Annotated in this window: 52 protein-coding genes and 1 pseudogene (1 of these 53 running past the window's edge); 30 read left to right on the top strand and 23 right to left on the bottom strand. The window is 61.1% G+C overall.

Features of this window, described 5'->3' with window-relative positions:
* The 11 genes and pseudogenes from SOP85_RS31335 to ubiE all read right to left on the bottom strand — a co-directional run.
* Positions 1-106 carry the 5' end (the start) of a methyl-accepting chemotaxis protein gene (locus tag SOP85_RS31335; RefSeq protein WP_414920731.1) on the bottom strand. 608 nt of this gene lie to the left of the window's left edge, so the window shows 106 of its 714 coding nt (coding positions 1-106); it begins with the start codon at positions 104-106; its stop codon lies off the left edge, out of view.
* Positions 107-247: 141 nt separating this feature from the next.
* Positions 248-1,222 (bottom strand): annotated as a pseudogene (locus SOP85_RS31330) (methyl-accepting chemotaxis protein); the annotation flags it as partial.
* A 266-nt stretch (positions 1,223-1,488) separates the two neighbouring features.
* A complete protein-coding gene (locus SOP85_RS04265; RefSeq protein ID WP_323626176.1) occupies positions 1,489-2,196 on the bottom strand; it encodes a 16S rRNA (uracil(1498)-N(3))-methyltransferase in 708 nt (235 codons plus the stop codon).
* Entirely contained in the window at positions 2,193-2,987 is a 795-nt protein-coding gene (gene tatC, locus SOP85_RS04260; protein ID WP_274076117.1) for a twin-arginine translocase subunit TatC, read from the bottom strand. The genes SOP85_RS04265 and tatC overlap by 4 nt, the downstream gene beginning before the upstream one ends.
* A complete protein-coding gene (tatB, locus tag SOP85_RS04255; protein WP_274076116.1) occupies positions 2,984-3,409 on the bottom strand; it encodes a Sec-independent protein translocase protein TatB in 426 nt (141 codons plus the stop codon). The genes tatC and tatB overlap by 4 nt, the downstream gene beginning before the upstream one ends.
* A gap of 10 nt (positions 3,410-3,419) precedes the next feature.
* Positions 3,420-3,692 carry a twin-arginine translocase TatA/TatE family subunit gene (locus SOP85_RS04250; RefSeq protein ID WP_046816938.1) on the bottom strand — a complete coding sequence of 91 codons (273 nt, stop codon included), beginning with the start codon at positions 3,690-3,692 and terminating at the stop codon, positions 3,420-3,422.
* Positions 3,693-3,717: 25 nt separating this feature from the next.
* A complete protein-coding gene (locus SOP85_RS04245; RefSeq protein ID WP_007899279.1) occupies positions 3,718-4,050 on the bottom strand; it encodes a phosphoribosyl-ATP diphosphatase in 333 nt (110 codons plus the stop codon).
* Positions 4,043-4,444, bottom strand: coding sequence for a phosphoribosyl-AMP cyclohydrolase (gene hisI / locus SOP85_RS04240; protein ID WP_274076115.1), 402 nt, complete (start codon positions 4,442-4,444; stop codon positions 4,043-4,045). The genes SOP85_RS04245 and hisI overlap by 8 nt, the downstream gene beginning before the upstream one ends.
* 167 nt (positions 4,445-4,611) lie before the next feature.
* On the bottom strand, positions 4,612-6,216 hold the full coding sequence (ubiB, locus tag SOP85_RS04235; protein WP_323626175.1) for a ubiquinone biosynthesis regulatory protein kinase UbiB: 1,605 nt from the start codon (positions 6,214-6,216) through the stop codon (positions 4,612-4,614).
* Positions 6,213-6,836 carry a ubiquinone biosynthesis accessory factor UbiJ gene (locus SOP85_RS04230; RefSeq protein ID WP_323606491.1) on the bottom strand — a complete coding sequence of 208 codons (624 nt, stop codon included), beginning with the start codon at positions 6,834-6,836 and terminating at the stop codon, positions 6,213-6,215. Before SOP85_RS04230 ends, ubiB begins: the two co-directional genes overlap by 4 nt.
* A complete protein-coding gene (gene ubiE, locus SOP85_RS04225) occupies positions 6,836-7,606 on the bottom strand; it encodes a bifunctional demethylmenaquinone methyltransferase/2-methoxy-6-polyprenyl-1,4-benzoquinol methylase UbiE (RefSeq protein WP_033045331.1) in 771 nt (256 codons plus the stop codon). Before ubiE ends, SOP85_RS04230 begins: the two co-directional genes overlap by 1 nt.
* Positions 7,607-7,761: 155 nt before the next feature.
* Here ubiE and SOP85_RS04220 point away from each other — a divergent pair, with 155 nt between their 5' ends.
* The 3 genes from SOP85_RS04220 to SOP85_RS04205 all read left to right on the top strand — a co-directional run bounded on the left by SOP85_RS04220 (position 7,762) and on the right by SOP85_RS04205 (position 9,555).
* On the top strand, positions 7,762-8,037 hold the full coding sequence (locus tag SOP85_RS04220; protein WP_274076111.1) for a polyhydroxyalkanoic acid system family protein: 276 nt from the start codon (positions 7,762-7,764) through the stop codon (positions 8,035-8,037).
* A gap of 245 nt (positions 8,038-8,282) precedes the next feature.
* On the top strand, positions 8,283-8,705 hold the full coding sequence (locus SOP85_RS04210; protein WP_274076110.1) for a phasin family protein: 423 nt from the start codon (positions 8,283-8,285) through the stop codon (positions 8,703-8,705).
* Positions 8,706-8,715: 10 nt separating this feature from the next.
* Positions 8,716-9,555, top strand: a complete 840-nt coding sequence (locus tag SOP85_RS04205; protein ID WP_323626174.1) for a phasin family protein — start codon at positions 8,716-8,718, stop codon at positions 9,553-9,555.
* Between the two features lie 174 nt (positions 9,556-9,729).
* On the opposite strand, the gene SOP85_RS04200 is transcribed toward SOP85_RS04205, so the two are convergent.
* From SOP85_RS04200 to SOP85_RS04155, 10 genes are all read right to left on the bottom strand, one after another.
* Positions 9,730-10,350, bottom strand: a complete 621-nt coding sequence (locus SOP85_RS04200) for a TetR/AcrR family transcriptional regulator (protein WP_274076108.1) — start codon at positions 10,348-10,350, stop codon at positions 9,730-9,732.
* Between the two features lie 57 nt (positions 10,351-10,407).
* Complete coding sequence (gene phaC, locus SOP85_RS04195) at positions 10,408-12,090, bottom strand: class II poly(R)-hydroxyalkanoic acid synthase (protein ID WP_274076107.1); 1,683 nt, start codon at positions 12,088-12,090, stop codon at positions 10,408-10,410.
* A 129-nt stretch (positions 12,091-12,219) separates the two neighbouring features.
* Positions 12,220-13,071 carry a poly(3-hydroxyalkanoate) depolymerase gene (gene phaZ, locus SOP85_RS04190; protein WP_274076106.1) on the bottom strand — a complete coding sequence of 284 codons (852 nt, stop codon included), beginning with the start codon at positions 13,069-13,071 and terminating at the stop codon, positions 12,220-12,222.
* 141 nt (positions 13,072-13,212) lie between these two features.
* Complete coding sequence (phaC, locus tag SOP85_RS04185; RefSeq protein ID WP_274076105.1) at positions 13,213-14,892, bottom strand: class II poly(R)-hydroxyalkanoic acid synthase; 1,680 nt, start codon at positions 14,890-14,892, stop codon at positions 13,213-13,215.
* A 256-nt stretch (positions 14,893-15,148) separates the two neighbouring features.
* Positions 15,149-15,526, bottom strand: a complete 378-nt coding sequence (locus tag SOP85_RS04180; protein ID WP_046816950.1) for a gamma-butyrobetaine hydroxylase-like domain-containing protein — start codon at positions 15,524-15,526, stop codon at positions 15,149-15,151.
* A 136-nt stretch (positions 15,527-15,662) separates the two neighbouring features.
* The gene (gene hslU, locus SOP85_RS04175; RefSeq protein ID WP_274076104.1) at positions 15,663-17,000 is read right to left on the bottom strand and encodes an HslU--HslV peptidase ATPase subunit; all 1,338 of its coding nucleotides are present in this window, start codon (positions 16,998-17,000) and stop codon (positions 15,663-15,665) included.
* A gap of 54 nt (positions 17,001-17,054) precedes the next feature.
* On the bottom strand, positions 17,055-17,585 hold the full coding sequence (hslV, locus tag SOP85_RS04170; RefSeq protein ID WP_053153354.1) for an ATP-dependent protease subunit HslV: 531 nt from the start codon (positions 17,583-17,585) through the stop codon (positions 17,055-17,057).
* A gap of 230 nt (positions 17,586-17,815) precedes the next feature.
* Positions 17,816-18,523, bottom strand: a complete 708-nt coding sequence (locus tag SOP85_RS04165; RefSeq protein ID WP_046816952.1) for an SPOR domain-containing protein — start codon at positions 18,521-18,523, stop codon at positions 17,816-17,818.
* 1 nt (position 18,524) lies between these two features.
* A complete protein-coding gene (gene argS / locus SOP85_RS04160) occupies positions 18,525-20,261 on the bottom strand; it encodes an arginine--tRNA ligase (protein WP_323626172.1) in 1,737 nt (578 codons plus the stop codon).
* Positions 20,262-20,499: 238 nt separating this feature from the next.
* Complete coding sequence (locus tag SOP85_RS04155; RefSeq protein ID WP_274076101.1) at positions 20,500-22,719, bottom strand: primosomal protein N'; 2,220 nt, start codon at positions 22,717-22,719, stop codon at positions 20,500-20,502.
* Between the two features lie 200 nt (positions 22,720-22,919).
* On the opposite strand from SOP85_RS04155, the gene rpmE reads away from it, so the two are divergent.
* Entirely contained in the window at positions 22,920-23,138 is a 219-nt protein-coding gene (rpmE, locus tag SOP85_RS04150) for a 50S ribosomal protein L31 (RefSeq protein WP_008047849.1), read from the top strand.
* A gap of 287 nt (positions 23,139-23,425) precedes the next feature.
* Positions 23,426-24,694 carry a malic enzyme-like NAD(P)-binding protein gene (locus SOP85_RS04145; RefSeq protein ID WP_323606487.1) on the top strand — a complete coding sequence of 423 codons (1,269 nt, stop codon included), beginning with the start codon at positions 23,426-23,428 and terminating at the stop codon, positions 24,692-24,694.
* Between the two features lie 267 nt (positions 24,695-24,961).
* On the opposite strand, the gene SOP85_RS04140 is transcribed toward SOP85_RS04145, so the two are convergent.
* Positions 24,962-27,400, bottom strand: a complete 2,439-nt coding sequence (locus tag SOP85_RS04140; protein WP_442967895.1) for a penicillin-binding protein 1A — start codon at positions 27,398-27,400, stop codon at positions 24,962-24,964.
* 217 nt (positions 27,401-27,617) lie between these two features.
* Between SOP85_RS04140 and SOP85_RS04135 the strand changes: the two genes are divergently transcribed.
* The 23 genes from SOP85_RS04135 (at position 27,618) to gspM (ending at position 54,586) form a co-directional block, all read left to right on the top strand.
* The gene (locus tag SOP85_RS04135) at positions 27,618-28,679 is read left to right on the top strand and encodes a pilus assembly protein PilM (RefSeq protein WP_323626169.1); all 1,062 of its coding nucleotides are present in this window, start codon (positions 27,618-27,620) and stop codon (positions 28,677-28,679) included.
* A complete protein-coding gene (locus SOP85_RS04130; RefSeq protein ID WP_323626168.1) occupies positions 28,679-29,245 on the top strand; it encodes a PilN domain-containing protein in 567 nt (188 codons plus the stop codon). The genes SOP85_RS04135 and SOP85_RS04130 overlap by 1 nt, the downstream gene beginning before the upstream one ends.
* Positions 29,242-29,862, top strand: coding sequence for a type 4a pilus biogenesis protein PilO (locus tag SOP85_RS04125; protein ID WP_274076096.1), 621 nt, complete (start codon positions 29,242-29,244; stop codon positions 29,860-29,862). The genes SOP85_RS04130 and SOP85_RS04125 overlap by 4 nt, the downstream gene beginning before the upstream one ends.
* The gene (locus tag SOP85_RS04120) at positions 29,862-30,386 is read left to right on the top strand and encodes a pilus assembly protein PilP (RefSeq protein ID WP_323626167.1); all 525 of its coding nucleotides are present in this window, start codon (positions 29,862-29,864) and stop codon (positions 30,384-30,386) included. The genes SOP85_RS04125 and SOP85_RS04120 overlap by 1 nt, the downstream gene beginning before the upstream one ends.
* Before the next feature lie 13 nt (positions 30,387-30,399).
* The gene (pilQ, locus tag SOP85_RS04115; protein WP_323626165.1) at positions 30,400-32,445 is read left to right on the top strand and encodes a type IV pilus secretin PilQ; all 2,046 of its coding nucleotides are present in this window, start codon (positions 30,400-30,402) and stop codon (positions 32,443-32,445) included.
* A gap of 4 nt (positions 32,446-32,449) precedes the next feature.
* Entirely contained in the window at positions 32,450-32,968 is a 519-nt protein-coding gene (gene aroK / locus SOP85_RS04110) for a shikimate kinase AroK (RefSeq protein ID WP_032831512.1), read from the top strand.
* Between the two features lie 150 nt (positions 32,969-33,118).
* A complete protein-coding gene (aroB, locus tag SOP85_RS04105) occupies positions 33,119-34,219 on the top strand; it encodes a 3-dehydroquinate synthase (RefSeq protein ID WP_274076093.1) in 1,101 nt (366 codons plus the stop codon).
* 10 nt (positions 34,220-34,229) lie between these two features.
* Positions 34,230-35,819 carry an SPOR domain-containing protein gene (locus SOP85_RS04100; RefSeq protein ID WP_323626164.1) on the top strand — a complete coding sequence of 530 codons (1,590 nt, stop codon included), beginning with the start codon at positions 34,230-34,232 and terminating at the stop codon, positions 35,817-35,819.
* Positions 35,820-36,168: 349 nt separating this feature from the next.
* On the top strand, positions 36,169-40,614 hold the full coding sequence (gene gltB / locus SOP85_RS04095; protein WP_323606483.1) for a glutamate synthase large subunit: 4,446 nt from the start codon (positions 36,169-36,171) through the stop codon (positions 40,612-40,614).
* 32 nt (positions 40,615-40,646) lie between these two features.
* Positions 40,647-42,065 (top strand): FAD-dependent oxidoreductase, encoded by a 1,419-nt coding sequence (locus SOP85_RS04090; RefSeq protein WP_175389976.1) that lies wholly within the window; start codon positions 40,647-40,649, stop codon positions 42,063-42,065.
* Positions 42,066-42,318: 253 nt separating this feature from the next.
* Positions 42,319-43,386, top strand: coding sequence for a uroporphyrinogen decarboxylase (gene hemE / locus SOP85_RS04085; protein WP_274076089.1), 1,068 nt, complete (start codon positions 42,319-42,321; stop codon positions 43,384-43,386).
* 292 nt (positions 43,387-43,678) lie between these two features.
* Complete coding sequence (gene gbpA, locus SOP85_RS04080; RefSeq protein WP_323626163.1) at positions 43,679-45,151, top strand: N-acetylglucosamine-binding protein GbpA; 1,473 nt, start codon at positions 43,679-43,681, stop codon at positions 45,149-45,151.
* A 129-nt stretch (positions 45,152-45,280) separates the two neighbouring features.
* Positions 45,281-45,778, top strand: coding sequence for a type II secretion system protein N (locus SOP85_RS04075; protein ID WP_323626162.1), 498 nt, complete (start codon positions 45,281-45,283; stop codon positions 45,776-45,778).
* 8 nt (positions 45,779-45,786) lie between these two features.
* The gene (gene gspD, locus SOP85_RS04070; RefSeq protein WP_323626161.1) at positions 45,787-47,715 is read left to right on the top strand and encodes a type II secretion system secretin GspD; all 1,929 of its coding nucleotides are present in this window, start codon (positions 45,787-45,789) and stop codon (positions 47,713-47,715) included.
* Entirely contained in the window at positions 47,712-49,169 is a 1,458-nt protein-coding gene (gene gspE, locus SOP85_RS04065) for a type II secretion system ATPase GspE (RefSeq protein WP_323626160.1), read from the top strand. Before gspD ends, gspE begins: the two co-directional genes overlap by 4 nt.
* A gap of 3 nt (positions 49,170-49,172) precedes the next feature.
* Positions 49,173-50,372, top strand: coding sequence for a type II secretion system inner membrane protein GspF (gene gspF, locus SOP85_RS04060; protein ID WP_323626159.1), 1,200 nt, complete (start codon positions 49,173-49,175; stop codon positions 50,370-50,372).
* A 3-nt stretch (positions 50,373-50,375) separates the two neighbouring features.
* Complete coding sequence (gene gspG / locus SOP85_RS04055) at positions 50,376-50,825, top strand: type II secretion system major pseudopilin GspG (RefSeq protein WP_323626158.1); 450 nt, start codon at positions 50,376-50,378, stop codon at positions 50,823-50,825.
* A gap of 3 nt (positions 50,826-50,828) precedes the next feature.
* Positions 50,829-51,296: a type II secretion system minor pseudopilin GspH gene (gene gspH / locus SOP85_RS04050; RefSeq protein ID WP_323626157.1), complete on the top strand. Its 468-nt coding sequence runs from the start codon at positions 50,829-50,831 to the stop codon at positions 51,294-51,296.
* Positions 51,289-51,663: a type II secretion system minor pseudopilin GspI gene (gene gspI, locus SOP85_RS04045; protein ID WP_274076082.1), complete on the top strand. Its 375-nt coding sequence runs from the start codon at positions 51,289-51,291 to the stop codon at positions 51,661-51,663. Before gspH ends, gspI begins: the two co-directional genes overlap by 8 nt.
* Positions 51,656-52,198: a type II secretion system protein GspJ gene (locus SOP85_RS04040; RefSeq protein WP_323626156.1), complete on the top strand. Its 543-nt coding sequence runs from the start codon at positions 51,656-51,658 to the stop codon at positions 52,196-52,198. Before gspI ends, SOP85_RS04040 begins: the two co-directional genes overlap by 8 nt.
* Positions 52,195-53,025, top strand: coding sequence for a type II secretion system protein GspK (locus tag SOP85_RS04035; protein ID WP_323626155.1), 831 nt, complete (start codon positions 52,195-52,197; stop codon positions 53,023-53,025). The genes SOP85_RS04040 and SOP85_RS04035 overlap by 4 nt, the downstream gene beginning before the upstream one ends.
* Complete coding sequence (gene gspL, locus SOP85_RS04030; protein ID WP_323626154.1) at positions 53,022-54,128, top strand: type II secretion system protein GspL; 1,107 nt, start codon at positions 53,022-53,024, stop codon at positions 54,126-54,128. Before SOP85_RS04035 ends, gspL begins: the two co-directional genes overlap by 4 nt.
* Positions 54,125-54,586: a type II secretion system protein GspM gene (gene gspM, locus SOP85_RS04025; protein WP_323626153.1), complete on the top strand. Its 462-nt coding sequence runs from the start codon at positions 54,125-54,127 to the stop codon at positions 54,584-54,586. Before gspL ends, gspM begins: the two co-directional genes overlap by 4 nt.
* On the opposite strand, the gene SOP85_RS04020 is transcribed toward gspM, so the two are convergent.
* A complete protein-coding gene (locus SOP85_RS04020) occupies positions 54,579-55,859 on the bottom strand; it encodes an MFS transporter (protein WP_274076077.1) in 1,281 nt (426 codons plus the stop codon). The genes gspM and SOP85_RS04020 overlap by 8 nt on opposite strands.
* Positions 55,860-55,978: 119 nt before the next feature.
* Here SOP85_RS04020 and SOP85_RS04015 point away from each other — a divergent pair, with 119 nt between their 5' ends.
* Together SOP85_RS04015 and SOP85_RS04010 are read left to right on the top strand one after the other, a co-directional pair.
* The gene (locus SOP85_RS04015; protein ID WP_323626152.1) at positions 55,979-56,875 is read left to right on the top strand and encodes a LysR family transcriptional regulator; all 897 of its coding nucleotides are present in this window, start codon (positions 55,979-55,981) and stop codon (positions 56,873-56,875) included.
* Positions 56,876-57,330: 455 nt separating this feature from the next.
* On the top strand, positions 57,331-57,594 hold the full coding sequence (locus SOP85_RS04010; protein ID WP_323606470.1) for a DUF6124 family protein: 264 nt from the start codon (positions 57,331-57,333) through the stop codon (positions 57,592-57,594).
* Positions 57,595-57,671: the final 77 nt, after the last annotated feature.

The following is a 57,671-nucleotide window of genomic DNA, read 5'->3' as shown; positions in this document are numbered from 1 at the left end:
CCACCTTGTCGCCTTCGCGGGCCTGTTGATCGGCGGCGACGGCGGCCTCGGAGGCTTCCTCGGCGTTACGCGCAACCTCCTGCACGGTGGCGGTCATTTCATTCATGGCGGTGGCCACCTGGTCGGTCTCGACCTTCTGGCTGGTGACGCCGGCGCTGGTTTGCTCGGTGACGGCGGACAGTTCTTCGGCGGCGCTGGCAATTTGCGTAACGCCGTCGCTGATGCCGCCGATCAGTTCACGCAAGCCCTGGGTCATGCGCTGGATGGCCCGTTGCAGCTGGCCAAGTTCGTCCTGGCGCTGGGAGAGCAGGTTGTGGGACAGGTCGCCGGCAGCGATGCGCTCGGCCGCCTTGAGGGTCTGGTTTAGCGGAATCACGATCTGCCGAGTGATTGCCCAGGCGGCAAACAAGCCAAAGACCAGCGCCAGGACGGTGGCCAGCAACAGCATGTTCTTGGCGTGCGCCACGTCGGTATCGCGTACCAGGGTTTGCGAGACGGTGAGCTTGTTGCTGACCTCGAGCAGGATCTCGCCCTGGGCGGCCATGCGTTTGAAGGCGTCGGCGCTGGCGGTCTGGGAATCGCGGTACTGGCTGACCGCGGCGCGGTAGGCCTTGAGCGAGTCGGTCGCTTGCTGCAGGTTGCCGATGTGTTGTTCCGGCAGCTGCGACGGCAGGCTTTGCAGGTATTTCAGGGCGTTGTCGATGGCGTCCAGCGCCGGCTGCTCGGCCTCGGCCTTGCCGCTGTAGGTGTAGCCACGCACCTGGAAGCGCGCCTGCTGGATCAGCTTGCTCAGGTCGATCACGCTGTTGAACTGCGCCACGCTGTCGCCTTGCAGCATGGCTTTTTCCACTTCGGCAACTTTGGCCACGGCATTGTCGGCGGTGGCGCCCAGTTTGCTGCGGGCGTCTTCGCGGCTGGCGCCGGCCTGGGTCATGGCGGCGAAGGCTTGCTTGTATTGGCTGACGGCGGCCAGTTGCTGGTCGATCATGGCCACGTCGGCGGGTTGCTCGATCATCTTGCGAGCCGCTTGCAGGCTGGTGTCGAGCTTGCCCAGCAAATCACTGACGGCGCCGGGGCCTTGTTCGCCGCGACGCATTTCGTAATCCAGGCGGGCGATGCGCAGGTCCTTGGTCATCCCGTTGATCTCGGAGATGAACCCCAGCCCATCACCGCGACGGGTGACGTCGCTCAGGCCGGTCCAGCCGGTGAAGGTGATCAGCATCGTAAGCAGCAGCACAAGACCGAAGCCGACGCCCAGCTTGCGGTTTACGCTCACGTTACCCAGTTTATCGGCCAGCCATTGGTACATGCTGCAACTCCCTTGGACCACACATTGGTTTCATGGGAGGTGTATCGGCAGGCGGGGAGCATTCTGTAGGAGCAAGCTTGCTCGCGATGGACGTTAACGATGACGAGGGCTTTCTGAATGAGCGCGGCGCCGTCACGTCCTTCGCGAGCAAGCTCGCTCCTACAGGAATCGCGATATGGCTAGTAGAGTCGTGCCAGCAGTGCCGTGACGGCAGTTTCCACGCGCAGGATGCGCTCGCCCAATTGCACCGGTTGCAGGCCGGATTTGCCCAGCAAGTCGATCTCGTAGGGGATCCAGCCACCTTCCGGGCCGATGGCCAGGGTCACCGGCTCGGTCAGGGCGCGGGGGCAGGGCGGGTATTGGCCCGGATGGCCAACCAGGCCGAGGGTGCCCTCGGTGATGGCAGGCAGGCGATCTTCGACGAACGGTTTGAAGCGCTTCTCGATCACCACTTGCGGCAAGACACTGTCCCTGGCCTGTTCGAGGCCAAGGATCAATTGCTCGCGAATGGCCTCAGGCTCCAGGAACGGCGTCTGCCAGAAGCTCTTCTCGACGCGGTAGCTGTTCACCAGCACGACACGTGGCACACCCATGGCCGCAACGGTCTGGAACACCCTGCGCAGCATCTTGGGCCGTGGCAGGGCCAGGATCAGGGTCAGCGGTAGCTTGGCGGGCGGTGGCTGGTCGAGGGTGACGCGCAGTTCCGCCTCGCTGGCGTCCAGGCGCAGGACCTCGGCCGAGCCCATCAGGCCACCGATACGGCCGACACGCATGCTGTCACCGACTTCACAGCGGTGGACTTCCTGCATGTGGGTCAACCGGCGATCACGCAGCACGACCCGGTCGGCCGCAATGAAGTCGGCCTCTTCAAGGAGCAGCAGGTTCACGGTTGGGTCGCTGGCGGCTGGTCGTTGTGATCGTCGACAGGCTGGTCGTCCGGGTGTTCGCCACGCTTGCTGATCAGGCTGCCAAACAGGATGCCGATCTCGAACAGCAGCCACATCGGTACGGCCAGCAGGGTCTGCGAGAAAATGTCCGGCGGGGTCAGGATCATGCCGACCACGAAGCAGCCGATGATCACATACGGGCGGATTTTCTTCAGGTACTTGACGTCGACCACGCCGATCCACACCAGCAGCACCACGGCCACCGGGATCTCGAACGCCACGCCGAAGGCGAAGAACAGCGTCATGACGAAATCGAGGTAGCTGGTGATGTCGGTCATCATTTCCACGCCGGCCGGGGTGGCGGCGGCGAAGAACTTGAAGATCAGCGGGAACACCAGGAAATAGGCGAACGCCATGCCGGCGTAGAACAGCACGATGCTCGAGCACAGCAGGGGCACGGCGATGCGCTTCTCGTGCTTGTACAGGCCCGGTGCGATGAAGCCCCAGATCTGGTGCAGGATCACCGGGATCGCCAGGAACAGCGACACCATCATGGTCAGCTTCAGTGGCGTCAGGAACGGCGACGACACATCGGTGGCAATCATCGTCGCGCCGGCGGGCAGGTACGCGCGCAGTGGTGTCGAGACGAAGGTGTAGATCTGCTGGGTGAAGGCAAACAACCCGGCGAAGATGATGAAGATCGCCGCTACGCAGCGCAGCAGGCGGGTACGCAACTCGGTGAGGTGCGAAACCAGCGGCATGTGCTGGTCGTTTTCAGGAAGATCGCTCATGGGGCTCGCGGCGGCAGTGTTGGGTCATGAGGGGCCGGCGCAACGGGCGCAGCCGCGGGTGCAACGGGCGCGACCGGCGTCGCTGCGACAGGTGCAGCTTGCACAGGTGCAGATTCAACGGCAGGCGCATCAACCGTCTGCGTCGCCACAGGCTCGACGGGCGTCGGCTGCTGCTGGGTCGGCGAGAAGATCTTTCGGGCCTCCTGTTCAAGCGACAGGATGTGCTCGTTGTGCAGTTGCCGACGAATCTCGTCGGCACCGATTTCACGTTCAACTTCCTGTTTGATCGCATTGAAGCTGCGCTTGAGGCGCCCAACCCACAGGCCGGCGGTGCGCGCAGCGCCCGGCAGGCGCTCGGGACCCAGCACGAGCAGGGCGACGAGGCCGACGAGCAGCAGTTCAGAGAAGCTGATACCAAACATTAGTCAGTGCTCACACGTCTTTGCGGATCGGCTCTTCGACTTTCTGCGCCTGCACGTCGATGGTGTGCGGCTGGTTCACCGAAGCCTGAGGCTGTACCGGCGGCACCGGTTGGGCCGGGGTCACGGTGGGCTCGGCGGGTTTTTCGTCGTCGTTCATGGCTTTCTTGAAGCCCTTGATCGACTCGCCGACGTCGGTGCCGAGGTTTTTCAGTTTCTTGGTGCCGAACACCAGAACCACGACGACCAGGATGACGACCCAGTGTTTCCAGTCAAAAATGCCCATGCTGCAGCTCCTCTCTAATCGTTATTCAGGCGGACGGGCGCGAGGCTTTCTCGGCGTGTCCGGACAGACCGAAGCGACGGTCCAGTTCATCGAGTACAGCCTGGGGATGCTGCCCCAACTGGGCGAGCATGACCATACTGTGGAACCACAAATCGGCGGTTTCGTAGATGACATCGCTGCAGTCGCCGCTGATGGCGGCGTCCTTGGCGGCAATGATGGTCTCGACCGACTCTTCGCCGACTTTTTCCAGAATCTTGTTCAAGCCCTTGTGGTACAGGCTGGCGACGTACGAGCTGTCGGCGGCGGCGCCTTTGCGCTCTTCCAGCACCTGGGCCAGACGGGTCAACGTGTCACTCATGTTTGTGTCCTGCGCTATAGATGGCGTGCGGATCTTTCAGTACCGGGTCGACGGTTGTCCAGTCGCCGTTCTCATAGACGCGGTAGAAGCAGCTCTGGCGGCCGGTATGACAGGCGATGTCGCCGATCTGCTCGACCATCAGGATGATCACGTCGGCGTCGCAGTCCAGGCGCATCTCATGCAGGGTCTGCACGTGGCCGGACTCTTCGCCCTTGCGCCACAGCTTGCCACGCGAGCGCGACCAGTAGATGGCGCGGTTCTCGGCCGCCGTCAGTTGCAGTGCTTCGCGGTTCATCCAGGCCATCATCAGGACGCGCCCGGTCTTGTGGTCCTGGGCAATCGCCGGCACCAGGCCGTCGGCATCCCATTTGATCTCGTCCAGCCAGTTGTTCATCTTCAGTTCCTGAAGCAGCTTTAAGCTTAAAGCTTCAAGCTGCTAGTAAAAGCCAGTGCGCTTCGGTCTTTCGTAGTGTGTAACACACGTATCTACAGGGTGAATCAAACGTGAGTGCTATGAACATCGCTTGAGGCTTGCAGCTTATAACTTGCAGCTCAATCCTGCTATCGACGAACGACCAGATACAAGCCGACGGCCATCATTATGCCCGCCGGCCAGTAGGCCAGATCGTTCAGCGGCCCACCCGCGGCGAGGATCGCGCCACCGGCCAAATGCGCTGTGCCGAGCAGGCGCAGGAACCAGTCGTCGCGGCGACGGTGCCAGGGTGGCGGCGGGTCGTAGGCGTGCGGCTGGGACATGCGTTCGAGCAGGTCGCGGGCCATGTTGGCCAGGTGCGGCAGTTGCTCGAACTGGCTCTGCACGTTGCCGAGCAGGGCTTTGGGGCTGACGCGTTCGCGCATCCAGCGTTCGAGGAAGGGTTGCGCGGTGTTCCACAGGTCGAGGTCCGGGTACAGCTGACGGCCCAGGCCTTCGATGTTCAGCAGGGTTTTCTGCAGCAGGACAAGCTGCGGCTGCACTTCCATGTTGAAGCGGCGCGCCGTCTGGAACAGGCGCATCAGCACCTGGCCGAATGAAATATCTTTTAACGGTTTTTCGAAGATCGGTTCGCAAACTGTCCGGATCGCCGCTTCGAATTCGTTGAGTTTGGTTTCCGCCGGCACCCAGCCTGAATCGATGTGCAGCTGTGCCACACGCCGGTAATCACGCTTGAAGAAGGCGAACAGGTTGCGCGCCAGGTAATCCTGGTCTTCCGGGGTCAGGCTGCCGACGATGCCGCAGTCGATCGCAATGTACTGCGGGCTCCACGGATTGACGGTGCTGACGAAGATGTTGCCGGGGTGCATGTCGGCATGGAAAAAGCTGTCGCGGAACACCTGGGTGAAGAAGATCTCCACGCCACGTTCGGCGAGCATTTTCATGTCGGTGCGCTGGTCGGCCAGGGTCGCGAGGTCAGTGACCTGGATGCCGTAGATGCGCTCCATCACCAGCACTTTCGGCCGGCACCAGTCCCAATAGACTTGTGGCACGTACAGCAGTGGCGAACCGTCGAAGTTGCGCTTCAGCTGGCTGGCGTTGGCTGCTTCGCGCAGCAGGTCGAGCTCATCGTAGATGGTTTTTTCGTAGTCCTGGACCACATCTACCGGGTGCAGCAGGCGCGCATCGGCCGAGAGTTTTTCGGCGGCGCGGGCGAGGATGAACAGCCACGCCAGGTCCTGGGCAATCACCGGCTTGAGGCCCGGGCGGATCACCTTGACCACCACTTCTTCGCCGGTTTTCAGCTGCGCGGCGTGCACTTGGGCCACCGACGCCGAGGCCAGCGGTTCGACGTCGAAGCGGCTGAACACTTCACTGATTTTCTTGCCCAGCTGCTCTTCGATCAGCTTGACCGACAGCTGCGAGTCGAACGGCGGCACGCGGTCCTGCAACATCATCAGTTCATCGGCGATGTCTTCCGGCAGCAGGTCGCGGCGGGTGGACAGGATCTGCCCGAACTTGATGAAGATCGGTCCCAGGTCCTGCAACGCCAGGCGCAAGCGCGCGCCACGGCTCAGCTCCAGGGTCTTGCGCGGGAACCAGCGCCACGGCAGGGCATAACGCAGGGCCCGCAGAAACCAGGGCAGCGGCAGGGCGAACAGCAGGTCATCGAGGCGGTAGCGGATCACGACGCGCTGGATGCGCAACAAACGGCGGACGGCAAGCAGCTTCATGCGTTATCGCTTGGGTCGAGGGATCGGGAAAGGCGCTCGAAACGCGCCTCGAGACGTTCCAGATCGAGTTTGATCTGGTCCAGTTCACTGAAACGGGCTTCGGCTTCGCGCTGACCGACAAGGGTGCGCGACTCTTCGGCCAGGTATTCGCCCAGGTTCTGGCCCAGGCTGGCGAACCCTTGCTGATACCAGCGGGCACGACTGCGCAGGTGACCGCCGAGCAGTTGCGTGGCGACCGGCCCCAGCCAGCGCGAGAGTTCGTACTCCCAGTCCAGCTCCAGGTCCTGAAGGATCGCCGCCAGTTCCAGCAGCACGCCGCTGTCGCCGTCGAGTTCGACTTCAGGGCTGTGCAGGATCGCAGTCTTATCCTTGCTCATGGCCAGTTTCAGCAGGCTCGAAGCCGGTGCACGCAGGGTGCAGTCGGCGCCGGTTTCCCACTGGGAGGCGAGCATCAGGCCTTCGTCGCTGGGCAGGATGAACACCTGCAACGCCGGGCTGCGGCAATCGACGGCAATCACCCTGCCGCTCAAATGCGCCAGCCGCGGCAGCGCCGTGCTGTCGAGACGCAGCACCCGGTTCAGGCCGAGTTCTACGCTGGCGAGCAGGCCGGCGAGCAGCATCAGGGCTTGATGCCGCGGTGCAGGGCGACGATGCCTGCGGTCATGTTGTGATAGGTCACGCGGTCGAAACCGGCCTCGACCATCATCGACTTCAGGGTTTCCTGGTTCGGGTGCATGCGGATCGATTCGGCCAGGTAGCGGTAGCTTTCCGAGTCGTTGGTGATCAGCTTGCCCATCAGCGGCATGAAGGCGAACGAGTAGGCGTCGTAGGCCTTGGACATCAGCGCATTGGTCGGCTTGGAGAATTCCAGCACCAGCAGGCGACCGCCTGGCTTGAGCACGCGCAGCATGGAGCGCAGGGCATCTTCCTTGTGCGTCACGTTGCGCAGGCCGAAGGCGATGGTCACGCAGTCGAAATGGTTGTCCGGGAACGGCAGTTTTTCCGCATCGGCCTGGACGAATTCGACGTTGCCGGCCACACCCAGGTCCAGCAGGCGATCACGACCGACCTTGAGCATGGATTCGTTGATGTCGGCCAGCACTACCTGGCCGGTCGGGCCCACGAGGTGCGAGAATTTGCGGGTCAGGTCGCCCGTGCCACCGGCGATGTCCAGCACCCGGTTGCCGGTGCGCACGCCCGACAGTTCGATCGCGAAACGCTTCCACAGACGGTGCATGCCGCCCGACAGGAGGTCGTTCATCAGGTCGTACTTGGCGGCTACCGAGTGGAAAACCTCAGCGACTTTTTCCGCTTTCTGGCTTTCCGGAACGTTTTTGAAGCCGAAGTGAGTGGTGGGTTCGGCGTCGTTGCCTTTGCGCTGATCAGTCATATCGCTGTCACCAAAAGAGAATGCGCGACATTCTAATCCCCAAGGCATGCTTTGTCTTGGCAAGGCTGAAGGTAAGATGGGCAACCATCGGGACGTTTTGACGCAGCAGAGGTCAAGATGCCTCGGGAAAGCATTCATAAAGCAGGAGTCATTCGATGGCCCATATTAGTGTTGAACGGGCCCACGGCCTGGGTAAGGAAGCGGCGCGCGAGAAGGCCGACAAGCTGGCGCAGAAACTTCACGATCAGTATGGCCTGGAGCCGCAATGGTCCGGCGACACCCTGAATCTCAAGCGTTCGGGTGTGAAAGGTGCGGTGCATGTCACCGATGATTCGATCAAGGTCGATGTGGAACTGGGCCTGATGATGTCGGCCATGAGCGGCATGATCAAAGCGGAAATCGAGAAGGCGCTGGATAAAGCCCTCGTCTGATTTTTCGGACGAAATGAGACCCCCTGTGGGAGCGGGCTTGCTCGCGAAAGCGCCAGGTCAGTCGACATCAATGTTGAATGACACACCGCTTTCGCGAGCAAGCCCGCTCCCACATTTTGATTGCGGTGTGTCTAGAGGTTTATGTCAGTTGTTAGGGTGCCGTTTCTAATTTTTCTCCCTACTTTGTGCCTGAGCCCGACACTTTCGCGGGCAGTTCCTCAAACCTTCTGCGCGTGAGGTGCACCATGGCCAAAGTAATTTTGAAGAAAAAAATCGACGCATCGGCGACCGCTGTGCGTGACGTCAAATCCTATGCACGCCGGATCTGGCTGGCAGGCCTGGGTGCCTACACCAAGGTCGGCCAAGAAGGTAGCGAGTACTTTCAAGAGTTGATCAAGGCTGGGCAAGCAGTTGAAACCAAAGGCAAAAAAGTAGTTGCCGAGAAGCTTGAAGCGGCCAATGCCGAGATCGATGAAGCCAAGACTGAAGTCAGCACTTTCAAAGGCAAGGTCGAAGTTCAGCTCGACAAAGTCGAGAGAGTGTTTGACTCGCGTGTCGCAAGTACCTTGAATCGTATCGGCATTCCGTCTAAACATGACGTTGAGACACTCTCTGCCAAGCTCGATGAGCTGACGGCACTGCTCGAACGCGTCGCGCGTAAATCTTAAGGAGAACGGGATGGCTGGTAAAAAGAACACCGAAAAAGAAGGCAGCTCGTGGATCGGGAAAGTCGAAGACTACTCCCGCAAAATCTGGCTGGCTGGTTTAGGCGTGTACTCGAAGATCGACACTGACGGCAGCAAACTCTTCGACTCACTGGTTAAAGACGGCGAGAAAGCCGAGAAGCTGACCAAGAACGCTGTTGGCAAAACTGTCGACGCCGCCAAGGACTCCGCTTCTTCGGCCAAGTCGCGCATCAGCGGCGTGAAAGATCGCGCAATGGGCAAATGGGATGAGCTGGAAGGGGCTTTCGACAAGCGCCTGAACAGCGCCATTTCGCGTCTGGGCGTACCAAGCCGCAATGAAGTCAAGGCGCTGCACAGCAAGGTCGATACCCTGACCAAGCAAATCGAAAAACTCACCGGTGCCAAGGTTGCGCCTGTTGCGGCGAAAACCGCGGCAGCCAAGCCGGCCGCCAAAACCGCAGCCAAGCCATTGGCCAAGCCTGCGGCTAAAACCGCTGCCGCCAAACCGGCTGCAAAAACTGCCGCTGCCAAGCCAGCCGCCGCCAAAGCAGCGGCCAAACCGGCAGCCGCTAAAACCGCCGCCAAGCCTGCAGCGAAAACCGCTGCCGCCAAACCGGCAGCCAAGCCAGCGGCTAAACCTGCTGCTGCGAAGAAACCAGCAGCGAAAAAACCGGCCGCTCCCAAAGCTGCCGCACCCAAACCAGCAGTGGCTGCCGCCAAACCGGCAACCCCGGTAACGCCGGCAAGCACCTCGAACTCCGCTTCCGCGCCGACCCCTGCTGTGACCCCGACTGCCGCGCCAGCTCCATCGACGCCAACCAGTCAGTCCTGATTTCAGGGCTCAAAAAAACGCCCGGCCTGCCAAGGTCGGGCGTTTTTGTTTGTGCAGATTCCCTGAGCACCACAGGCCTCTGTGGGAGCGGGCTTGCTCGCGAAAGCGGTGTGTCATTCAACGTAGATGCCGACTGACACACTGCCTTCGCGAGCAAGCCCGCTCCCACATTTGTTAGTCGTGATCTTCCAGGTACTGCATCGCCATCTGCTCGGTCGCCGCCTTGATCGACGGCAACAAATGCGGCGCCACCAGCATCATGATCTGATAAACCACCAATCGCACTTCGCCTTCGCGGCCGAGAATCCGCTGGTAGTCCAGTGAGAACAGCAGCGTCAGGGTGATTTGCTCCACCAGTTGCCCCAGCGCCTGGGTGTCGCTGACCAGCTGCCCCAAGGCCTTCAATCGGGCCAGCAATGACGCCAGGGTGCGCTTGAGTGCATTGAGCAGGTTGCGAATGCCCTTGGCCAGTTTCGGCAGGCGCCCGGCCAGGTTCGACAGGTCCTGGAACAGAAAGCGATAGTGGGACAGGCGTTCGACGATCAGGTGCAGGAACAGCCAGTAATCCTCGGGGGCCAGTTCGACGTCGGCCGGTGGGTCGAGCAACGGCGACAGTTCGGCCTGGAAACGTTCGAACAGGCCGAGAATCAGTGGCTCCTTGCCGTGGAAGTGGTAGTACAGGTTGCCCGGGCTGATGCCCATTTCGTTGGCGACTTCCATGGTGGAAACATTCGGTTCGCCCTTCTCATTGAACAGTTGCAGGGCACATTCGAGGATCCGGTCGCGGGTTTTCATCCAGTCTTCTTATGATCGGGTCATGCCACGGCCGGCAGGGGCCGTGGTCGTTGAACATCAGCGCACGCGTACGTAGGTTCCGGGCGCCGCTTCCATCGGTGGATAATTCTGGTTGCCGAGGGCCATGTGGGTTTCTTTCTGCGCGCCCGAGCGCTCCTGAATCCAGCTCAGCCATTGCGTCCACCAGCTACCGGCGACGGGCTTGGCGTCGTAGTACCAGGCCCTGGGGTCGCTGCTCAGTTTTGTGCCTTCGACGTAGTTGGCTTTCGGGTTGTTCGGCGGGTTGAGAATGCTCTGTATATGACCGCTGTTGGACAGGACGAAGCGGCGTTCGCCACCGAGCAGCAGGGTCGAGCGATACACGGCGTCCCACGGTGTGATGTGGTCGTTGATGCCGGCCACGCTGAAACTGTCGACATTGACCTTCTGCAAATCGATCGGGGTGCCGCACACTTCCAGGCCACCGGGATGGCTCAGCGGGTTGTGCTTGAAGAAGTCCAGCAAGTCACCATGCAGGGCGGCCGGCAGGCGTGTGTTGTCGTTGTTCCAGTAGAGAATGTCGAACGCCGGCGGCTCCTTGCCCATCAGGTAGTTGTTGACGAAGTAGCTCCAGATCAAATCGTTGGGGCGCATCCAGGCGAACACCTTGGCCATGTCGCGGCCGTCCAGGACGCCTTTCTGGTAGGAGCGGCGCTTGGCGGCTTCCAGGGTCTGTTCGTCGGCGAAGAGCGTGGCCGGGCTGTCCAGTTGACTGTCGAGCAGACTCACCAGGTAGGTCGCGCTGGAAACGCGGCGCAGCTGGCGTTTGGCTTGCAGGTGACCCTGCAAGGCGGCAATGGTCAGGCCGCCAGCGCAGGCGCCCATCAGGTTGACTTCGCGCGCGCCGGTGATCGCCCGGCACACGTTCATGGCTTCTTCCACTGCTTCAACGTAAGTCGACAGGCCCCATTCGCGATGCCGCACATCCGGATTGCGCCAGCTGATCACGAAGGTCTGCAGGCCGTTCTTGAGCGCGTACTGGACGAAGCTGTTGTGCGGGCTGAGGTCGAAAATGTAGTACTTGTTGATCTGTGGCGGCACCACCAGCAACGGTTTCGAATACTGCTTTTCGCTCATCGGCTTGTATTGGATCAGCTCCAGCAGTTCGTTGCGAAACACCACGGCGCCGGTGGTGGAGGCGACGGTCTTGCCGACCTCGAATGCGTGCTTGGTGACCTGCCGGGGCAACCCGTCGTTGTGCAGGAGGTCATCGACCAGATGGCCGATCCCGCGCACCAGGCTGTTGCCGCCGGAGTTGAAGATTTCCTTGATCGCCAGGGGATTGAGCAGGCTGTTGGACGGCGACACGGCATCGTTGAGCAGGGCGAACGCGAAGTGCGCGCGGGCGCGATCGTCCGGGTTCATGTTGCTGTCGTCGATCCAGCTTTTGACCTGCTTCTGCCAGCTCAGGTAGGCCTGCAGGCTGCGTCGGTAAAAGGGGTTGAGGCTCCACGCCGGATCGTCGAAACGACGGTCTTGCGGGTTGGTCGGGTGCAGGGTGTCGCCCAGCAGCACGCGGCCCAGTTGACCGCCCAGTTTCAAGGCGTGTCGAGCAGTGTGCACGGGGTTGCGCAGGCCATGGGCGGCCACACTGCGCAAAGTCGAAACCAGATCCCGGCCGCGCAGGCCGGTAATCGCACTTTGTGCGTTGATGAACGCGGCGGGAGTGGGTAGTGACTCCCTCGCAGTTTTATCGCGCATGACTCAACACTCCTTCGTCTTCCAGGCCAAATACAAAACACCGAACCAGAACACCATAGACGCTGTAACGGGTTGTTGCGCGGTGCGATGTGCCGCCGCCCCCTCTTTCCTATACAAAAAATGGGCCGATCAGCTCAGTGGCGCCGGATGCGGGTGCATCACTGCACGCAGGCGCTCCTCCTCGAGGAACTTCATGATGATCGGTGCCACCGCTTCGGCCCGGGTAATCAGGAACAGATGGCCGTCATCGATAATGTGCAACTGGGCATTGGGAATCCGCCAGGCGAGCAAGCGCATGTTGATCAGCGGGATCAGCGGATCGTCGTCGCCGGCCAGGACCAGGGTCGGCTGATTGATCTTGTGCAGCCAGTGGATGCTGGTCCAGCCGAAGCCGGCGAATAGTTGCCAGTAGTAACCGAGCTTGCCTGCCGAACGGACCTTCGCTGCATGGCTCGCGGCCAGCGTCGGGTCGCGACGGAACGCGCCGCCGTAGATCATCGGCGCAATGCGGATCACATGGGAGGGCTGGATGTAGCGCCGTGGGCTGGCCATCATCCACAAGACTTTCGGCTTGCCCGGCACCATCACCGCGCCCGCTGCCGTCGCTGCCAGGACAAGCTTCTTGCAACGCTCCGGATAGTCAAAGGCGAACTGTTGCGCAAGCGCACCACCCCAGGACACGCCGATCACATTGACTTGCCCGTAGTCGAGGTAGTCGAGCATGCGTGCCGTGAGTTTCGCCAGGCTTGGAAAGCGATAGGGAAGATTCGGCGTCGACGAACCGCCGACACCGGGTACGTCGAAGGCGATGACTTCCAGGTCCGGGTCCAGCGCTGCGACGAATGGAAACACCAGCTCCAGGTTGGCGCCGATGCCGTTGAAAATCAGCAAGGGCGTCAAGTGAGGCTTGCCGGGGCGCACCGCCGTGCGGAGGGTCTGGCCATCCAGGTCGACGGTGCGGAATATGAACGGTTGCGGCATGCTTCTGGCCCTGTGGGTGGATCTTGGTTCCTGACACACATCCTGTAGGAGCCGGCTTGCTGGCGATGCGATCACCGCGGTTTGCCAGTCTCACCGTGGTGATGCAATCGCCAGCAAGCCGGCTCCTACAGGTTTGTGGGTTTAACGCTCGTGTACGTAAGTGCCTGGCGCCGCCTCGCCTGCCGGGTAAGCCTTGCTGCCCAGCTTTACCGGGGACTTTTTCAGCTCGCCCGAGCGCTGGGCCTGCCAGGCCTGCCAGTGCAGCCACCAGGAATCGGTGTGCTTGGTGGCATTCTGTTGCCATTCATCGGCACTGCTCGCCGGTTCGGTGCTGGTCATGTAGCGGGATTTCGGATTACCCGGCGGATTCAGGATGCTCTGGATATGTCCGCTGCTCGACAGCACGAATTCAACATTGCCGCCGAACAGTTGCGACGACTTGTAGCAGGACCGCCACGGGGTGATGTGGTCGTTGGTGCCGGCCAGGGAAAAGATGTCGGCCGTCACTTGCTTGAGGTCGATGGCGGTACCGCACACTTCCAGTGCATTCGGGCGAATCAGTGGGTTGTTTTTGAACAGCTCGATCAGGTCGCCGTGGAACGCGGCGGGCAACCGGGTGGTGTCGTTGTTCCAGAACAGGATGTCGAACACCGGCGGTTCGTTGCCCAGCAGGTAATTGTTGACCCAGTAGTTCCAGATCAGGTCGTTGGGACGCATCCAGGCGAAGACTTTCGCCATGTCGCGGCCTTCCAGTACGCCGGCCTGGTACGAGTGGCGCTTGGCGGCTTCGAGGGTCTGCTCATTGACGAACAGGGCAACGTCGCTGTCCAGGGTGGTATCGAGCACGCTCACCAGCAAGGTCAGGGCGTTGACCTTGTTCTCGCCAATCGCCGCGTAGTGGCCCAGCAGCGCGGTGCAGGTGATGCCGCCGGAGCAGGCCCCGAGCATGTTCACGTCTTTACTGCCGGTGATCGCAGTGACGACGTCAACCGCTTCCTTGAGGGCTTCGATGTAGGTCGACAGACCCCACTCGCGCTGTTCCTTGGTCGGGTTGCGCCAGCTGACGATGAAGGTCTGCATGTTGTTGCGCAGGCAGAACCGCGCCAGGCTCTTGTCCGGGCTCAGGTCGAACACGTAGAACTTGTTGATCTGCGGCGGCACCACCAGCAATGGTCGCTCGTGTACCTGCTCGGTGATTGGCTTGTACTGGATCAGTTCCAGTACATCGTTGCGGAATACTACCGCTCCTTCGGTCACGCCCAGGCTCTTGCCGACTTCGAACGCACCCATGTTGACCTGGCTCGGCATGCCGCCGTTGTGCACCAGATCCTTGGCCAGGTGCGAGAGACCATCGAGCAGGCTCTTGCCGCCGGTTTCGAAAAAGCGTTTGACTGCCGCCGGGTTGGCCGCGGTGTTGGTCGGCGCCATGGCTTCGGTCATGAGGTTGATCACGAAGTGCCCGCGCGCCACATCGCTGGGGCTGAGGGTGCTCTCGTCGATCCAGGCGTGGAGCTCCTTGCGCCACGCCAGGTAGGTTTGCAAATAACGTTTGTAGAGCGGGTTCTGACTCCAGGCCGGATCGGCGAAGCGACGGTCATCGCTGGTCGGTTGCAGCCCGGATTTGCCAAACAGCACGTTCTTGAGTTCAAGACCAAAATGCGCGACATGCTTGACGCTGTGCACCGGTTGCCTGATGGCCTGCCTGAGCACCATTCGAGCAGAAGCCAGTAGATCCTTTCCACGCAGCCCAACGACAGGATTGAGCCCCAAGGTGTTCTCCGAGGCTTGATACTTCAACTCATCGTTACTCTTGTCACTCATCTACGACGCTCCATTGCCCTGAGACGAGTACCTTGGTCCTGCTGTGTAGTCACACAGCAACGGCCAGGTACTACTGCTCGGGTGACGTTAATTCTGCATCACTGCTTTTTAGTTCAGAGAGCACTGCAGGGAACTTGCCAATCCATTGGTTACCCGAGTTTAATTTTTTTCGCAAGCGGGCCAAGCGTCGGCCCTGAAGCCGAGCATTCAAACAGATGAAATTAGAAAATGCCCTCTAAAGAGCAAGAGGCTCGGGCTAGAGCATCAGCTTGACGACGGATTCGTTCGGGTCGCGGGTTTTTCCTGCGGCTTTGAGCTCGGCAAGATAATCCTCCCAGAGCGCGTCATGACGTCGCCCCAGTTCGTAGAGGTATTCCCAGGTGAACAGGCCGCTGTCGTGGCCATCGTCGAAGGTCAGTTTCAGTGCGTACTGACCGGCCGGTTCTATCTTGCTCAGTCCTACGTTGATCTTGCCAAATTGCAGGATGGGTTTGCCGTGGCCCTGGACCTCGGCGGAAGGGGAGTGCACGCGCAGGAATTCGGCGGGCAGGGTGTATTCCTCGCCGGACGCGTATTTGAGCGTGAGGGTTTTCGAGGCTTTGTGCAGCTTGATGTCGGTGGGGAGTTGGGTCATGAGCGCCGTTCCGTTTTGGATGGAACCCTGTAGGAGCAAGCTTGCTCGCGATGGACGTTAACGATAACGCGTTTTCTCTGAACAAACGCGTCGCTCTCAAGTTCATCGCGAGCAAGCTCGCTCCTACAAGTATGGCTTACAGGATATAACGGGACAGGTCTTCGTTCTGCGCCAATTCGCCCAGGTGGCTGTTGACGTAGTCGGCGTCGATCTGGATCACCTTGTCGTCATGCACGCTGGCCAGGTCGCCGGCACTGAAAGACACTTCTTCCAGCAGGCGTTCAAGCAAGGTGTGCAGGCGACGGGCACCGATGTTTTCGGTTTTCTCGTTGACCTGCCAGGCGATCTCGGCGATGCGCTTGATGCCGCTCGGCAGGAACTCGATACCCAGGCCTTCGGTTTTCAGCAGAGCGCAATATTGTTCGGTGAGCGAGGCGTGAGGCTCGCTGAGGATGCGCTCGAAATCTTCAGGGCTCAGGGCCTTGAGTTCGACGCGGATCGGCAGTCGGCCTTGCAGCTCGGGCACCAGGTCGCTCGGCTTGCTCAGGTGGAAGGCACCGGAGGCGATGAACAGGATGTGGTCGGTCTTGACCATGCCCAGCTTGGTGTTGACGGTGCAGCCTTCGATCAGCGGCAGCAGGTCGCGCTGCACGCCTTCACGGGACACATCGACGCCGCCGGAATTACCACGCTTGGCGACCTTGTCGATTTCGTCGATGAACACGATGCCGTGCTGCTCGACCGCTTCCAGGGCCTTGGCCTTCAACTCTTCATCGTTGACCAGGCGGCCGGCTTCTTCGTCGCGCACCAGCTTGAGCGCTTCCTTGACCTTGAGCTTGCGGGCTTTTTTCTTGCCCTTGCCCATGTTGGCAAACAGGCTTTGCAGCTGGTTGGTCATTTCTTCCATGCCCGGTGGCGCGGAAATATCGACGCCGGCCATTTCGGCGACTTCGATCTCGATCTCCTTGTCATCCAGCTGACCCTCGCGCAGGCGCTTGCGGAACAACTGGCGGGTATTGGAATCGGCAGACGGGGTATCGTCGTTGCTGAAGCCCATGCGTGCCGGTGGCAGCAGGGCATCAAGGATGCGCTCTTCGGCGGCGTCTTCGGCGCGGTGGCGAACCTTGACGATTTCCTGCTCGCGCAGCAGCTTGATCGCGGCATCGGCCAGGTCACGAATGATCGATTCGACGTCACGGCCGACATAGCCGACCTCGGTGAACTTGGTCGCTTCGACCTTGATGAACGGCGCGTTGGCCAGTTTGGCCAGGCGACGAGCGATCTCGGTTTTACCGACACCGGTCGGGCCGATCATCAGGATGTTCTTTGGCGTTACTTCAACGCGCAGCTCTTCTGGCAGCTGCATGCGGCGCCAGCGGTTGCGCAGGGCAATGGCGACGGCGCGCTTGGCATCGTCCTGGCCGATGATGTGGCGATTGAGTTCGTGGACGATTTCACGGGGAGTCATGGACATAATATTCAAAGGACCTCAAGCAAGAATGAGCCGTGGCACGGGGCCGAATCAGGCTTACTCGGCGCAGTCCTGCTCCTCAATGGTCTGGGTGTGGTTGGTGAATACACAGATGTCGCCGGCAATGCCGAGTGCGGTTTCGACGATTTCCCGGGCCGACAGGTCGGTTTTTTTCAGCAGTGCGCTGGCGGCGGCTTGCGCGTAGGCGCCACCGGAACCCATGGCGATCAGGCCGTCTTCAGGCTCGACCACGTCGCCGTTGCCGGTGATGATCAGCGAAGCGTCTTTGTTGGCGACCGCGAGCATGGCTTCCAGGCGGCTCAGGGTGCGGTCGGTGCGCCATTCCTTGGCGAGCTCGACAGCGGCGCGTACCAGGTGACCCTGGTGCTTTTCAAGCTGGCCCTCGAAGCGTTCGAAGAGGGTAAAGGCGTCAGCGGTGGCGCCGGCAAAACCGGCAATGACCTGGCCGTGGTACAGGCGACGAACTTTTTTCGCGTTGCCTTTCATCACGGTATTGCCAAGGGAAACCTGGCCGTCGCCGCCCATGACGACTTTGCCGTGGCGGCGAACTGAAACGATGGTGGTCAAGGGAAGAGTCTCCACGCTGCGGGGCGAAAATGCCTTATGCCCATTCATATGGGGGTGGTGGAGAGGATTTCAACTGTGGGGCGCGGGAGGGGACGGGCGGTGTGAATCAGATGGGGCTGAGTTGCCGGGGCTGACGTCTTCGCGAGCAAGCCCGCTCCCACATTGGAATGCGGTCGAATGTGGGAGCGGGCTTGCTCGCGAAGAACGATAACGCGGTGTTTCTGACGGAATCAGCGGCTCTGGCGTTGTTGTAACAACAAATTGCTGAAGCCTGCACCCGCCAATTGTTTCTGCGCAGTGGTCAGTTGCTCACGATTGCTGAACGGTCCAACCAGCACCCGATACCAGGTCTCGTCCTTCACCGTGCCGGATTCAACCGCCACAGCCTGCCCCAGCAGAATGATCTGCGCACGAACCTTGTCCGCATCAGTCTCTTTGCGGAAGGAGCCCGCCTGCAGGAAAAACTTCGTCACCGGCGCAGCCTTGACCGGTGGCGCAGGTGGCGGGGTAATTCCGGACAAAGCAGCCTGGGCGCGCGCCGTATCGATCTTCGCCGCTTCCGCCGGTGTAACCGGTGTCGTCGGAATCGCAGGCACTTGCGGCGTCGGCAGGGTTTTCTCCGGTACGGCGTCCGGCGGCACGATGACTTCCGATTCCGGCAGCAAAGTGTAGAAGTCGTATTTCGGCTTCACCGGTTGCGTCGGGCTCGGCGGGGTCTTGTTGGCCTCGGCGATCTTGGTGGCTTTCTGTTGCTGTTCCACCTTCTCGCGCTTGACCGTGTCGCTGCCCTTGCCCGGCTCCAGTTTCATCAGGAACACGATGAATGCACCGACCGTCAGGCCGATGGCCATCCACAGCCAACCCGGGATCGGTTGCTTCGCTGGAGCTTGGTAACGGCTGGCGCCACGCTTGGGTGCAGGTTTTTTCTTGGCAGCCAACTTACATACGCTCCAGAGTTTCCAGGCCCAAGAGTTCCAGGCCTTGCTTGAGAGTGCGACCGGTCAGCGCGGCGAGGCGCAGGCGGCTCTGCATTTGCGCCGGGGTGTCGGCGGCGAGGATCGGGCAGTTCTCGTAGAAGCTGGAGAACAGGCCGGCGACGTCGTACAGGTAGGTGCAGAGGATGTGCGGCGTGCCTTTCTCGGCCACATTGTTCAGTACTTCGCCAAACTGCGCGAGTTTTGCCGCCAGCTCGTGTTCGTGCGCTGCTTCGAGCACGATCTGGCCTTCGACTTCGCTGAAGTCCTTGCCGAGTTTGCGGAACACACCAGCCACGCGGGTGTAGGCGTACAGCAAGTAGGGCGCGGTATTGCCTTCGAAGTTCAGCATCAGGTCGAAGTTGAAGCTGTAGTCGCTGGTGCGGTGCTTGGACAGGTCGGCGTATTTCACCGCCCCTATGCCCACGACCCTGGCGATGTTGCGCAGGTCGGCTTCAGCCAGTTCAGGGTTCTTGTCCTTGACCAGGGTGTAGGCGCGTTCCTGGGCTTCGGTCAGCAGGTCGATCAGCTTCACGGTGCCACCATCACGGGTCTTGAACGGACGGCCGTCAGCGCCGTTCATGGTGCCGAAGCCCATGTGTTCCATTTCCATCGGATGGGTCACGAAACCGGCCTTGCGGGCCACGGCGAACACCTGCTGGAAGTGCAGGGCCTGACGCTGGTCGACGAAGTACAGCGCGCGGTCGGCCTTGAGCTTGCCGCTGCGGTAGCGCACGGCAGCCAGGTCGGTGGTGGCATAGAGGTAGCCGCCGTCGGCCTTGACGATGATCACCGGCAGCGGGTCGCCATCGGCGTTCTTGAACTCGTCGAGGAACACGCACAGGGCGCCGTTGCTCTCGACCAGCATGCCGGCGGCCTTGAGGTCGTTGACCACGTTGATCAGGTCGTCGTTGTAGGCGCTTTCGCCCATCACGTCGGCCATGGTCAGTTTGACGTTCAGCAGTTCGTAGATCTTCTGGCAGTGCGACAGCGAGATGTCCTTGAACTTGGTCCACAGTGCCAGGCAATCGGCATCGCCGGCCTGCAACTTGACCACCAGGCCACGGGCGCGGTCGGCGAATTCTTCGGATTCATCGAAGCGTTGCTTGGCGGCGCGGTAGAAGTTTTCCAGGTCCGACAGCTCGTCGCTGGTGATCGGGTTTTCCTGCAGGTACGCCATCAGCATGCCGAACTGGGTGCCCCAGTCGCCGACGTGGTTCTGGCGGATCACTTCGTCGCCGAGGAATTCGAGCACGCGGGCCACGCCGTCGCCAATGATGGTCGAGCGCAAGTGGCCGACGTGCATTTCTTTGGCCAGGTTAGGGGCCGACAGGTCGACCACGGTGCGCTGGACCGGGCCGGCCTTGCGCACGCCGATGTTGGCGTCGGCCAGGGCGGCGTCCAGGCGCGAAGCCAGGGCGTCGGTGTTCTGGAAGAAGTTCAGGAAGCCTGGACCTGCGATTTCGGCCTTGGAGACGTTTTCGTCAGCTGGCAGCGCGGCGATGATTTTTTCCGCCAGGTCGCGCGGCTTCATGCCGGCCGGTTTGGCCAGCATCATGGCGATGTTGCTGGCGAAGTCGCCGTTCTTCTTGTCGCGGGAGTTCTCCACCTGGATCGCCGGCGACAGGCCTTCAGGCAACACACCTTCGTTGACGAGTTGGGTGATGGCTTGTTGGATCAGCTGGCGAATGGTGTCTTTCATGGTCTTCTCTTTCGACCGCTGGCGCGGCGGCGCATCGTGCGCTGGTGGAAAAACTGGGCATTATCCGTTGCCAGGGCGGGCTTGCCAACCTTAGCAGGCAGCTTGTGGATATGTGGTAACAATTAGGGCCCCTTCGCGAGCAAGCCCGCTCCCACAATGAATCTGCGGTGTTCATACCTTATGTGTCAGGCACAAAACCCATGTGGGAGCGGGCTTGCTCGCGAATGCGATCTCAAAATCAATACAGATCGACGGGATCCACATCGAGCGACCAACGCACCGCCCGCCCACTCGGCATCTGCTCCAAAACCAGCAACCAACTGGCAAGTAACCGATGCAGCGGCGCCCTTGCCGTAGCCTGCAACAACAACTGTGCACGATAGCGCCCGGCCCGCCGTTCCATCGGCGCCGGCACCGGCCCGAGCAGTTCGATGCCGGTCAGATTCTGTTCGGCCAGCAGGCGTTCGGCCTCGCTGCACGCTTCATCCAGAAAGCCTTCGGCCTGCCCTGGCTTGTGTGCCTCGGCCCGCAGCAGCGCCAGATGGGCAAACGGCGGCAATCCCGCCGCGCGCCGCTCGCTCAAGGCCTGCTCGGCAAAGGCGAAGTAACCCTGTTCGGTCAATTGCACCAGCAGCGGATGGTCGGCCAGGTGTGTCTGGATGATCACCTTGCCCGGCTCTTCCGCCCGGCCTGCTCGACCGGCGACCTGGACAATCAGTTGCGCCATGCGCTCGCTGGCGCGGAAGTCGCCGGAGAACAGCCCACCATCGGCATCCAGGATCGAGACCAGGGTTACCCGTGGAAAGTGGTGGCCCTTGGCGAGCATCTGCGTGCCCACCAGGATGCAGGGCTGGCCTTTCTGGATGGTCGCGAACAACTGGTTCATGGCGTCCTTGCGCGACGTGCTGTCGCGGTCGACTCGCAGCACCGGATAGTCCGGGAACAGGATCCCCAGGCGTTCCTCGGCCCGTTCGGTACCGGCCCCCACGGGGCGCAAGTCGACCTTGTTGCACTTGGGGCACTGGCGCGGCACGCGTTCGACATAGCCGCAATGATGACAGCGCAGCTCGCCGTAGCGCTGGTGGACGGTCATGCGCGCATCGCAGCGTTGGCACTCGGACATCCAGCCGCAGTCGTGACACAGCAGGGTCGGCGCAAATCCGCGGCGGTTGAGGAATACCAGCACCTGCTGGCCGGCAGCGAGTGTCTGGCCGATGGCTTGTTGCATGGGTCCGGAAATGCCGCTGTCCAGTGGACGGCTTTTCACATCCAGGCGCAGGAAGCGTGGTTGCTTGGCGCCGCCAGCGCGCTCGTTCAGCCGCAGCAGGCCATAGCGGCCGGTGTAGGCGTTGTGCAGGCTTTCCAGGGAGGGCGTGGCGGAGCCCAGGACAATCGGGATGTTTTCCTGTCGAGCCCTGACCAACGCCAGGTCGCGCGCGTGGTACCGCAAGCCTTCCTGCTGTTTATAGGAGCCGTCGTGCTCTTCGTCGATGATGATCAGCCCCGGGTTTTTCATCGGCGTGAACAGCGCCGAGCGGGTGCCGATTATGATGTCGGCTTCGCCGTCGCGGGCGGCGAGCCAGGCTTCGAGGCGTTCGCGATCATTGACCGCCGAGTGAATCAGCGCGATGCGCGCGTTGAAACGCTGCTCGAATCGCGCCAGGGTCTGCGGGCCGAGGTTGATTTCCGGGATCAGCACCAGCGCCTGCTTGCCGGCCTCCAGGGTTTCGCGGATCAGTTGCAGATAGACTTCGGTCTTGCCGCTGCCGGTGACGCCGGCGAGGAGGAACGCGTGGTAACTGTCGAACCCGGCGCGAATGGCTTCATAGGCGGCCCGCTGTTCCGGGTTGAGTGGCAGTTCGGGTTGGGCCAGCCAGTGTTCGTGTCGGGCACCGGGGGCGTGCCTGCGGATTTCAACCTGGACCAGCTCCTTGGCCAGCAACAGATCGAGGCTGTCCTTGCTTAGCATCAGCTTGCTCAGTAACTGATGGGCGACGCCGTGGGGGTGCTGGGCCAGCGTTGCCAGGGCTTCGCGCTGGCGCGGGGCACGGGCGATTCGCGGGTCGTCGAGGCTGGCGCCTGGTGCGGCGGACCAGAAGCGCTCCTGGCGCGCCTCGGCCAGTTCGCCCTGGCGCAGCAATACCGGCAGCGCCCAACTCAACGTGTCGCCGAGGCTGTGCTGGTAGTACTGCGAGGTCCACAGGCACAGCTTGAACAGCGCGGGCGGCAACGGCGGCGTGGCATCGAGCAGTGCGAGGGCCGGCTTGAGTTTTTCCGCCGGCACTTCGCTGGTGTCGGTGACTTCCACCAGGATCCCGATCATCTCCCGCCGGCCAAACGGCACCCGCAAGCGCATGCCGGGGTGCAATTGCGCACGCAGCACGCCGGCCGGCGCCCGGTAGTCGAACAGGCGGCGCAGGGGCGAAGGCAAGGCGAGGCGCAGAATGGCGTCGGGCACGCGGGGGAGTCTCGATTAACAGGCAATGAAGGGTTTGACACATAACCACAAGGATCGCGCTTTGGGTCGGGAGCCTAGCAGACGACCGGTTTGAGGGACAGCTTGCGTGATTGGCATTGTCTGGTAGAATCCGCGGCCTAATTACGTGCGGTATTCAACAATAGTGTTGGGTGGCGGCACGCTAGCCTGAGGAAAACACCATGAAAGCTGATATCCATCCAGAATACCCAGCAGTTGCTGTTACCTGCAGCTGCGGCAACAAGTTCGAAACCCGTTCGACCTTCGGCAAAGCCCTGGCGATCGACGTTTGCAACGAATGCCACCCGTTCTACACCGGTAAGCAGAAGACTCTGGACACTGGCGGCCGCGTTCAGCGCTTCGCAGACCGTTTCGGTGCTTTCGGTGCGAAAAAGGCCTAAGGCCGATCAACCTGGGAAAACGTCACTGTTTTGCCATGCTGATGAAAAAGGCGTCCCCCGGGACGCCTTTTTTGTGTCTGTGATTTGGCTGCAAAGGCCAATCTAAAAAATATTGTAGACATTTTTTAATGGGATTGTGAACAGTCTATCCCTTGTGTTCCGTGGCTCTTGGCCCAAAGTCGTAGGGGCGGGCGCTTGACAGGGGTGACCGGTCAGTCTTGTGGGGATTTTGCCAGGCGCGTATCCTCGCTGACCAGTCTGTCCAACAGTAAAAGCGGAATGCCAAAATGTCTGATCTGAAAACTGCCGCTCTCGAATATCACGCCAATCCTCGTCCAGGGAAGCTGAGTGTCGAGCTCACCAAGGCCACCGCTACCGCCCGCGACCTGTCGCTGGCCTACAGCCCCGGCGTAGCTGAACCAGTACGCGAGATCGCCCGCGATCCTGAGCTGGCCTACAAGTACACCGGTAAAGGCAACCTGGTTGCAGTCATTTCCGATGGCACCGCGATTCTGGGCCTGGGTAACCTCGGCCCATTGGCCTCCAAGCCAGTGATGGAAGGTAAGGGCGTGCTGTTCAAGCGCTTCGCCGGCATCGACGTTTTCGACATCGAAGTCGATTCCGAAAGCCCGCAAGCCTTCATCGACACCGTCAAGCGCATCTCCATCACCTTCGGTGGCATCAACCTGGAAGACATCAAGGCACCTGAGTGCTTTGAGATCGAACGTGCCCTGATCGAGCAGTGCGACATCCCGGTATTCCACGACGACCAGCACGGCACCGCCATCGTGACCGCGGCCGGCATGATCAACGCCCTGGAAATCGCCGGCAAAACCCTGGCTGACGCCAAGATCGTCTGCCTGGGTGCCGGTGCGGCCGCCATCTCCTGCATGAAATTGCTGGTGAGCATGGGCGCCAACATCGAAAACATCTACATGGTCGACCGTACCGGCGTGATTCACTCCGGCCGTGACGACCTGAACCAGTACAAGGCCGTCTTCGCTCACGCGACCGACAAGCGCACCCTGGCAGACGCCCTGCAAGGCGCAGACGTGTTCGTCGGCCTGTCTGGCCCGAACCTGCTGAGCCCGGAAGGCCTGAAGTCCATGGCAGCCAACCCGATCGTGTTCGCTTGCTCGAACCCGGATCCGGAAATCTCCCCGGAGCTGGCGCACGCCACCCGTGACGACGTGATCATGGCCACCGGCCGTTCGGACTACCCGAACCAGGTCAACAACGTCCTGGGCTTCCCGTTCATCTTCCGTGGCGCCCTGGACGTTCGCGCCAAGCGCATCAACGAAGAGATGAAAGTGGCTGCGGCCAACGCCCTGCGCGAACTGGCCAAGCTGCCAGTGCCTCAGGAAGTGTGCGACGCGTACGGCGGCATCGCGCTGGAATTCGGTCGTGAGTACATCATTCCGAAACCAATGGACGCCCGCCTGATCACCGTGATCTCCGATGCCGTGGCCAAGGCTGCAATCGAGACCGGCGTTGCAACCCTGCCGTATCCGAAGAACTACCCGCTGAAAAGCGTGGATGACGTGTTCAACGGCTAAGTCGTTGTAGCGCTTCAACCAAAAGCCCCGGTTCGATTTGAGTCGGGGCTTTTTTTGCCTGAAAGGTTTGTGTCGATTGTTAGGGCCTCTTCGCGGGCAAGCCCGCTCCCACAGTGGGCGATGGTGTTCATAGAATTCGTGTACACCACAAATCCCTGTGGGAGCGGGCTTGCTCGCGAAGGCGGCAGCACAATCAATGCAAATCTGGCAGGCAATAAAAAGCCCCGCACTTCTCGCGAAGGCAGGGCTTTTTGATGTGGCATGCGATCAGAACAAATCGATCGGTGCCGCTTCATCCGCCGGCAGCGGGCTGCCTGGCGCATTGCCGTTGCCCAGCTCATTGCCCGTCGGCGGCGTATCTTCGACCTTGAACAGTTCGAAGTAGGCCCCTGGCGTGCCTGGAGTGGCTGCACGGCCACTGACAGGGTCTACCCGCAGGCTGAGGATGCCTTCCGGCTCTGGCTGGGTGTGTGGCGGCATGTCTTTGAGCGCAGCGCCCATGTAGTTCATCCAGATCGGCAGGGCGACGGTACCGCCAAACTCCTTGCGACCCAGGCTTTCGGGCTGGTCGAAGCCGGTCCAGACGGTGGTGACGTAATCGGCGTTGTAGCCGGAGAACCAGGCGTCCTTGGACTCGTTGGTGGTGCCGGTCTTGCCGGCGATGTCGCCACGACCCAGGGCCAGCGCGCGACGGCCGGTACCGAGCTTGATCACGTCTTCGAGCATGCTGTTGAGGATGTAGGTTGTCCGTCCATCGACAATGCGCTCAGCCACGGCAGGCGTTTGCGCTGCCGATTGCTCGCCCGGCACCTGGCCAGGTGTTGCATTGACCGTAAAGGCTTCGGCGGCAGGTGCGGCGATACCGTCGGTCGCGACAGCGCCTTTTGGCACGCTGGGCGGGTTGGCGACGAACAGCGTGTCGCCGTTGCGGCTTTCGATCTTGTCGATGATGTACGGGGTGATCTTGTAGCCGCCGTTGGCGAAGGTGCTCCAGCCCGTGGCGATTTCCATCGGCGTCAGGGTTGCGGTACCCAAGGCCAGGGACAGGTTGGGCGGCAGGTCCTGCTTGTTGAAGCCAAAGCGGCTGATGTAGTCGATGGTCTTGCCAACGCCCATCGCCTGTAGCAGGCGGATCGAAACCAGGTTGCGCGACTTGTAGAGCGCTTCGCGCAGGCGGATCGGACCGAGGAAGGTGTTGGTATCGTTTTTCGGACGCCAGACCTTGTCCAGGTACTCGTCGACAAACACGATCGGTGCGTCGTTCACCAGGCTGGAGGCGGTGTAGCCGTTATCCAGTGCCGCGCTGTAGACGAACGGCTTGAAGCTCGAACCCGGCTGGCGCTTGGCCTGAAGGGCGCGGTTGTAGTTGCTCTGCTCAAAGGCGAAACCGCCGACCAGCGAGCGGATGGCGCCGTTTTGCGGGTCAAGGGAGACCAGTGCGCCCTGGGCCTGGGGGATCTGGCTGAATTTCAGCGAGTTGTCCGCCTGGCGCTGCACGCGAATCAGGTCGCCGACCTGGGCTACGTCCGACGGTTGTTTCGGATTGGCGCCCATGCTGTTGGTGTTCAGGAACGGGCGAGCCCATTTCATGCTGTCCCAGCCAACGTGTTCGCTGCCGGTGCGGGTCAGCACCTGCAGGCCGCTCTTGTCGACCTGGGTGACGATGGCCGGTTCAAGGCCGCTGATGGTGCGTTGCTTGGTCAGTTCGGTTGCCCACGCCTCGCGCGTCTTGCCCGGCAGGCGGGACTCGGGGCCCCGATAGCCATGACGCTGGTCATAGGTCATCAAGCCTTCGTGGACGGCGGTGTTGGCCATTTCCTGAAGGTTGCTCGGCACCGTGGTGGTAACGCGGAAACCTTCGGTGTATGCATCGCTGCCATAGCGACCGACCATTTCGGCGCGGGCCATCTCGGCGATGTAGGGCGCGTTCACTTCCGGCGTCGGCACGTGATAGCTGGCGTTCAGGGGCTCGTTGACGGCGCTGGTGTAGTCGGCTTCGCTGATCTTGCCCAGCTTGTACATGCGCCCCAGGATCCAGTCGCGACGCTCCTTGCTGCGGGCCGGGTTGGCCAGCGGGTTGAAGCGTGAAGGGGCCTTGGGCAGGCCGGCGATCATCGCCATCTGCGCCAGGCTGATGTCGCGAATCGACTTGCCGTAATACACCTGCGCCGCCGCTTCGATGCCGTAGGCACGGTTGCCCAGATAGATCTTGTTGACGTAGAGCTCGAGGATTTCGTCCTTGGTCAGCTGTCGTTCGATCTGCAGGGCCAGGAGGATCTCGGTGGTTTTGCGCGAGAAGCTGCGTTCGCTGGTCAGGAAGAAGTTCTTCGCCACCTGCATGGTGATAGTGCTGCCGCCGGACTGGATATGGCCGCTTTTCACCAGTTGCGTGGCAGCGCGCATCAGGCTGCTGGGATCGACGCCGTAGTGGTTGGCGAAGTTGTCGTCTTCAGCACTTAGTAACGCATTAATGAAATTGGGGGGAATGTCGGCGAAACGGATCGGTGTGCGACGCATTTCGCCGAATTCTGCGATCAACTTGTTATCGCTGCTGTAGACCCGCAAAGGGATCTGCAACTGGATGCTTCTCAGTGCCTCTACGGACGGTAATCCGGGACTAAGGTAAAGAAACGCCCCACTCAGACCCAGAAGCAGTCCGCAGAATACGGCGACGATGGACCAACCGAAAAATTTCAGCAGACGAATCAAGGCTTTTGGACATCCAGGGTAAAAAATGAATTTGGCATCAGGGTTCAGGCTAAAGGCGAACGACCCGCGCTTGAGAAAAAGCGGAAAAAAACGCTGGGCATTATAAGCATTTTTCCGTCCATGGCGTTATTTGCGCTGCTGTCAAGACGGGTGGTTTGAACGCAACCCCCGTTATGGAGTCCGTAACACACGGAAAGTCATAGGGAATTTGGTAGTGCCAGGACTCTTCAATAAAAAGGCCAGGTCGCTCCTGGGCATCGATATCAGCTCGACATCGGTGAAGCTGCTGGAGCTGAGCCGGCAGGGCAATGGCTATCGTGTCGAAGCCTACGCGGTCGAGTCGTTCCCCCCCAGTGCGGTCATCGAGAAAAATATCGCCGAGCTCGATGGCGTGGGCCAGGCCTTGACGCGTGTGCTGGCCAAGGCTCGCACCAGTCTCAAGGGCGTTGCCGTGGCCGTGGCCGGTTCGGCGGTGATCACCAAGACCATCGAGATGGATGCCGGCCTTTCCGACGACGAGATGGAAGACCAGCTGAAGATCGAGGCCGATCAGTACATTCCTTATCCGCTGGACGAAGTGGCCATCGATTTCGAAGTCCAGGGCGCGTCAGTGCGCAATCCTGAGCGGGTCAACGTGTTGCTGGCCGCCTGTCGCAAGGAAAACGTCGAAATCCGTGAGGCAGCCCTGGCCCTGGCGGGCCTGACTGCGCGCGTGGTCGACGTCGAGGCCTATGCCCTGGAGCGATCGTTCAGCTTGCTGAAGAGCCAGGGAGGGGGCTTGCAAGGGCGACTGGTGGCGGTGGTCGATGTTGGAGCAACCATGACCACCCTGAGCGTGCTGCATGACGGGCGGATCATCTACACCCGCGAGCAATTGTTTGGTGGCCGCCAGCTCACCGAGGACATTCAGCGCCGATACGGCCTGACCGTCGAGCAGGCCGGCCTGGCGAAGAAGCAGGGCGGTTTGCCGGACGATTATGTCAGCGTTGTGTTGCAGCCGTTTCGTGAGGCCCTGGTGCAGCAAGTGTCGCGTTCGTTGCAGTTCTTCTTTGCTTCGGGCCATTACACCGCGGTCGACCACATACTGCTGGTGGGCGGGACCGCGTCGGTGTCCGGTCTGGACCAGTTGATCGAGCAGCAATTGGGCACGCCGACCCGGGTGGCCAATCCGTTTGCCGACATGACCTTGAGCAGCAAGGTCAACGCCGCGGCCCTGGCCAGCGATGCGCCCGCGCTGATGATTGCCTGCGGGCTGGCCCTCAGGAGTTTCGACTGATGGCCCGGATCAATCTATTACCCTGGCGCGAAGAGCGGCGTGAGCAGCGGCGCAAGCGCTTTCTCCTGGTGTTGGTGGGTGTGCTGGCGGGATCGGCAGGTGCATTGCTCATGGCCAACCAGGTCATCAGCAGCGCTATCGAGCGGCAGATTGCGCGTAACGATTACATCGGCAAGCAGATCGCCGTGGTCGACGAGCGGATCAAGCAGATCAGTGATCTCAAGGCTCGTCGTCAGCAATTGGTCGAGCGTATGCGCATCATCCAGGATCTGCAGGGCAATCGCCCGATCAGCGGGCGAATTTTTGATCAGCTGGCGCGGACCTTGCCCGATGGCGTGTATTTCACTGAAGTCAAAATGGCCGGCAAGACATTGTCCATCACCGGTGCGGCGCAATCGAACAACCGTGTTTCAGACCTGATGCGTAACCTGGACCAGTCCGACTGGTTCGATGCGCCCAGTCTCACTGAAGTCAAGGCGACGGCCGCGGGGCAACTCGACCAGGCCAATGTTTTTCAGTTGACCGTTCGTCAGACCCAGCCTGCGGCTGGGGAGGACAGCGAATGAGTCCGTCCGAATGGATCGAAGGGTTGCGCCGGATCGACATCAACGAGCTGGACAGCAGCAACATGGGTTCCTGGCCACCCGCGATCAAAATCCTGATGGGCATTGTGGTCGCAATACTGGTGCTGTCGATCGGCTACAACTTTTCCACAAGCGAGCTGGAACATCAGCTCGAACTCAAGCGCGAGGAGGAGTCTACCCTCAAGGAGCAATTTGCCAGCAAATCCCACATGGCGGCGAATCTGCAGCTCTACACCCAGCAGATGAAGGAGATGGAAAACTCCTTCGGCGTACTGTTACGGCAACTGCCCAGCGACACCGAAGTCCCCGGCTTGCTGGAAGACATCACGCGAACGGGGCTGGGCAGTGGCCTGGAGTTCGAAGAGATCAAGCTACTGCCGGAGGTCTCCCAGCCGTTCTACATCGAGTTGCCGATCCAGATCACGGTCACCGGCGCCTATCACGACCTGGCCACTTTCGTCAGTGGCGTGGCCGGATTGCCGCGTATCGTCACCCTGCATGATTTCGACCTGGCGCCGATCAATCCCGACGCCGGTCCGAAGTTACGCATGAGCATCCTGGCCAAGACCTACCGTTACAACGACAAGGGGCTGCAATGATGAGCCGGCTTCGTGGTTTTTCGCCGGTGATGTTGATGGTCGTATTGGCGGGCTGTGGCGGCGGCGATGATGTCAGTGACCTGGACGCCTACATGAACGAAATGCGCCTGCGGGCACCGGGCAAGATTGAACCAACGCCGACATTCCGGTCTTACCCCACATTCACCTATAGCGCCGCCAACCTGCGCAGCCCGTTTTCCCGGCAGATCAAAGTCGATCTGGCACTCAAGCAGGGCGCGCGTTATGTCCAGCCGGACTCCAACCGGGTCAAGCAGTACCTCGAGGGCTTCAATATCGAGCAGTTTGAAATGGTCGGCACCCTCTCCAATGCCACGGGCTCCTTTGCCCTGTTGCGCGGCGCCGGTGGGGTGCATCGGCTGAAAGTCGGTGATTACCTGGGGCGTAACGATGGCCGGATTGTCGCCATCAGCGGTTCGCAAGTCGATGTGGTGGAAATCGTTCCCGACGGCGAAGGTGCCTGGCTGGAGCGACCGCGGACCCTTCCTTTGAAAGAGCATTCATAGTGGAACCCGTACGATGAACAGGATTTTCTCCGCCCTCGGAGTATCGCTATGGATAGCGTTGCTGTCGCCGATGGTACAAGCGGCCACCCTCAAGACGCTGGATGTCGCCGCGTTGCCGGGAGATCGCGTCGAGTTGAAGCTGGTGTTCGACAAGCCACCCCCGGCGCCCCGTGGCTACACCACGGAATCTCCCGCCAGGATTGCCCTGGATCTTCCCGGCGTGGTCAGTCAGCTGGCGAGCAAGACTCGCGACCTGGGCAATGGCAATGCCCGCAGCGCGACGGTGGTAGAGGCCAAGGACCGTGCGCGGCTGATCATCAATCTCAACCAGCTGAGCCCCTATGACTTCCGGGTCGAAGGCAACAGCCTCTTTGTCGTGGTCGGGCAGGGTGGCAAAAGCCCGACCCCGCGGGCGGCCGCTACCGCCGTCCCGGTTCCGGCGCCCAAGCGCGCGGTTGCGCCGGCGAGCAAGGCCATTCGTGCGGTGGATTTCCAGCGTGGTTCCCAGGGCGAAGGCAATGTCGTGATTGATCTGTCGGACCCGTCCATTGCACCGGATATTCAGGAACGCGAAGGCAAGATCATTCTCGGATTTGCCAGGACCCGATTGCCCGAGCCATTGCGCGTACGCCTGGACGTCAAGGATTTCGCCACCCCGGTTCAGTTCGTCAATGCCAGTGCCAGCGGGGATAAGGCGACAATCACCATTGAACCCGGCGGCGCCTTCGATTACTCAACCTATCAGACCGACAACAAGCTGACCGTCAGCGTCCGCCCGATGACGGTCGACGACCTGCAAAAGCGCAACGCCGACCGCAATGCCTACACCGGTGAAAAGCTCTCGCTGAATTTCCAGGACATCGACGTGCGCTCAGTGCTGCAACTGATCGCCGATTTCACCAACCTCAATCTGGTCGCCAGTGACACGGTGCAGGGGGGCATTACCCTGCGCCTGCAAAATGTACCCTGGGACCAGGCACTGGACCTGGTGCTGAAAACCAAGGGCCTGGACAAGCGCAAGGTGGGTAATGTGCTGCTCGTCGCGCCAGCCGACGAAATTGCGGCCCGTGAACGTCAGGAGTTGGAGTCGCAGAAGCAGATTGCCGACCTGGCGCCGCTGCGTCGGGAGCTTTTGCAGGTCAATTACGCCAAGGCGGCCGATATCGCCAAACTGTTCCAGTCGGTGACCAGTGCCGAGGCGAAAGCCGACGAACGGGGATCGATCACCGTCGATGAGCGCACCAACAACATCATTGCCTACCAGACCCAGGACCGTCTCGACGAACTGCGGCGAATCGTTGCGCAGCTGGATATCCCGGTGCGTCAGGTGATGATCGAGGCGCGCATCGTCGAAGCCAACGTAGATTATGACAAGAGCCTCGGCGTGCGCTGGGGTGGCGCGATCAAGAAAGGCAACTGGAATGCCTCCGGGGTCGGTAACGGCGCCAACGACAGCAGCGCCAGCTCGCCGTTCGTCGACCTGGGGGTCGCCAACAATACGTCGGGCATTGGCATTGCCTTCATCACCGACAACGTCTTGCTGGACCTTGAATTGACGGCCATGGAAAAGACCGGTAACGGCGAAATCGTCTCGCAACCCAAGGTGGTCACCTCCGACAAGGAGACCGCGAAGATCCTCAAGGGCACCGAGATTCCCTATCAGGAAGCCAGCTCCAGCGGCGCAACCTCGGTCTCGTTCAAGGAGGCGTCGCTGTCGCTGGAGGTGACGCCGCAGATCACGCCGGACAACCGGATCATCATGGAGGTCAAGGTCACCAAGGATGAGCCGGACTACCTGAACAAGGTCCAGGACGTGCCGCCGATCAAGAAAAACGAGGTCAACGCCAAGGTCCTGGTCAACGATGGCGAGACCATCGTCATTGGCGGTGTTTTCTCAAATACTCAGAGCAAGGTTGTAGATAAGGTGCCATTTCTTGGCGATGTGCCGTATCTTGGCCGCCTTTTCCGGCGCGACGTGGTTTCGGAGAAAAAATCCGAGCTGTTGGTGTTTCTCACTCCGCGTATCATGAATAACCAGGCGATTGCTGTGAGTCGTTGATTCTGTGCGAAATTTGATACTTGTAGGACCGATGGGGGCTGGAAAAAGCACCATCGGCCGATTGCTGGCCAAAGAGTTGCGCTTGCCATTCAAAGATTCCGATAAGGAAATTGAATTACGCACGGGCGCCAATATCCCATGGATCTTCGACAAGGAAGGCGAACCGGGCTTTCGTGAGCGCGAGCAGGCAATGATCGCCGAGCTGTGCGATTACGACGGCGTGGTGCTGGCGACCGGCGGCGGGGCAGTCATGCGCGAAGCCAATCGTCGGGCGCTGCGCGCCGGCGGACGGGTGGTCTACCTGCATGCCTCTGTCGAGCAGCAGGTCGGCCGCACGTCCCGCGACCGCAATCGGCCATTGCTGCGCACGGCCGATCCGGCCAAGACCCTGAGGGATCTGTTGGCGATCCGTGACCCCCTGTATCGGGAAATTGCCGATCTGGTGGTGGAAACGGATGAACGACCGCCGCGAATGGTCGTGCTCGATATCCTGGAGCGTCTGCAGCAATTGCCGCCTCGTTAAAGCGCCGCCCGAAATGCGCTATCCTCGGCGTCCAGCCATGACCGCTCAAGGTTGTGGCGAACGGCCGACGAACGGCGTCACACAACAGTGGCCGTAGACATTCGTTAACTCAAGGCAGGTTGCCTGATTCCATCTTCACTGTGGGGACACATGCAGACACTCAAGGTCGATCTAGGCGAGCGCAGCTACCCGATTCATATTGGCGAAGGTTTGTTGGACCAGCCCGAGCTGCTGGCCCCGCATATTCGCGGACGGCAAGTGGCGATCATTTCCAATGAAACCGTCGCGCCGCTCTACCTCGAACGTCTGACCCGCAGCCTTGCGCAGTTCTCGGTGATTTCCGTGGTGCTGCCCGACGGCGAAGCCTTCAAGACCTGGGAAACCCTGCAGCTGATCTTCGATGGCCTGCTGACCGCGCGGCATGATCGACGCACCACGGTGATCGCCTTGGGTGGCGGCGTGATTGGCGACATGGCCGGTTTCGCGGCGGCTTGCTACCAGCGCGGTGTCGACTTCATCCAGGTTCCGACCACGCTGCTGTCGCAGGTCGACTCTTCGGTGGGTGGCAAGACCGGGATCAACCATCCGCTGGGCAAGAACATGGTCGGTGCCTTCTATCAGCCGAACGTCGTACTGATCGACACCGCCTCCCTCAATACCCTGCCGGCCCGCGAGCTGTCCGCCGGCCTGGCCGAAGTCATCAAGTACGGGCTGATTTGCGACGAGCCGTTCCTCACCTGGCTCGAAGAAAACGTCGACCGCCTGCGCAATCTGGATCAGCAAGCCCTGACCTATGCCATCGAGCGCTCCTGTGCGGCCAAGGCGGCCGTGGTCGGCGCCGACGAGAAGGAGACCGGCGTGCGGGCCACGCTCAACCTGGGTCACACCTTCGGTCACGCCATCGAAACCCATATGGGCTATGGTGTCTGGTTGCATGGAGAGGCAGTGGCTGCCGGCACTGTAATGGCTCTGGAAATGTCCGCGCGCCTGGGATGGATCACCGAACAGGAGCGCGATCGCGGCATTCGCCTGTTCCAGCGCGCCGGCCTGCCGGTCATCCCGCCGGAAGAAATGACGGAAGCTGATTTTCTCGAACACATGGCAATTGACAAGAAAGTGATCGACGGTCGTTTGCGCCTGGTGCTGCTGCGCCACATGGGCGAAGCGGTGGTGACCGACGATTATCCGAAAGAGGTTCTACAGGCCACGCTGGGAGCGGATTACCGCGCCCTGGCTCAGCTTAAAGGTTAATAAGAACGCGATGACTAGTTTGCATGCCGACGAGGCTTTCCTCGGCCACTACCAGTTGAGTCATGACCCTTTTGCTCCACGGGTCCCTGGCTTCAAATTTTTCCCTGCCCAGCGCAAGCCGGTGCTGGGGCAGTTGCACCATCTGGCGAGGTATAGCCAGTTGCTATTGGTGGTTACAGGTCCACATGGCAGCGGCAAGACCCTGCTGCGTCAGGCCCTGGTGGCCAGCACCAACAAGCAGACCGTGCAGAGCGTGGTGGTTTCCGCCCGTGGTGCCGGTGATTCGGCTGGCCTGTTGCACCAGGTCGCCCAGGCACTGAACGTTGCCCAGGCCGAGATCGGTGCAATCCTCAAACAGGTGGTGCAGCTGGCTCTCACCGGGCAGGAAGTCTATCTGCTGGTCGATGATGCCGAGCAGCTCGACGAGTCCGCGCTCGAAGCCTTGATGGCCCTGGCCGCGGGTGCGCCGGAAGGCCGTCCACATGTGTTCCTGTTCGGCGAGTCGTCGATGATCGCCCAGCTCGAGGCTTTGCAACTCGAGGAAGAGCGCTTCCACGTCATCGAGCTGCAGCCTTACACCGAAGAGGAAACCCGCGAATACCTCGACCAGCGGCTCGAAGGCGCTGGCCGGGGTATCGAACTTTTCACCGCAAATCAGATCTCTGATATTCACGAAAGCTCCGAGGGTTGGCCTGGCAACATCAACCAGGTTGCCCGCGATGCGATGATCGAAGCCATGATTGCCAGCCGCTCCGCGGTTAAGCGTCCAAGTATGGGGTTCAATATGCCGAAGAAACACGTATTGGCGATTTCCGCCGTCGTTGTGGTCGCGGTAGCTGCCGCCTGGTTGATGCCGGGTCGCAGCAAAGCACCGACCACGGGGGCGCCTGCCAACGAACAGGCGCAACTGCCGCTCGGCCAGGGTTCGCCACAAGCGGGTGGTGCTCCGGCCGTTGAATTCGCCGGCAACACGCAGCCAACGCCATTGCCGTTGGTCGGCAATTCGCAACCGGTCATGCGTGAGCCGCTGGCCGAAGCGGCGGGTGGCATCACCGAGGGCGATGACGGCGTGCCGGTCGAGGGTTCCAGCGCGACACCGCCGACCGTGACCACCATTGCACCGCCAGCAGGCGTTCCGGCCGGTCCTGCGCCAACGCCAACCGCCAAGCCGACGCCAGCGCCGACCCAGGTCGCTACCGCCAAGCCAGCGCCAGCACCGGCTGCCAAGCCTGCTCCGGCCCCAGCGCCGGCCAAGCCAGCCGCCGCTGCCGCCAAACCGGCCGAGAAACCAGTGACCGTCGCCAAGGCAGCCGGTGGCACCTGGTACGCAGGTCAAGCGCCGGGTAACTACGTAGTGCAGATCCTCGGCACCAGCTCCGAAACGGCCGCGCAAAGCTTCGTCAAGGAGCAGGGCGGCGAGTACCGTTACTTCAAGAAAGTCCTCAACGGCAAACCGCTCTACGTGATCACCTACGGCAGTTTCGCCAATCGTGATGCAGCCGTTTCCGCCATCAAGGCCTTGCCAGCGAAGGTTCAGGCTGGTAAACCTTGGCCACGCTCTGTCGCCAGCGTCCAACAGGAACTGGCAACAGCTCGCTGAAGATTCGGCGGCCTTACCCAGGCCGCCTCTCCAAGCACCTCAATATTTCTGCACGGCATGCCGCCTCTACAGGCCGCGTGCCTTGTGGTGTCTGCGTCACAGTAGTCTTTGAGTCGTTGCGGTCAAAATTAAAAAAGTTTTGACTAGCACAGCGGATCGCTTTAAACCTTTCACAAATGCGACATAGATTTGCGACATTTCGTCGCCAAATTTGTGAGGCCAAGTGTCGGTGTGTACAATGACCTCCCTTTTGCCCCCGCAAAGCTGGCGTACGTTCGGCGCGGATGGTAAGTGGTTGAATTGAAAAGAAATTTGCCTCGACAAGAGGCAGCCTGGTGAGAAAGTGTCTATGAAAGCAGGTCTGTACCAACCAGATGAATTCAAGGATAACTGCGGTTTCGGCCTGATTGCCCATATGCAGGGCGAGCCCAGTCATACCCTTTTGCAAACGGCCATCGAGGCCCTGACCTGCATGACCCACCGCGGTGGGATTAATGCTGACGGCAAGACCGGTGACGGTTGCGGTCTGCTGATTCAAAAGCCGGACGTATTCCTGCGAGCCATCGCCCAGGAAACGTTCGGCGTCGAACTGCCCAAGCAATACGCGGTGGGCATGGTCTTCTTCAACCAGGACCCGGTCAAAGCCGAGGCTGCTCGCGAGAACATGAACCGCGAGATCCTGGCTGCCGGCCTGTCCCTCGTCGGCTGGCGCAAAGTGCCGATCGACACCAGCGTCCTCGGCCGCCTGGCCCTTGAGCGCCTGCCACAGATCGAGCAGGTGTACATCGGTGGCGAAGGCCTGAGCGACCAGGACATGGCCGTCAAGCTGTTCACCTCCCGTCGTCGTTCATCGGTGGCCAACGCCGCCGATACCGACCACTACGTCTGCAGCTTTTCGCACAAGACCATCATCTACAAAGGCCTGATGATGCCGGCGGACCTGACCGCCTTCTATCCAGACCTGAGCGATGAGCGCCTGCAAACTTCGATTTGCGTGTTCCACCAGCGCTTCTCCACCAACACCCTGCCGAAATGGCCGCTGGCTCAACCGTTCCGCTTCCTGGCGCACAACGGCGAAATCAACACCATCACCGGCAACCGCAACTGGGCCGTGGCCCGTCGCACCAAGTTCAGCAACGACCTGATGGACCTGGAAGAGCTCGGCCCGCTGGTCAACCGCGTCGGCTCCGACTCCTCGAGCATGGACAACATGCTGGAGCTGATGGTCACCGGTGGCATCGACCTGTTCCGTGGCGTGCGGATGATCATTCCGCCTGCGTGGCAGAACGTCGAGACGATGGACCCGGATCTGCGTGCGTTCTACGAATACAACTCGATGCACATGGAGCCGTGGGACGGCCCGGCCGGCGTGGTAATGACCGACGGTCGCTACGCGGTGTGCCTGCTCGACCGTAACGGTCTGCGTCCGGCGCGTTGGGTCACCACCAAGAACGGTTTCATCACCCTGGCGTCGGAAATCGGTGTCTGGAACTACCAGCCTGAAGACGTGATCGCCAAGGGCCGCGTTGGCCCGGGCCAGATCTTTGCCGTGGACACCGAAACCGGTCAGATCCTCGACACCGATGCGATCGACAACCGCCTGAAGTCCCGTCATCCGTACAAGCAATGGCTGCGCAAGAATGCCCTGCGCATCCAGGCGACCATGGAGGACAACGACCACGGTTCGGCGTTCTACGACGTCGATCAGCTCAAGCAATACATGAAGATGTACCAGGTCACGTTCGAAGAGCGCGACCAAGTGCTGCGTCCACTGGGCGAGCAAGGCTACGAAGCCGTAGGCTCGATGGGCGACGATACGCCGATGGCCGTGCTGTCCCAGCGCGTGCGTACGCCGTACGACTATTTCCGCCAGCAGTTCGCGCAGGTGACCAACCCGCCGATCGACCCGCTGCGTGAAGCCATCGTCATGTCGCTGGAGATCTGCCTCGGTGCCGAGCGCAACATCTTCCAGGAGTCGCCGGAACACGCGTCGCGCGTGATCCTCAGCTCGCCGGTCATTTCCCCGGCCAAGTGGCGCTCGCTGATGAACCTCGATCGTCCGGGCTTCGAACGCCAGAAAATCGACCTCAACTACGACGAAAGCATCGGCCTGGAAGCTGCGATCCGCAATGTTGCCGATCAGGCTGAAGAAGCCGTGCGCGCCGGTCGTACGCAGATCGTCCTGAGTGACCGTCACATTGCCCCGGGCAAGTTGCCGATCCACGCCTCCCTGGCCACCGGTGCGGTACACCACCGCCTGACCGAGAAGGGCCTGCGTTGCGACTCCAACATCCTGGTGGAAACCGCAACCGCGCGTGACCCGCACCACTTCGCCGTGCTGATCGGTTTCGGCGCCTCTGCCGTTTATCCGTTCCTGGCGTATGAAGTGCTGGGCGACCTGATCCGTACCGGTGAAGTGCTGGGCGACCTCTACGAGGTGTTCAAGAACTACCGTAAAGGCATCACCAAGGGCCTGCTGAAGATCCTGTCGAAGATGGGTATCTCGACCATCACGTCGTACCGTGGCGCTCAACTGTTCGAAGCCATCGGCCTGTCCGAGGAAGTCTGCAACCTGAGCTTCAAGGGCGTACCGAGCCGCATCAAGGGTGCGCGTTTCGTCGATATCGAAGCCGAGCAGAAAGCCCTGGCCACCGAAGCCTGGAGCCCGCGCAAGCCGATCCAGCAGGGCGGCCTGCTGAAATTCGTCCACGGTGGCGAATATCACGCCTACAACCCGGACGTGGTCAACACCCTGCAAGCCGCTGTGCAGCAGGGCGACTACAGCAAGTTCAAGGAATACACATCGCTGGTGGACAACCGCCCGGTGTCGATGATCCGCGACCTGCTGAAAGTCAAAACCCTCGACACGCCATTGGATATCAGCGAGATCGAACCGCTGGAGTCGGTGCTCAAGCGCTTCGACTCCGCCGGTATCTCCCTGGGCGCCCTGTCGCCTGAAGCTCACGAAGCCCTGGCCGAAGCCATGAACCGCCTGGGTGCGCGTTCCAACTCCGGCGAAGGCGGCGAAGACCCGGCGCGCTACGGCACCATCAAGAGCTCGAAAATCAAGCAGGTTGCCACCGGCCGTTTCGGTGTGACTCCGGAATACCTGGTCAACGCTGAAGTGCTGCAGATCAAGGTCGCCCAGGGCGCCAAGCCAGGCGAGGGCGGTCAGCTGCCAGGGGGCAAGGTCAACGGTCTGATCGCCAAGCTGCGTTACGCAGTGCCGGGCGTGACCCTGATCTCGCCGCCACCGCACCACGACATCTACTCGATCGAAGACTTGTCGCAGCTGATTTTCGACTTGAAACAAGTCAACCCGAAGGCGCTGGTTTCCGTGAAGCTGGTAGCGGAAGCGGGCGTCGGCACCATCGCCGCCGGTGTGGCCAAGGCCTATGCGGACTTGATCACCATCTCCGGCTACGATGGCGGTACCGGTGCATCGCCGCTGACCTCGATCAAATACGCGGGCGCTCCGTGGGAACTCGGCCTGGCCGAAACCCACCAGACCCTGCGCGGCAACGACCTGCGCGGCAAAGTCCGGGTACAAACTGACGGCGGCCTGAAAACCGGCCTCGACGTGATCAAGGCGGCCATCCTTGGCGCTGAAAGCTTCGGCTTCGGCACTGCGCCAATGATCGCCCTGGGCTGCAAATACCTGCGCATCTGCCACCTGAACAACTGCGCCACCGGCGTCGCGACCCAGAACGAGAAGCTGCGCAAGGATCACTACATCGGTACCGTCGACATGGTGGTGAACTTCTTCACCTACGTCGCCGAAGAAACCCGTGAGTGGCTGGCCAAGCTGGGCGTGCGCTCCCTCGAAGAGCTGATCGGCCGTACCGATCTGCTGGAAGTCCTCGAAGGCCAGACCGCCAAGCAGCATCACCTCGACCTGACTCCGTTGCTGGGCAGCGATCACGTGCCGGCGGACAAGCCGCAGTTCTGCGGCGTGGAACGTAACCCGCCGTTCGACAAGGGTCTGCTGGCCGAGAAAATGGTCGACATGGCCACCTCGGCGATCAACGACAAGAGCGGCGCCGAATTCGCCCTGGATATCTGCAACTGCGACCGTTCCATCGGCGCGCGGATCTCCGGTGACATCGCCCGTAAGCACGGCAACCAGGGCATGGCTAACGCGCCGATTACGTTCCGCTTCAAAGGCACGGCCGGTCAGAGCTTCGGTGTGTGGAACGCCGGCGGCCTGAACATGTACCTGGAAGGTGACGCCAACGACTACGTCGGCAAGGGCATGACCGGCGGCAAGCTGGTGATCGTTCCGCCGAAGGGCAGCATCTACAAGACCCAGGACAGTGCCATCATCGGCAACACCTGTCTGTACGGCGCCACTGGCGGCAAGCTGTTCGCCGCCGGTACCGCGGGTGAGCGTTTTGCCGTGCGTAACTCCGGTGCCCACACCGTCGTGGAAGGCACTGGCGATCACTGCTGCGAGTACATGACCGGTGGTTTCGTCTGCGTCCTGGGCAAGACCGGTTATAACTTCGGCTCTGGCATGACCGGCGGTTTCGCCTACGTGCTCGACCAGGACAACACATTCGTTGACCGGGTCAACCACGAACTGGTGGAAATCCAGCGGATCAGCGGCGAGGCGATGGAAGCCTACCGTAGCCACCTGCAACGCGTGCTGAACGAGTACGTCGAGGAAACCGACAGCGAGTGGGGTCGTGAGCTCGCCGAGAACCTCGATGATTACGTGCGTCGTTTCTGGCTGGTCAAGCCCAAGGCTGCCAACCTGAAGTCGTTGCTTTCCAGCACCCGTGCCAACCCGCAGTGATATGCGCCTGAAGAGTTTGATGAGGTTTTAAAATGGCTGAACGTCTGAATAATGACTTCCAGTTCATCGAGGTCGGGCGCAAGGATCCGAAGAAGAAACTGTTGCGTCAACGCAAGAAAGAGTTCGTGGAAATCTACGAACCGTTCAAACCCCAGCAGTCGGCCGACCAGGCCCACCGCTGCCTGGGTTGCGGTAACCCGTATTGCGAATGGAAGTGCCCGGTGCACAACTTCATTCCCAACTGGCTGAAGCTGGTGGCCGAGGGCAACATCCTCCAGGCCGCCGAACTGTCGCACCAGACCAATACCCTGCCGGAAGTCTGCGGCCGGGTGTGCCCACAGGACCGTCTGTGCGAGGGTGCCTGCACCCTCAACGACGGCTTCGGCGCGGTGACCATCGGTTCGGTGGAGAAGTACATCACCGACACCGCGTTCGCCATGGGCTGGCGCCCGGACATGTCCAAGGTCAAGCCAACCGGCAAGCGTGTCGCGATCATCGGTGCGGGCCCGGCGGGCCTGGGCTGTGCCGACGTGCTGGTGCGCGGCGGCGTGACCCCGGTGGTGTTCGACAAGAACCCGGAAATCGGCGGTCTGCTGACCTTCGGCATCCCCGAGTTCAAGCTGGAAAAGACCGTGCTGAGCAATCGCCGCGAAGTCTTCACTGGCATGGGCATCCAGTTCCGCCTCAACACCGAGGTGGGCAAGGACGTGACCATGGAGCAACTGCTCGAAGAATACGATGCCGTATTCATGGGCATGGGCACCTACACCTACATGAAGGGCGGCTTCGCCGGTGAAGACCTGCCGGGCGTGTACGACGCGCTGGACTTCCTGATCGCCAACGTCAACCGCAACCTGGGCTTTGAAAAGTCGCCGGAAGATTTCGTCGACATGAAAGGCAAGAAGGTCGTGGTACTGGGCGGTGGCGACACGGCGATGGACTGCAACCGAACCTCGATCCGCCAGGGCGCCAAATCGGTGACCTGCGCCTATCGTCGTGACGAAGCGAACATGCCAGGCTCGCGCAAAGAGGTGAAGAACGCCAAGGAAGAAGGCGTGAAATTCCTCTACAACCGCCAGCCGATCGCCATCGTTGGCGAAGACAAGGTCGAAGGCGTGAAAGTGGTCGAGACCCGTCTCGGCGAACCGGACGCCCGTGGCCGTCGCAGCCCCGAGCCGATCCCGGGCTCCGAAGAGATCATCCCGGCCGACGCCGTGGTCATCGCCTTCGGTTTCCGCCCAAGCCCGGCGCCGTGGTTCGAGCAGTTCAGCATCCAGACCGACAGCCAGGGCCGCGTCGTCGCCCCGGAACAAGGCCAGTACAAGCACCAGACCAGCAACCCGAAAATCTTCGCCGGTGGCGATATGGTGCGCGGTTCCGACCTGGTGGTGACGGCGATCTTCGAAGGCCGTAATGCGGCTGAAGGGATTCTGGATTACCTGGGCGTCTGATCACTTCCTGAAGCTGGAATGCGGTCAAAATGTGGGAGCGGGCTTGCTCGCGAAGAGGGAGTGCCAGTCGACAGTTTTGTTGCCTGACACACCGCATTCGCGAGCAAGCCCGCTCCCACAGTTGTTTCGTGGCGTTACCAATGCCGCGTTTACAGCGCGACAAATTGACCCGATAGACAAAAGGCTGACCTGCATCCGTGCCTTTTACGTCCGGCTCTGAGAAAATGCCCGCACTTTTTTTCCGGATGCCGACATGACTGCCCTGAAGAACGACCGTTTCCTGCGCGCCCTGCTCAAGCAACCCGTAGACGTCACCCCCGTGTGGATGATGCGTCAGGCCGGTCGCTACCTGCCTGAATACCGCGCCAGCCGTGCCAAGGCCGGCGATTTCATGAGCCTGTGCATGAACCCGGCGTTCGCTTGCGAAGTCACGATGCAACCGCTCGACCGCTATCCGCAGCTGGACGCGGCGATCCTGTTCTCCGACATCCTGACCATTCCCGATGCCATGGGCCAAGGCCTGTACTTTGAAACCGGCGAAGGTCCGCGCTTCAGGAAAGTCGTCAGCACCTTGGCCGACATCGAGGCCCTGCCGATTCCTGATCCGCACAAAGACCTGGGCTATGTGATGGACGCGGTCAGCACCATCCGCCGCGAACTGAACGGCCGCGTGCCGCTGATCGGCTTCTCCGGCAGCCCGTGGACCCTGGCCACCTACATGGTCGAAGGCGGCTCGTCGAAAGACTACCGCAAGACCAAAACCATGCTCTACGACAACCCGCAAGCCTTGCACCTGCTGCTGGACAAGCTCGCGCAGACCGTCACCAGCTACCTCAACGGCCAGATCATGGCCGGTGCGCAAGCGGTGCAGATCTTCGACAGCTGGGGTGGCAGCCTCTCGGCGGCGGCGTACCAGGAATTCTCCCTGGCCTACATGAAGAAAATCGTCAGCGGCCTGATCCGCGAGCACGAAGGCCGCAAGGTGCCGGTCATCCTGTTCACCAAGAATGGTGGCCTGTGGCTGGAAAGCATCGCCGACGCTGGCGCGGATGCACTGGGCCTGGACTGGACCTGCGACATCGGCAGCGCCCGTGAACGTGTCGGCAGCAAAGTTGCCCTGCAAGGCAACATGGACCCAACCGTGCTTTACGCCAAGCCGGAAGCGATCCGCGCCGAAGTCGGACGCATCCTCGCCAGCTACGGCAAGGGCAGCGGCCATGTGTTCAATCTCGGCCATGGGATCACCCCGGAAGTCGATCCGGAACACGCCGGCGCCTTCCTGCGCGCGGTGCATGAGTTGTCGGCGCAGTATCACGAATAATTGCTTTAAGTTGTTTTAAAGCCCGTTCGGCCTGCTGCCTGACGGGCTTTTTTATATATTAAATTGTTCATCCTCAGTCAAATTGTTGCCTCTTGTAAGATTTTTTTCATTCTGTGTCAGATAAACAATTAAATGGAAAAGTCCTCGTGTAAGTAGCGATTTTCCCTACATATAAATCGATTTCATCCAAGTAGATTTACAGATCAGTGCTCACCATTGTTGAGCTCAATTGCATTTAACGGCGCAAGCAATACGCGCCCTGATCTTCGATAAGCAATCTGGAATTTATTGGATGAAAAGTACTTACTACAAGGGAAGTGCGTTGGCCGGCTGCACTTCTTCAATGATCCTGTTATCGGCAATATTGGTGTCACAAAGTGTTTCCGCGCATGGCTATCTGGAAGTACCGCCTTCCCGTGCACTGCTTTGCCAAAAAGGCGTGAATACCAATTGCGGTGGCGCCCAATACGAACCTCAAAGTGTCGGTGAAACCTTCAAGGGTTTTCCTTCGGGTGTTGGCGGCGCGCCTCTGCAAGGGCCGGTCGATGGCAAGATCCCGAGTGGTGGTCACTCGTTGTTCTCGGCGCTGGACGCCCAATCGGCCACCCGTTGGCAGATGACGGAAATCAAGGATCGCAACATCGATTTCCAGTGGCGCTACACGGCGGTGCATCCGGCCACCAAACATGAGTATTTCATCACCCGCAACGGCTGGAACCCGAACGAAGCACTCAAGCGGGCAACGTTCGAAAGCACGCCGTTCTGCACCATCGATGGCAGCAACCAGAGGCCGGAGTCGGGTGCCAAACACAACTGCAACATCCCCAACGACAAAACCGGTCAACACGTCATCCTGGCGATCTGGACGGTCGGTGATACCGATGCAGCTTTTTATAATGCCGCGGATGTGAACATCCTGGCCGAGCCGGAACTTCCGGGCGGTTGGTCTTCCGTGGGCAGTATCGCGCCGTCAACCTCGTTGCTGGTCGGTGACAAGGTCAAGGCCCGCGCGTTCACCGCTAATGGCGAAAGCCCCGACTACAGCGTTGAAATTTCCATCAATAGTGCAGAGGAAGGCGCGCCAAACAACTGGTCGTTCAAGTTGGCAGAAGCCATCAACAAGGCTCATGCCCTTATCCGTGCGGGCGTCCGAGATGAAAACGGCACGATCGAACCGGTCAAGGGCAACAACAGCGTGTATGCGCAAAAAGACAGCGGCGTAATACGCTACGAAGTGCAGTTGAAGATGCAGGAAGATGCTGCGGCTCGACTGTCGGTCGCTTCCCGGCAAGCTGAGTATCTGTTGGAAAAAGGTGTGGCCAGGATCGATTTCAGTATCCTTTCCAATCGCAAGATGAACGTCGAAGCGACGCTGTTCGATGAGGGCAACAAGCCGGTAGGCTCCACTTCCGCGCAAGCGGACAGCGGCTCGTCCTGGCTGGCCATCGATGTTCGCAGCAACCCCGGCAAGCACACCCTGACGCTGGTCGGCACGACCCTGGATGGCCGGACCATCCGCCAGGATACCCAGGTGACCCAACTGACCGGTGAAGGCGCCGGTGCCGACTACGACTTCGTGTTCCCGGAAGGCCTCAGCGAGTACACCGCCGGTACCAAGGTGTTGCAGCCGAAGACTAATGAAGTCTTTGAGTGCAAGCCATTCCCCGCGTCCGGTTATTGCAAGCAGTACAGCCCGTCTGCCAATGGTTTCGAACCTGGTACTGGCATCGGTCCGCATTGGCACATGGCCTGGGACAAACTCTAAGTCCCTCGCAGTACTTCAGGTGACCTGAAAAGGTTGCCTGAAGCTTCACTTTTTTATCGAGTTGCGAATGACGGTTTCGGGTTATCGAACGGCTCGAGTGAGCCACTCGTGAAGAATTCGGGGAAGGTGATGAGTCGTCTTGGCCTGCTGGTCATGCCGCTGGGTTATGCAGCGCTGCTGATCTGGCAGGAGTGGCACTTTCGTGAGCGCCTCGCCTCGCCGCCGCTGCCGGTGGTGGCGCCAGCCTCTGTTCCCGCCCCTGTAGCGCTGGATGCTACTGCGGTGGCAGCGGTGCTGGGGCTGACGCAAGGCACCTCATTGCTGGCCAGTGCCGAGCCGCTGACCTTGCAGGCCAGTTTTATCCTCAGCAGCGGTTTGTCCAAAGCGTTGCTCGCCGATGCCCAAGGCTCGCGTATGTACCTGGTGGGCGAACGCTTGCCCGGTGGCAGCGTCCTGCGTCGCGTCGAAGCCAATCAAGTGGTGCTGTGGAACAAGGGGCGGGAAGAGCGATTAACGCTGCAACCGCCTGTCGCGCGCTTCCTTCGCCGACTCGGGTCGCCAGGCGACGGCCAGGCTTCGGCTATTTCTACGCGTTATCTACGCCCGGTTTCCGGGCCGTCAGAGTGATCAACATCATGAACTGTTTTATTGGCGTGCAGGCCTTGCGCTCCATGCTTGTACTTGTCGTTCTGGCGAGCCTGGCCTTGTCGGGTACGTCGCAGGCGGCGCAAGAAAAGTGGCAGCTGGCGATGAACAACGCCGAGCTGCGCGACATCGTCGAAGAGATCTCCGGCATTTTGGGAACCACCGTGGTGCTTGATCCCAGGGTCTCCGGACGCATCACCGTCATGTCTCAACAAGCCCTTGATCGCGAAGGCGTCCGCCGCTTGTTCTACGGGGTGCTCGACGCCCACAACTTCACGGTGATCGATGAAGGTGACCGGATCCTGATCACGCCAGTAACCGAAGCCAGGACGCGCGCCGGCACCAGCCCTGCAAAAAACGCAACGCCCTCGCAATTTGTCACCCGGGTGATCGAGCTCAATAACAGCAGTGCCGCCGACATCGCCGGGCTGGTCCGGCCATTGGTCTCGGCCAACGGTTATGTCGGGCCATCCGTGTCGGCCAATGCGGTGGTGGTCACGGAGACGGCGGCCAACGCGCATCGCATCGTCCAGGTCATCCGCCAGCTGGACTCCGGACAAGGCAACATGCACGCGGTGGTGCAATTGCGCCACGCCCGGGCCAGTGACGTGGCCCCCGTGATGGAAGCTTCCCTGGGCAAGCGCACTCCCGAGAGCGCGATCCAGGTATTGGCCGACAGCAGAACCAACCGCCTGATCCTGATTGGCCCGTCAGCCGTTCGCCAACGCTTGGCCGAGTTGGCACGCGGTCTCGATGTTCCTGCCACGGCGACTGCGGACAATGCCCGGGTGATCCGCCTGCGTCACAGCGATGCCAAGCAATTGGCGGAAATTCTGGAAAGCATGGGACAAGGCCGAAAAGCGCCTCCAGCCCTTGGCAGCAGCAAGGACACAGCGCCTGGCACGGCCTTCATGATCAAGGCCGACGAAAGCCAGAATGCGCTGGTGCTGATCGCCGAGCCGGAGCAGGTCAGGACCATCGAAAGCATCGTGCGCCAGTTGGACCAGCCGCGCGCGCAGGTGCTGATCCATGCCGCCATCGTCGAGATTTCCGGGGACATCGCCGAGGCCGTTGGCGTGCAATGGGGCTTTAGTACGGGGGATGCGAAAGGCTTCATCAATTTTCCCGGCACCGATATCCCGATTGTTGGCGGCCTGAATTTCGACGAGAAAAAATCCGCACCCGAAGGCGCGATTTTGCGCCTGGGCAGTGATCGCTTTGGCGCGTTGATTTCGGCCCTGGCCAGCAACACACACAGCAACCTGCTTTCTACACCAAGCCTGTTGACCCTGGACAACCAGGAAGCGCACATCATCGTCGGCCAGAACGTCCCGTTCAAGACCGGCTCCTACGCCACCAACAGCAACGGTGCGGACAATCCGTTCACCACCGTCGAACGCAAGGACGTGGGCATCAGCCTGAAGATCAAGCCTTACATCAACGAAGGTTCGACGCTGCGGCTGGAGGTCGAGCAGGAAGTGTCGGACATCGCGCCCTCGGTATCAGGCATCGACTCTTCGGACCTGATCACCAACAAGCGCGCCCTCAAGAGCACCATCCTGGCCGACGATGGCGAAATCATCGTGATTGGCGGGTTGATCAGGGACAGCGTCAGGACCCAGAAAAGCGGGGTGCCGCTGCTGCGGGATATTCCCTACCTGGGCGCTCTGTTTCGCTGGAACCGGGACACCCAGAGCAAAAGCAATCTCATGGTGTTCCTGCGGCCCACGATCGTTCGTAGCAAGGAGGACCTGAGCGGCATCAGCCAGCAACGTTACAACGCGCTGCGCGATTTGAGCCAGTCCGGCGCGCTGGATAACAACTCGTTGCTGTTGCCGGCGGATTCACGTCAGCTGTTCGAACCGGTTTCCGATGCGCCGATGTTCGACCTGCGCAAGCCGGCGCCGAACACGCCATGACCCAACTGCCCTTTGGTTTCGCCCGTCGGTTCGGTGTGCTGCTGGAGTGCGAAGGCGGCGAATCGAGCCTCGCGGTGCGGGCCGATACGCCGCTCACCGCTTTGGCGGAAGCCCGCCGGGTATGTGCTCGCGAGCTGCCGCTGCGGGTGCTGGCCCCCGAGGTATTTGCCACACGCCTGGAAGCCGCCTACCGCGAGGGCCAGAGTGCCGCCGAGCAGGTGGCCCAAGGGCTCGACGAAGAGCTGGACCTGCTCAGCCTGGTGGACAAGGTGCCGCAAACCGCTGATCTGCTGGAACAGCAGGGCGACGCGCCGATCATCCGCTTGATCAATGCGCTGCTCAGCGAGGCCATGCGCGAGCACGCCTCCGATGTGCATCTGGAAACCTTCGAGCAGTACCTGTCGGTGCGCATGCGGGTCGACGGGCAATTACGGGAAATGCTCCGGCCTCGACGCGAATTGGCGACGCTGCTGGTGTCGCGCATCAAGGTCATGGCGCGCCTGGATATCGCTGAAAAACGCGTGCCCCAGGATGGCCGGATGGCCTTGCGCCTGGCCGGGCATGAAGTCGATGTGCGGGTCTCGACCCTGCCCTCGGCACACGGCGAACGGGTGGTACTGCGCTTGCTCGACAAACAGGCCGGGCGCCTTGAGTTGTCGCGCCTGGGCATGCCGGAGGACATCCTGCGCGACCTGCGTCACTTGCTGGGCAAACCCCACGGCATTCTGCTGGTGACCGGGCCCACCGGTTCCGGCAAGACCACCAGCCTGTACGCCGCGCTCAACAGTCTGAACGACCAGACCCGCAACATCCTCACGGTCGAAGATCCCATTGAGTACCACCTGCCGGGCGTGGGGCAGATGCCGGTCAACCCGAAAGTCGACATGACCTTTGCCCGGGGCTTGCGGGCGATCCTGCGCCAGGATCCGGACGTGGTGATGGTCGGCGAAATCCGGGACCGCGAGACCGCTGAAATTGCCGTGCAGGCTTCCCTGACCGGTCACCTGGTGCTCTCGACGCTGCACACCAACAGTGCGGTCGGCGCGGTGACGCGCCTGATAGACATGGGGGTCGATGCCTACCTGCTGGCTTCGTCGCTGGTGGGGGTTTTGGCCCAGCGATTACTGCGCACCTTATGCCCTCATTGCAAGGCGCCTTATAGCGCGGATGCGAATGCCTGCCAGCGTCTGGGGCTGGGCGCATCACCGCTGCGGCTATTCCGCGCCGTGGGCTGTGAGCAGTGTCAGCACGGTTATCGCGGGCGCGTTGGCATCTATGAACTGATCAGCGTGACCCCGGCAGTGGCCGCGCTGATTCACCAGGGCGCCAGTGAACAGGCCATGGCCAACGAGGCGCGCCAGATGTCGCGCAGTCTGTTCCAGGACGGTCGCCAACGGGTGCTGGACGGGCTGACCAGTCTCGACGAGCTGCTGCGCGTGACTCGGGAGGACTAGTCAGTGCCGACATTCGATTACCGCGCCGAGGACGATCAGGGCAGGCGGCGCAAGGGGCGGCTGGAGGCCGATAATCCCCGGCATGCGCGGCAACTGTTGCGTGAGCGCGGGTTGTGGCCGCGCGACATAAAGGAAATCCGCGTCGCTGCTGGCGACAACAGGCCTGGACGGTTGAGCGCCGCCGATCTGGCACTGCTGACGCTGCAGTTGTCCACGCTGGTGCAGGCCGGTTTGCCCCTGGAAGAGTCCCTTGAGGCCGTGGCTAAACAGAGTGCCAAGCGCCGGGTTGCCAGTTTGCTCTCAGCGGTCAGGAGCCGGGTCATGGAAGGTCATGCCTTGGCCACTGCATTGGAGCAGTTTCCCAAGGCGTTCCCCGAACTGTTCCGCGCCACCGTGGCCGCCGGTGAGCGTTCCGGTCATCTGGGCCATGTACTGGAGCAATTGGCCGCGTATACCCAGGCCCGCCAGGCCTCACGGCAAAAAATCCAGATGGCGCTGGTGTACCCGTTGATCCTGATGTTGGCAAGCGTAGTCATCGTTGGCTTTCTGCTCGGCTACGTGGTGCCGGACGTGGTGAAGATTTTCGTCGACAGTGGCCAGGCGTTGCCGTGGTTGACTCGGGCGTTGATCCGCACCAGTGACGGCTTGCGCCACCATGGCCTGTTGTTGATCGCCGCGCTGGCGCTGTTGATCGCCCTCTGGCGCTGGAGTTTGAGGCAACAGGCCTGGCGCCTGCGCTGGCATCGCCTGGCGTTGAACCTGCCGGTCTGTGGCGACGTGCTGCGCGCGATGGAAGCCGCACGATTTGCCAGCACCCTGGCCATCCTCGGCAAAAGCGCCGTGCCCCTGGTCGATGCACTGGAAATCGCCGCTGCGGTGATCGGCAACCTGACCATCCGCGCGCGCATGGCCGATGTCGCCCGCTCGGTCCGCGAGGGTGGAACCCTGACCCATGGCCTGGAACTGAGCGGCGACATTCCGCCGATGATGCTGCACATGATCGCCAGTGGTGAACGGGCGGGCGAACTCGATCGTATGCTGGCCCGTGCCGCCGAACAACAGGAAAGCAGTCTGGCAGCGCGCATTGCCCTGGTGGTGAGCCTTTTCGAGCCGGCCATGCTCGTGCTGATGGGCGGCGTCGTGCTGCTGATCGTCCTGGCCATTCTGCTTCCGATTCTCAGCCTCAACCAATTGGTGAATTGACCCATGAATGCTCTGCGTCACAGAACGTCCCAGCACGGTTTTACCCTGATCGAGATCATGGTGGTGGTGGTCATCATCGGCATCCTGGGGGCCATCGTGGTGCCGCAGTTCATGAGCCGTCCCGATCAGGCCAAGGTCACCGCCGCCAGAGTCGATCTACAGGCCATCGGCACCGCCCTGGAAATGTATCGCCTCGACAACTTCCACTACCCCTCCACGCAACAAGGGCTGGAGGCCTTGAGCAAACGTCCTTCCGGGGTGCCGACACCGCGGAGCTGGAACCCGCAGGGTTACCTGAAAAGCTTGCCCGTTGACCCGTGGGGCACGCCCTATCAGTACCTCAATCCCGGCGTGAAATCGGACGATGGCGGCTATGACCTGTATTCCCTTGGCTCCGATGGCGTAGCGGGTGGCGAGGGGCACGCGTCGGAAATCGGCAACTGGGGTGGTTGAAGCATGCCACGCCGATGTCGGGGATTTACCTTGCTGGAAATGATGATCGTGATCGTCGTGATCGGCGTGCTGGTGGGCATGGTGAGTCTGGCTGCTGGCGTTAATCCGGCTCAGCAAGCCAGGCAGGAAGCGGGTGCGCTTGCTGGTTTCATACGCCAACTGCGTGAACAGGCAGTGCTCGAGGGGCGGGAATACGGTGTGCGACTGAGCGTCGAAGGATACCGGGCAATGCGCCTCGATGGGCGTGGCTGGGAGCCGCTGGCAGCCTTCTACCGATGGCCCGACGGCTTGCGCCTGAGCCTTGAACAGGAGGGCTATTCCATGAGCCTGGGCGCTGATGCCGGTCAACCCCAGATTCAGCTGTACAGCAGCGATGAAACCAGCACCTTCTCCCTGACGTTTGCTGGCAAAGACAGAGTCTGGGCGAGCCTGTCCAGCGATGGCGTCGGCGAGGTCATGATCGATGACTGAGCCATCGCGCATGGGTGGCTTCACCTTGCTTGAAGTCATGGTGGCCCTGGCGATTTTCGCAACCTTGGCCACCGCCGTGCTGTCCGCCAGCCAATACGTGGTGAGACAGGCGGGCGCTGCCGAGGAGCGCCTTCTCGCGGCCTGGGTGGCGGACAACCAACTGAACGAGTTGCGCCTGCAATCGTCCCCGGTGATTTCACAGTCCCAACGGGTGGTGAGCATGGGAGATCGCGACTGGGTTGTACGTCAATCCGTACGTATGGCGAGTGATCCGCATGGGTTGGCGGTCGAGGTCGAGGTCGGCCTTGCCGGTCGTGACCACAGCCTGTTCCGCGCCACCGGCTGGATGGCCAATCGGCATGAATGAGCAGGGCGGATTCACCCTGCTGGAACTGGTTATTGCCATTGCGATTTTCGCATTGCTGGGGCTGGCCAGCTGGACGCTGTTCGACAGTGTGGTGCGCGTGCAGCAGGGCACCCAGAGCCACGAACGAGAACTCAGAAAGCTGCAACGCGCCGTGGCAGTGATCGAACGCGACCTGCTGCACATCGCCCAACAGCCTGTGGTGCCTGACCCGACGCAGCTGCAACTGGTGCGCAGCAATTGGCGTAATCCACTGGACTTGCCACGCAGTGAGCGCCAGGTGCTGACCTATCGACTCGACAACGGCGTGCTGTGGCGCGACAGCCGGGCAGAAGGGGCGCAGAGCGTACAGCGACAGAAACTGCTGGACGATGTTCGAGACCTGCGTTGGCGCCTGTACGACAGTCAGGTCGGCTGGCGCGGTGATTGGCCGACCGGGCCGAACCAGAAGGCGCCCCTGGCGGTGGAAATGCAGGTGTCGGCAGGGCGTTTCGAAGCGATACGCCGAGTGCTGTCATTGCCGGGGTCATTTCCATGAGGGCCAATCAACGCGGCGTTGCATTGATCAGTGTGTTGCTGGTCATGAGCCTGGCGCTGTTGATCATCGGCGGCATGCTGCGCAGCCATCGCGCGTTACTGCAAAGCACCGGGCAACAGCTGCAGCAGATGCACCTGCGGCAACTTGGCGTCGCCGGGGAAGCCTGGGGCCTGGGCTTGCTCAAGGCCCAGCAAAAAGATAGCGACCCGATTGCCCAGCCATCCAGCGCTTTCGCTATTGAAGACGCGCAGATCCTTGTCGATATCGAGGACCTGGCCGGGCGCTTCAACGTCAATGCCCTGTTGATTCAGGGCCAGATCGACCAAGTCACGCTCAATCGCTGGATACGTTTGCTGGTGCTGCTCGAACTGCCGCCGTTGCAACTGGAGCAAGTGGGGGCGTTGCGCGAGCTCAGCCAATTGCGACTGCTTCCGGGTGTCGACGGTGAGTTGTTGAGTCGCCTGGCGCCCTGGGTCGCGCTGTTGCCGGTAGAGGCCGCGACGAACATCAACACGGCACCGGCGCTGGTGTTGCGCACGCTCGACGGTGTCGAGAGTACAACGGCCGAAGCCCTGATACGCCAGCGTGCCGCGGCAAGCTGGCCAAGCGTTCAAGCCTTTACCCAGGACCCGCTGTTATCCGGCTTGGGCTTGAGCAGCCATGGCCTGGGCGTTGACAGCCGCTGGTACCGGATCACCGTGCAAGTGACTCAGGGCCAGGGCCATCTGCGTCTGGCCACCGATGTCGAACGCGACCCGAAGACGCGACAACTGAACATCCTGCAACGGCGTGTCCTACCCTCGACCCTCAACGAGATACCGCAATGAAAACCTGGCTTTACCTGACGGCCGAAGGCTTGGCCCTGCCCACGCTCGCCTGGCCTTGTTGCCTATGGACCTCGACCGGCGAACGGCAGCTCTTGCCCTTGGACCAAGCGGCACAGGCACTGGTTGGGCAGGAGGTCGATGTGTTGCTGCCCATGGAGCTGTGCAGTTGGTTAATCAGTGATCCATGGCCGTCCAGGCGCCAGCCTGATGCCCAAGCCATCGCCTTCGCCGTCGAAGAGCAACTGAGCGAAGCCCTGGAAAAGCTGCACCTGAGCACCGGTGCGCGCGATGCACAAGGTCGCTACCCGGTGATGGTGATCGACCGCGAACGATTCGCCGACGTGCTCGCGCTGCTTGCCGGAGTGGGTGTTGTAGTGCGATCCGTGTTTGTCGATGCCGATGTGTTGCCCCGTGACCAGGCGCTCGGTATCCGCTGGTTTGGCCGCTGGTTGCTCGGGGGCGGCTTGCCGGCTCGCCTGACCTTGTCGGATGAGGATTTGCTGGCGCTCAAGCCGGGCTTGCCCATGGACGTGCAGTGGCGCGATGAGCGTCAGGACTGCCCTGATTTCGATCAATGGCTGGCCTCGGTGCATGGACAGGCAATCAATCTGTTGCACGGTGATTTCGCTGCGCGTCGCAAGCGCCTGCCCTGGCGGCTCGGCGGGCTGGTCGTACTGGCGCTGTTGCTGCTCGACTGGGGCGCCAGTGCGGCACGTATCGGTTTTCTCGAAAACCAGACCCGTCAGCTCTACAGCCGCAACGAGCAGCAATTCAAGGCGTTTTACCCGGACCAGACCCGCATCGTTGACCTGGGGTTACAACTCAAGGCCTTGCAAAGCCCGAATGCGGCCTCCCAGGATGGTCATATCGCCGGGCTGGTCAAGCTCGTCGAGCAAGTCATCGGTGCCAGCAACGTCGATGTCCAGCGCATTGAGTTTCGCGAAAGCGATGGCTGGAAAGTCCAGCTGACCGCCAACAGCTTTACCGAACTGGAGTTACTGCGCGAGCGTGGCCGTCAGCAAGGTTTGCCTGTGCGACTCGACAGCGCGAGCAAGGAAGGCGATCGGGTGCGGGCGACCCTGACCCTGGAGCAAGGCGCATGACTCTGAATGGTTTAATCCCATGGCTGGCGCTCCTGCAGCGCTGGCAACGCCTGTCGCTGCGCGAACGTCGGCTGTTGCTGATGTTGGGGGTGTTTGTCTTTGGCGTCGCGGCATTCAGCCTGATCTGGCAACCGACGCAGCAGCGCCTTGCGACTGCCGAGCGTCAGTACCATCAGCAACTGGCACTGGCGGCGCAACTGCAGCTGGCGCGTCCGCGCAGCACACGCGAACCTGTCACCCAGCCGCTGTCGCTGCACGTCAGTGAAAGCGCCACCGCGGCGGGGCTGGAACTGCATCAGGTCAACACCGACGGCGATCAGTTGCGCCTCAGTCTCAGCGGTGATGCCAAGGCCTTGCTGGCCTGGCTGGACCGCATCGAACGCAATGGCACCGTGTTGCAATCCTTGACCCTGGAAAAGCGCAACACGGTGCTGGAGGCGCGGATGGTACTCAGATAGTCGCGCCGGCTCCCGGCAGCGGCGGCAACTTCGCCAGTTTCAACGCCACCAGCAACGCCACCACCAGCAGCCCACCAATGAACAGACCGATGCCATTCCAGCCGCCCAGGTGCCAGAACACGCCGCCCGCCGTACCGGCAATGCTCCCCCCGGCGTAGTAGCAGAACAGGTACAAGGACGATGCCTGGCCCTTGGCCTTGATGGCACGGCGGCCGATCCAGCTGCTGGCGACCGAGTGGGCGCCGAAGAAACCGAACGTGAAGATCAGCATGCCGATGATCACCAGCGGCAATGGCGTGAACATCGTCAGGGCGAGACCGCCGAGCATCAGCGCGATCGTGCTCCAGAGCACTTTGCGGCGGCCGAGCCGGTCGGCCAGCGAGCCGATTTTCGCCGAGCTGTAGATACCCGAGAGGTACACCACCGAGAGCAGTCCGACGAAGGCCTGTTCCATGTGATAGGGCTCGGCCAGCAGGCGGTAGCCGACGTAGTTGAACAAGGTGACGAACGCCCCCATCAGCACAAAGGCTTCGAGGAACAGCAGCGGCAGGCCGGCGTCGCGAAAGTGCATGGTGAAACCGTCGACCAGGCTGCGCGGGTGCAGTGAGCGGGGGCGGAAGTTGCGTGATTCGGGGAGGATTTTCCAGAACACCGCTGCCGCCATCAGCGCCAGACCGCCGATCACCAGCATTGCCGTGTGCCAGCTGACGAAGTCGATCAGTACGCCGGTGATAAGACGCCCGCTCATCCCGCCAATGGCATTGCCGCCGATGTACAGGCCCATGGCGAGGCCGATGTGCTGCGGGTGAATCTCTTCGCTCAAATAGGTCATCGCCACCGCTGCCAGCCCGCTCAACGACAAACCGATCAACGCGCGCATGACCAGCACGCCGTGCCAGCTCGGCATCATCGCGCTGGCCATGGTGCACAGTGCGGCGGCAAACAGTGCCGCCACCATCACCGGTTTGCGGCCGATGCGGTCGGATATGGGGCCCGTGATCAGCAGGCCGATGGCAAGCATGCCTGTAGCCACCGACAGGATCAGGCTGCTCTGCGCCGCGTTGATGGAATATTCGTGGGACAACAGCGGCATCATCGGCTGCACGCAGTAGAGCAGGGCGAAGGTGGCGAAGCCGCCGCAGAACAGCGCCAGTACCGTGCGCATGAACGCAGGCGTGCCTTTTTCGATGTAGATCTCCGCCAGCTCGGCGACGACTTCGCCCTGTGCGGCAGGTGGAACTTCATGGGCGAGTGGAGCAACAGCAGTTTTCACGGTGGACCTCGGAGGAGCGCAGCCGGTCAGGCAATGAAAAAAGCATATAGCCGGCTAATGATTCAATCCAATATATTGTTCGACCTGTTTGATAGCTTTAACGACCTAATGGGGTGTTCATGGAATTGCGTCATCTGCGCTACTTCATCGCCGTCGCCGAAGAACTGCACTTCGGCCGCGCCGCGCAGGTGCTTGGCATCTCGCAACCGCCGCTGAGCCAGCAGATTCAGGCGTTGGAGCAGGAAGTCGGCGCACGCTTGTTCGAACGTACCAATCGTCGGGTCGAGCTGAGCGAGGCTGGTCGGCTGTTCCTGGAAGAGGCGCGGTTGGTGCTGGCGCAAGTGGACAAGGCGGCGGATGTCGCGCGGCGGGCACAGCTGGGCGAGCTGGGCGAACTGAAAATCGGCTTCACCTCTTCGGCACCGTTCAACTCGACCATTCCCCAGGCGATTTTTTCATTTCGCCAGCGTTTTCCGGCAGTGCACCTGAACCTACGGGAAATGAGCAGTACCCAGGTGGCCGATGCGCTGGTGGATGAGTCGATCGAAGTCGGCATCATGCGCCCGCTCGGGCTGCCCGATTCGCTCAGTGTGGTCGAGCTGATGCGCGAACCGCTGGTCGCCGTTCTCAGCTCAAAGCATCCATTGGCCAATGGCAGTGAAGACGGCTTGTTTCTGTCAGCACTGGCCCTCGAACCCTTCGTGTTCTTCCCGCGCAGCTACGGCAGCGGCCTGTACGCGCAACTGCTAAGCCTGGCCCGGGACGCCGGTTTCAGCCCGCACTTCGCCCAGGAGGCCGGCGAGGCGATGACCATCATCGGGCTGGTAGCGGCGGGGCTCGGTGTTTCGGTGCTGCCGGCGTCTTACCAGCGCATGCGCATCGACGGCGTGGTCTATCGGCCGCTGCTCGATCCAGCGGCGGTGTCGGCGGTGTGGCTGGTGCAGCGCAAGGACCAGAAATCGCCGATGGCTCGGGCGTTTGTCGAACTGCTCACACGCAAGGTTGAACCGCTGTAGGAGCGAGCTTGCTCGCGATGAACCAAAGCACACTGCGTGCACCCAGGAACCCCACGTCATCGTTAACGACCATCGCGAGCAGGCTCGCTCCCACAGGCTCAGATTTTTCGCCGCTGCTTGTGGGACATTTCTGAACTATCCCGGAGGGGCTACAGCGCCTTGCGGCGTTGCCTACAACTACTCCAGAATCGGCCGGCTTGTGCGTTTTGAGGGCCATCGGTAGCTTGAACCGGGTCACTGATTGTCAGTGATCGGGTTTAGTAGCCCGTTGTTTATACGAAACGCATTGGCGCTCCCGATAGGCAGGTATGCCAATACCTGCCCTTGACGGTAGCTGTGCGCAGGGCGCCTTTGGGCGCGCCGGTTCGTGTAACCCGGTCTACTAACCTGCGTACAGCTGCCACCCTTTCATCAGTAGCGATTCGGTGTGGCCCCCACTGTCAGGACGCTGAATCATGACCAATACCTCAAACCCACCGGATTCCGACCCAGACACTCCACACCAACCCAGCAATATCTTCCTCATCGCCCCCGAAATTGACAACCACACCCTGCTGGAATACGCCTGCGTTTCACTGGCATCAGCCAATGTCATGGCGAGCGACTTCGCGAGGAGCCTGAACGCCACGCAGAGCCACACACTGCTGGGGATTCAGCAATCGATCATGCTGGGGGAACTGGCGGTGAATCGGGTCCTGGATAACCTCGATCCACCCTGAAAAAACCATATTGCACGTTAGAAAAGATCGCAGCCTGCGGCAGCTCCTACAGGTGTACACCATTCCCTGTAGGAGCT

The organism is Pseudomonas sp. YuFO20, from assembly GCF_035064975.1.
GTDB lineage: Bacteria > Pseudomonadota > Gammaproteobacteria > Pseudomonadales > Pseudomonadaceae > Aquipseudomonas > Aquipseudomonas putida_AE.
The sequence above is the reverse complement of the archived record's forward strand: the minus strand, read 5'-3'. Positions and strand labels throughout refer to the sequence as shown.

Excerpts from the sequence above, each read along its gene's own strand:
- SOP85_RS04180 (WP_046816950.1), bottom strand. The coding sequence starts at position 15,526 with ATGACCCAACTCCCCACCGACATCAAGCTGCACAAAGCCTCGAAAACC.
- SOP85_RS04230 (WP_323606491.1), bottom strand. The coding sequence starts at position 6,836 with ATGCTGCTCGCCGGCCTGCTCGCCAGCGTAGAACTCGGCCTGAACCGG.
- SOP85_RS04075 (WP_323626162.1), top strand. The coding sequence starts at position 45,281 with ATGAGTCGTCTTGGCCTGCTGGTCATGCCGCTGGGTTATGCAGCGCTG.
- SOP85_RS04250 (WP_046816938.1), bottom strand. The coding sequence starts at position 3,692 with ATGGGCATTTTTGACTGGAAACACTGGGTCGTCATCCTGGTCGTCGTG.
- SOP85_RS04120 (WP_323626167.1), top strand. The coding sequence starts at position 29,862 with ATGAGCCGGCTTCGTGGTTTTTCGCCGGTGATGTTGATGGTCGTATTG.
- SOP85_RS04100 (WP_323626164.1), top strand. The coding sequence starts at position 34,230 with ATGACTAGTTTGCATGCCGACGAGGCTTTCCTCGGCCACTACCAGTTG.
- hslU (WP_274076104.1), bottom strand. The coding sequence starts at position 17,000 with ATGTCCATGACTCCCCGTGAAATCGTCCACGAACTCAATCGCCACATC.
- gspL (WP_323626154.1), top strand. The coding sequence starts at position 53,022 with ATGAAAACCTGGCTTTACCTGACGGCCGAAGGCTTGGCCCTGCCCACG.
- gltB (WP_323606483.1), top strand. The coding sequence starts at position 36,169 with ATGAAAGCAGGTCTGTACCAACCAGATGAATTCAAGGATAACTGCGGT.
- phaC (WP_274076107.1), bottom strand. The coding sequence starts at position 12,090 with ATGCGCGATAAAACTGCGAGGGAGTCACTACCCACTCCCGCCGCGTTC.
- SOP85_RS04245 (WP_007899279.1), bottom strand. The coding sequence starts at position 4,050 with ATGAGTGACACGTTGACCCGTCTGGCCCAGGTGCTGGAAGAGCGCAAA.
- SOP85_RS04010 (WP_323606470.1), top strand. The coding sequence starts at position 57,331 with ATGACCAATACCTCAAACCCACCGGATTCCGACCCAGACACTCCACAC.
- SOP85_RS04210 (WP_274076110.1), top strand. The coding sequence starts at position 8,283 with ATGGCCAAAGTAATTTTGAAGAAAAAAATCGACGCATCGGCGACCGCT.
- gspG (WP_323626158.1), top strand. The coding sequence starts at position 50,376 with ATGAATGCTCTGCGTCACAGAACGTCCCAGCACGGTTTTACCCTGATC.
- tatB (WP_274076116.1), bottom strand. The coding sequence starts at position 3,409 with ATGTTTGGTATCAGCTTCTCTGAACTGCTGCTCGTCGGCCTCGTCGCC.
- ubiE (WP_033045331.1), bottom strand. The coding sequence starts at position 7,606 with ATGACTGATCAGCGCAAAGGCAACGACGCCGAACCCACCACTCACTTC.
- tatC (WP_274076117.1), bottom strand. The coding sequence starts at position 2,987 with ATGAGCGATCTTCCTGAAAACGACCAGCACATGCCGCTGGTTTCGCAC.
- SOP85_RS04145 (WP_323606487.1), top strand. The coding sequence starts at position 23,426 with ATGTCTGATCTGAAAACTGCCGCTCTCGAATATCACGCCAATCCTCGT.
- phaC (WP_274076105.1), bottom strand. The coding sequence starts at position 14,892 with ATGAGTGACAAGAGTAACGATGAGTTGAAGTATCAAGCCTCGGAGAAC.
- gspM (WP_323626153.1), top strand. The coding sequence starts at position 54,125 with ATGACTCTGAATGGTTTAATCCCATGGCTGGCGCTCCTGCAGCGCTGG.
- SOP85_RS04040 (WP_323626156.1), top strand. The coding sequence starts at position 51,656 with ATGAATGAGCAGGGCGGATTCACCCTGCTGGAACTGGTTATTGCCATT.
- SOP85_RS04130 (WP_323626168.1), top strand. The coding sequence starts at position 28,679 with ATGGCCCGGATCAATCTATTACCCTGGCGCGAAGAGCGGCGTGAGCAG.
- rpmE (WP_008047849.1), top strand. The coding sequence starts at position 22,920 with ATGAAAGCTGATATCCATCCAGAATACCCAGCAGTTGCTGTTACCTGC.
- SOP85_RS04015 (WP_323626152.1), top strand. The coding sequence starts at position 55,979 with ATGGAATTGCGTCATCTGCGCTACTTCATCGCCGTCGCCGAAGAACTG.
- gspE (WP_323626160.1), top strand. The coding sequence starts at position 47,712 with ATGACCCAACTGCCCTTTGGTTTCGCCCGTCGGTTCGGTGTGCTGCTG.
- SOP85_RS04205 (WP_323626174.1), top strand. The coding sequence starts at position 8,716 with ATGGCTGGTAAAAAGAACACCGAAAAAGAAGGCAGCTCGTGGATCGGG.
- hisI (WP_274076115.1), bottom strand. The coding sequence starts at position 4,444 with ATGAACAACTGGCTGGACGAGATCAAATGGGATGCCGACGGCCTGGTG.
- ubiB (WP_323626175.1), bottom strand. The coding sequence starts at position 6,216 with ATGAAGCTGCTTGCCGTCCGCCGTTTGTTGCGCATCCAGCGCGTCGTG.
- hemE (WP_274076089.1), top strand. The coding sequence starts at position 42,319 with ATGACTGCCCTGAAGAACGACCGTTTCCTGCGCGCCCTGCTCAAGCAA.
- SOP85_RS04200 (WP_274076108.1), bottom strand. The coding sequence starts at position 10,350 with ATGAAAACCCGCGACCGGATCCTCGAATGTGCCCTGCAACTGTTCAAT.
- pilQ (WP_323626165.1), top strand. The coding sequence starts at position 30,400 with ATGAACAGGATTTTCTCCGCCCTCGGAGTATCGCTATGGATAGCGTTG.
- gspI (WP_274076082.1), top strand. The coding sequence starts at position 51,289 with ATGACTGAGCCATCGCGCATGGGTGGCTTCACCTTGCTTGAAGTCATG.
- SOP85_RS04035 (WP_323626155.1), top strand. The coding sequence starts at position 52,195 with ATGAGGGCCAATCAACGCGGCGTTGCATTGATCAGTGTGTTGCTGGTC.
- gbpA (WP_323626163.1), top strand. The coding sequence starts at position 43,679 with ATGAAAAGTACTTACTACAAGGGAAGTGCGTTGGCCGGCTGCACTTCT.
- SOP85_RS04125 (WP_274076096.1), top strand. The coding sequence starts at position 29,242 with ATGAGTCCGTCCGAATGGATCGAAGGGTTGCGCCGGATCGACATCAAC.
- gspH (WP_323626157.1), top strand. The coding sequence starts at position 50,829 with ATGCCACGCCGATGTCGGGGATTTACCTTGCTGGAAATGATGATCGTG.
- SOP85_RS04090 (WP_175389976.1), top strand. The coding sequence starts at position 40,647 with ATGGCTGAACGTCTGAATAATGACTTCCAGTTCATCGAGGTCGGGCGC.
- phaZ (WP_274076106.1), bottom strand. The coding sequence starts at position 13,071 with ATGCCGCAACCGTTCATATTCCGCACCGTCGACCTGGATGGCCAGACC.
- SOP85_RS04220 (WP_274076111.1), top strand. The coding sequence starts at position 7,762 with ATGGCCCATATTAGTGTTGAACGGGCCCACGGCCTGGGTAAGGAAGCG.
- aroB (WP_274076093.1), top strand. The coding sequence starts at position 33,119 with ATGCAGACACTCAAGGTCGATCTAGGCGAGCGCAGCTACCCGATTCAT.
- gspD (WP_323626161.1), top strand. The coding sequence starts at position 45,787 with ATGAACTGTTTTATTGGCGTGCAGGCCTTGCGCTCCATGCTTGTACTT.
- argS (WP_323626172.1), bottom strand. The coding sequence starts at position 20,261 with ATGAAAGACACCATTCGCCAGCTGATCCAACAAGCCATCACCCAACTC.